Origin of the sequence: Clostridioides sp. ZZV14-6154, from assembly GCF_020657785.1 — a bacterium.
Taxonomy (GTDB): Bacteria; Bacillota; Clostridia; order Peptostreptococcales; family Peptostreptococcaceae; genus Clostridioides.
In genome coordinates this window covers 57,672-115,342 of record NZ_JAGWCY010000009.1, presented here as the reverse complement: position 1 = coordinate 115,342, position 57,671 = coordinate 57,672, and the positions used below count along the sequence as shown (strand labels likewise).

The following is a 57,671-nucleotide window of genomic DNA, read 5'->3' as shown; positions in this document are numbered from 1 at the left end:
GTTGTATTTTTAGATGTTCCTATTGAGTTTAGTGAAAAACTTATGGAGAATAGAAAAAACAAAATTACAGGAGAAAAAGAGAAAGATATTCATGAAAGTGATATAGAGTATTTAGAGAAATCTTATAATAATGCTCTATATATAGCTGATAAGTATGATTGGAAGAAAATAAATTGTGTTTCAGATAATAAATTAAGAAGTATTGAAAGTATACATAATGAAGTTTATGAAATAGTTCTTGATTCAATAAAATCTATGGAGAGATAAATATGTATTTTGAAAATATTATAGGACAAGATTTTGCAAAAAAGTATTTAATAAATTCTATAAATAAAAATAAACTTAATAATGCGTATATGTTTGAAGGAATAGATGGAATAGGAAAAAAGAAATTTGCTGATGAGCTATCAAAATTGTTACTTGACTATGTAAATCTAGAAAATAGTCCAGACTATGTACTTATAAATCCAGATGGAAATAGTATAAAAATAGCTCAAATTAGAAACTTACAATCAGATATAGTAGTACGACCTCATAAGGACTATAAAATATATATAATAAATAATGCTGAAAAGATGACTGTAGAAGCTCAAAATGCCCTTTTAAAGACATTAGAGGAGCCTCCAAGTTATGCTATAATAATTTTAGTCACAAATAATAAAGAATCACTATTAGAAACGATAAAATCTAGATGTGACATAATAAAGTTTTCGCCTATACCAATAGCAGATTTAAAAACCTATTTAATAAATAAAGGCATAGAAGAAGAAAGGGCTCAAATATTGGCTACTTTTTCAAGAGGGAGTATTGAAAATGCTTTAGATTTATCTCAGTCGGCTGAGTTTTCAGTAATGAGGGACGATATACAACAATATATCCAAATAATGCTAGATAAAAATATAGTAGAGATTCTAAATATACCAAATAACATGGAGAAATATAGAAATCAGATTATAAGTTTATTGGATATTATGATAAACTATTTTAGAGACATTATCTTATTAAAAGAGAATGTAAATAGAGATATGTTAATAAATATAGATAAACTAGTTTTTATCCAAAATATGAGTGGAAAAATTAGTTATTCTCAATTATCCAAAATTATTGATATAATAGAAGGTACAAAGACTAAAATTAAAAGTAATTGTAATTTCAATATAAGCATACAAGTTATGTCTTTAAATATATACGAGGTGATTAAATGATAAAAATAGTAGGAATTAGGTTTAAAAGTGCGGGGAAAATATATTATTTTGACCCTGTTGATTTTAATATAGAGCAAGATATGGATGTAGTTGTAGAAACTGCAAGAGGTTTAGAGTATGGTAAAGTAGTGGTTGGGCCAAAAGAAATGGACGAGAGCGAATTAGTTTCTCCTTTAAAGCCAATTATAAGAATAGCTACAGAAGAAGATAAGAAAATATATTTAGAAAATAAGGAAAAAGCAAAAGAGACTTTTGAATTATGCCAACAAAAGATAAAAGAACATGAGTTAACAATGTTTTTAATAGATTGCGAATATACATTTGATAGAAATAAATTGATTTTTTACTTTACAGCAGAAGGTAGAATAGATTTTAGAGAATTAGTAAAAGATTTAGCGGCTATATTTAAGACTAGAATAGAACTTAGACAAATCGGTGTTAGAGATGAGGCAAAGTCTATAGGAGGTCTAGGACCTTGTGGTAGAAAGCTTTGCTGTTCTTCTTGGTTAGGTGATTTTCAACCAGTTTCAATAAAAATGGCAAAAGACCAAAGCTTATCTTTAAATCCAACAAAGATATCTGGTATATGTGGAAGACTATTCTGTTGCTTAAAATATGAACATGATGTATATAGTGAAGCAATAGAAAAAATGCCTGTTGTAGGTGCATTAGTGCAATCAGATGATGGAAAAGGAAAAGTTGTAGAGGTGAATCCTCTGTTAGAACAAATCAAAGTGGAGTTCCAAGATAAAACAGTAAAAATATATACGAGAGAAGATATAAAAATACTTAAAGAGCCTAAAAAATGTGAGGGCTGTGGAGGTAAATGCAAGGGTAATGATGGATTAGATGAAGCTACACTAAAGGAGTTAAAGAAATTAGAAGATTAAATTTAAGGTAGGACTTCTCCTACCTTTTTTAAAGCAATTAATGCTTAGAGCTACTAATATTTGAGGAGAGTTATATATGGATATACAATTAAAAGATTCAGAGAGAATCGACGATTTACAATTAAAAGGTCTTAAAATTATACAAGATACTAATGGGTTTTGTTTTGGTATAGACGCTGTTTTATTAGCTAATTTTGCAAAAGTAAAAAAAGATGCTAAAGTTGTTGATTTAGGCACTGGTACAGGAATTATACCAGTTCTAATTGCAGGCAAAAGTGAAGCTAAAAAAATTATTGGTGTAGAAATACAAGATGATGTATATGAAATGGCAACTCGTTCTATAAAATTAAACAATTTGGAAGAAAGAGTTGAGATTATAAATGGAGATATAAAGTCAATAGACAAGGTTTTGGAAGTTAATGGCTATCATGTAGTTACATCAAATCCTCCATATATGCATATTGATGGTATAAAAAATCCAAATGATAAAAAAGCAATATCAAGACATGAAGTAAAGTGTAATCTAGAGGATGTAATAAAGACTGCATCCAGATTAGTTATGCCTAGAGGTAAATTTTTCATGATACATAGACCAACAAGATTGGTTGATATAATAACTTTAGGGAGAAAATACAGATTAGAACCAAAAGTTATTCAGTTTGTTCATCCAAGACCTAAAAAAGCGCCTAATTTAGTTTTGGTTCAATTTGTAAAAGATGGCAGACCAGAGCTTAAGATATTAGACCCACTATATGTCTATGGAGAAGATGGTAATTATACAGAAGAATTAAAATCAATATATAATAATGAAGATATAGGAGAGTTATAGATGAGTGGAAAATTGTACATATGTCCAACACCAATAGGAAATCTAGAGGATATAACGTATAGGACTTTAAGAATATTAAAAGAAGTAGATTTAATTGCAGCAGAAGATACAAGACACAGTATAAAGCTTTTAAATCATTTTGAAATCTCAAAACCTTTGACTAGTTATCATGAGCACAATAAAGATTCAAAAGGCGATTATTTAATCAATAAATTAATTGATGGAGAAAACATAGCTTTGATAAGTGATGCAGGTATGCCTGGTATATCTGACCCAGGAGAAGAAATAATAAGACAGGCTATACAAAATAATATAGGAATAGAAGTGTTACCAGGAGCAACAGCATTTGTAACAGCTTTGGTTGGTTCTGGTATGGATACACATAAATTTGTTTTTGAAGGTTTTTTGGATAGGGATAAAAAAGTTAGAAGAGAGCAACTAGAAGAAATAAAAGAGGAGAGCAGAACTATAATTTTTTATGAATCACCACATAGATTGAAGGATACACTAAAAGATATGCTTAAAGTTCTTGGAAATAGAAAAATTTCTGTAAATAGAGAGCTCACAAAAAAATATCAAGAGATAATAAGAGAAGATATAGAAACTGTCATAAAAATATTTGAGGAAAAGGAAGTAAGAGGAGAGTTTGTATTAATAGTAGAAGGTTTTTATGGTGAAAAATCAGAAAAAAGAGATTATGATGGTCTTACAGATAGAGAATATGTTTTAAAGTTAATTGAAAGTGGTATGAACAAAAAAGATGCAATAAAAATAGTTTGTAAAGATAGAAAATTAAAAAAGGATGTTGTTTATAAACAAGTTCTGGATTTATAAAACCTGAATCTGAGGTGATTTTATGGAAATAGGAAAAATTATAATAGAGAGTTTAAAAAGGAAAGATACACATAAAACGTTTATAGAGTTGGATAAAAAGAATGAACTAGAAAAAGTAATCCCTAAAGTAAAAGCAATGAAATCTGTAGGAGAATGTAAATATCATGTTGTTAACTGCTTTGAACATTCTATAAATGCATTAAAAGAATTAGAAGTAGTGCTAAATGACAAAGAATTTTTTCCAAATCATTTGAGAGAGCATGTGTCAAATTATTTGAATTTATATATTGAGGATGAAATAAATAAGTCACAAGCACTAAAGTTAGGAATATTTTTACATGATATAGGAAAGCCAGATAGTTTAACTTTAGATGAAACAGGTAGAGTTCATTTTACAAATCATGAAAAAATAGGTGCACAAATAGTAAATAATATGGGTACAAATTTAGAATTATCAACACAGACATATAAACTTATAAGTAAATATGTAAGATATCATATGATACTTTTATCTTTATATAAGAAAAATGATTTGAGTAAAAAAGAGTTAGCTAATGTATTTAATTTAGTAGACGAAGACACTATAGGTATAATATTACTTGGATATGCAGATATAGTATCTACTATAAAACTATTAGACAAGAACGAAGAAGTAGGAGTATTAAAGACCTATATGGAATATATTCTAACAAATTACTTATATAAGAGTAATTATACAAATGCATAAAGTTATTTAATATAATTTAAGGTTTAGACAGTTAATTTAAATTTAAAATATACAAACTTCAAAAACCTAAAAGAAGTTGTCTTTAATAAAAGACAACTTTTTTTACATCAAAACTTAAAATTTTATTAGAAATATCTAGTGGTGTATTAGCGAATAAGCCATTGATGTTCAATTTATCTTACAATATTGATTTTGCTTGTATCGGTGTTGATAATATAACAGAGGTCTTGGTAGAACCTATTTTCTTTATAGTATCAATCACGTTTTCTAATTCATACATATCTTTTACAATAACTTTTAAAAGTAAGCAATCATCACCTGTTATGTGGTGACATTCTACAATTCTAGGGTCATTTCCAGCAGACTCAATGAATTCTGTATATCCATTACTTGGAAGAGATATGTGAATAAACGCTTTTATAACTCTACCTAATGAATCTGGATTAACAATTGCTTTATATCCTTCTATAACACCAGATTCTTCTAATCTCTTGACTCTTTCTGAAACTGCAGGAGAAGTTAAACCAACTATTTTTCCTAAGTCCTTCATAGAAATTCTCCCATCATCCTGTAAAATTTCTATGATTCTGTAATCTGTAACATCCATAAATAAACAGTCCCCCTTAAATAAAAATAATTAATGCCTATAAAACTTTTTTAGAATCTATCATTTTTGTTTTTAAATACCAAAGATCTCTAGATAAATCAACCTTGTAAATGTGTGGATTCGAAAGTCTTTTGTATTGTTCCCAGATAGTACTTAATTCATATTGTACATGATTTCTTATTTCAAGAACAGCTTTTTTATTATATTTACATACACCTTTCATGTACAATGGCTTAAGAAGTTCTTTAACTTTGTAATTTGTAAAGACCTTTGTTTTCCAAGTATAAGTAGGATGGAAGATTTCTAAAGGTTTAGATTCATCTATAATTTCATCATGTAACATAATTAAATCTGCTTCTGCTTTATTGTCTTCGTTATATATTCTTATAACTTTCTTGTAACCAGGATTATTTATTTTTTCTGGATTCTCAGAAATTTTTATCTTAGGTTCAAGAGTACCTTCTTTACAAGATGCAGCTAATTTGTAAACGCCTCCAAGAGAAGGTGAATCGAAAGAAGTAATAAGCTTTGTACCTACTCCCCATGAATTTATAGTAGCTCCTTCTGCCTTAAGTGATGCTATAGTATATTCATCAAGGTCATTAGATGCAGTTATACTAATATCTGAAAAACCAGCACTATCTAGTTGTTTCTTTGCTTCTTTAGATAGATAAGCTAAGTCTCCAGAATCTAGTCTTATACCCATAGGTTTGTATCCTTTTTCAGAAATATTTTTGAAGACTTTTATTGCATTAGGTACACCACTATTTAATACATCATAAGTATCCACAAGTAGTAGGCATTTATCTGGATAAACATCAGCATATGCTTGGAATGCTTCAAGCTCAGTATCAAATTTTTGTACCCAACTATGAGCGTGAGTACCAATTATAGGAACATCAAACATCTTTCCAGCTAATACGTTTGCAGTTCCAGAACAGCCACCAATTACAGCAGCTCTAGCACCGTATATGCCCGCATCTGGACCTTGTGCACGACGTAATCCAAATTCAAGTACAGTGTCTCCTTGAGCTGCAAAGCAAACTCTAGATGCTTTCGTAGCAATAAGAGATTGAAAATTAACTATTGTCAACAATGCTGTTTCAATAAGTTGAGCTTGATACAGGGGTGCTTTAACAGTAATCAATGGCTCATTAGGAAACATTATAGTCCCTTCTTCAACAGCATAAATATCTCCTGTAAACTTAAACTCTTTCAAAAACTTTAAAAACTTATCAGAAAATAAATTTAAGCTTTTTAAGTACTCCAAATCTTCATCTGAAAAATGAAGGTTATCTATGTATTCAACAACCTGATCAATACCACAAACTATAGTATACCCTCCATCACAAGCGTTTTTTCTAAAAAACATATCGAATACAACAATGTCTTCGTGAATATTTTTTTCAAAATAGCCATTTAACATAGTAAGCTGATATAAATCAGTAAGAAGTGTTAGATTTCTCATTATTTCTCTCCTTAATTATTATTAAATATTAAAAATTATAAAAACTCCCACACTTATACTAAAACATAATATAGTACAACTTTCAAGTATAAAGTATTACCTAACTATCATAAAATTATTTAAAGAGGAGGTTGATTATAATAGGAAAAATATGGTTTTACATGGTATCAATAGGAATAATAGGAAGTTTGATTTCTAAAAATATGGGAGAATTAAATAAAGTTATATTGAGTGAAACATCAAAAGGTATAGAATTTGCAATAAGTCTAGCTGGCATTATGGCACTCTGGATGGGTATAATGAATATTGCAAAAGAGTCGGGCTTGATTGAAAAAATAGGTCAGAAATTAAATCCTATAATGAGAAGATTGTTTCCTTCTATTCCAAAAGGTCACAAAGCAATGTCTTATATAGTTATGAATATTGCCTTGAACATGTTGGGTGCTGGGAATGGTGCAACAGCATTTGGTTTAAAAGCAATGAGTGAGCTTCAGACCCTAAACAACAAAAAAGATACAGCTACTAATGATATGATTATGTTTATGGTAATAAACATATCATCTATACAGATAATTCCATTTACTATAATTAAATTAAGAATGGATATGGGAGCTCAAAACCCAAGTGAAATAATTTTTACAACTTTATTTGCAACCATAATATCTACAGCAATAGCAATAATAACATGTAAACTTTTTCAAAGAAGATATAGATAAAGGGGATGTAGATGTATGGAAGTATTTTCAAACTTACTTATACCAGTAATAATTTTGTACATAGTAGTTTATGGTAAATATAAAAAAATAGATGTATATGATAGTTTTGTAAAAGGAGCAATTGATGGTTTAAAGGCTGCATGGGATATTTTACCTTATATAATAGGTATATTTTTAGCAATAGGAATATTTAAAACTGGCAAAGGTCTTGATATGTTAGAATGGCTATTTACACCAATAGCAAATATGATGAGTATACCAAAAGAATTAATAGGTTTAATAAGTGTAAAACCTTTATCTGGAAGTGGTGCTTTGGGAATGTATAGCGAACTTGCAAATAGAGTTGGAATAGGCAGTTTAGTAGAAAAAATGGGAGCTACAATTGTAGGTTCTTCTGAGACTATTTTTTATACAATGGCAATCTATTATGGGAGTTTAAAGATAAAAAATACTAGACATACATTATCATGCGCTATGATTAGTCATGTTGCAGGAGTTATAGCAGCAGTTTTTATTTGCTATGTAATATTTGTATAATTTGTTGACAATGTGGGAAAAATTTTATAATATAGTGATTATATAGAAATAAATTGTAATATGAATTATAAGCTATGAAAAGAAGAGTAGATAAGGATTTTTTCTATCAGAGAGCTAGGTTAGGTGAAAGCTAGTGTAAAAAGATTTATTGAAGATGGTCTTGGAGCTTTTTATCTGAGCATATATGCTAGGGTAAAACGGTTGGGCACGTTATAGTCTGTTAAGATATCTATAAAGTTAATTTCTACATTTCATGTGAAACATAATCGTTATAGATGAATTAGGGTGGTACCGTGAATAATCTCGCCCCTATGATAAATCATAGGAGGCGATTTTTTATTATTTTAAATGAAATATTTATATGACTACGAACGATAAAAAATTAGGAGGTAAATAATATGAGCAAACCGAGTTTTTATGTAACAACACCAATATACTATCCAAGTGGAGGATTACACATAGGTCATACTTACTCAACAGTAGCTGCAGATACAATAGCTAGATTTAAACGTTTCTGTGGATATGATGTAAAGTTTTTGACAGGAACAGATGAACATGGTGAAAAGATACAAAAGAAAGCGATAGAACAAGGAATGTCAGAAATAGAATACCTTGACGGAATGATAAAAGATATAAAGGCATTATGGAATACTATGGATATATCTTATGACGATTTTATAAGAACAACAGAAAAAAGACATACAGATATAATACAAAAAATATTTACTAAATTATATGAACAAGGTGATATATACAAAGGGGAATATGAAGGTAGATACTGTACTCCTTGTGAGAGTTTTTGGACAGAATCACAGTTATTAGAAGGAAACAAATGTCCTGATTGTGGAAGAGAAACATACTTAGTAAAAGAAGAATCTTATTTCTTTAGACTATCTAAATATGAAGATAGATTAAAAGAGTTATTTAAAGACGATAGTTTCTGTTTCCCAGCTGCTAGAAAAAATGAAATGGTGGCAAATTTCTTAGATAAAGGGCTAGAAGATTTAAGTGTAACAAGAACAACTTTTGACTGGGGAATAAAAGTTCCTTTTGATGAAAAGCATGTAATTTATGTATGGGTGGATGCTCTATGTAACTATATAACAGCATTAGGATATATGACAGATAATGATGAAGAATTTAAAAAATATTGGCCTGCAAATGTTCAAATAGTAGGTAAAGAAATAGTGAGATTCCATACAATAATATGGCCAGCACTTTTAATGGCTTTAGGTTTAGAAGTTCCAAAACAAGTATTTGGTCATGGATGGATATTGTTTGCTGATGATAAAATGAGTAAATCAAAAGGTAATGTTGTTTATCCAGAGCCTATAATAGAAAGATATGGAATAGATACTCTTAAATACTTCTTATTAAGAGAGTTTGCATTTGGTCAAGATGGAAGTTATACTCATAGAAATTTTGTAACAAGAATAAATTATGACTTAGCAAATGATTTAGGAAACTTAGTAAGTAGAACTGTAGCAATGGTTGAAAAATACAACGGTGGTATAATACCAACAGTAAAAACTTCAACTGATTTTGATGCTGATTTAAAAGAGCAAGCTGTATCAACTAGAGAAAATTTTGAGGCTGAAATGGATAAAATGCAATTCCATGAAGCATTAGAGAGTGTATGGAAACTAGTTAGAAGAACTAATAAATATATAGATGAGACTATGCCTTGGGTTCTTGCTAAAGATGAAACTAAAAAAGATGAATTAGATACAGTTTTATATAATTTATGTGAATCTATAAGAATAATTGCAACACTAATAAATCCTATAATGAATGAAACTGCTAATAAAATATATGCACATATAGGAATAAAAGGTCAAGATGATATAACTACATGGGAAAGCACAAAGACATTTGGTCTTATTGGAGAAAATGTAAAAGTGTTTAAAGGTGAATCTTTATTCCCAAGATTAGATGTAGAAAAAGAAATAGAAGAATTAACTAAAATGTTTTCTGGGAAACCTCCAGTAGAAGAAAAAACTTTAGAGCATAAAGAAGAAATTACTATTGATGATTTGGATAAAATAGAGCTTAGAGTAGGAAAAATAATAAGCTGTGAAAAGCATCCAAAAGCAAATAAATTATTAGTATCACAAGTTAAAATTGGACCAGAAACAAGACAAATAGTATCTGGAATAGCTGAATACTATAAACCAGAAGATTTAGTTGGTAAAGAGGTTACAGTGGTATGTAACTTAAAACCAGTTAAGTTAAGAGGTGTAGAATCTCAAGGTATGATATTAGCAGCAGGAGATGATGGTGACCCTTATGTTCTACCATTTACACAAGGTGCTAAGGATGGATGCGAGGTTCGCTAATAGGCAATTAAATAGTAAGGAGATAAAAAATGTTATTTGACTCACATGCACATTTAAATGATGAAAGTTTTGATGAAGATAGAGATGAACTTATTAGTTCATTAAAAGAAAAAGGTGTAGAGTTGGTTGTAAATCCAGGAGCAGATATAGAAACGTCTATAACAGCAATTGAACTATCAAAAAAATATGACTTTATATATTCAGCAGTTGGAGTACATCCACATGATGTATCAAAACTAGATGATACAGCAATAGACACTCTAAGAAGACTTGCAACTGAAAATGAAAAGGTTGTGGCTATAGGAGAGATTGGGTTAGATTATTATTATGATTATTCTCCAAGAGAAGAGCAAAAAGAGTGGTTTAAGAAACAAATTGAGCTAGCTAATGAGTTAAAGCTTCCAATAATAATACATGATAGAGATGCACATGGGGATACTTTTGAGATAATAAAAAACACTAAGAGTCCTGAAATAGGTTGTGTGCTTCATTGTTATAGTGGTAATGTGGAATTAGCTAGAGAGTATGTTAAAATGGGATGTTATATATCAATTCCAGGAACAGTTACTTTTAAAAACAATAAAAAAACTAGAGAAGTTGTAAGAGAGATACCTCTAGAAAGACTGTTTATAGAAACGGATTCACCATATATGTCACCAGAACCACATAGAGGAAAGAGAAATAATCCTTCTCAAGTAGCTTTTGTTGCAGATAAGATATCTCAAGAAAAAGGAATATCTTATGAGGAAGTGTGTAAAGTTACTAAAGAGAATGCGAAGAAGTTTTTTAATATAAAATAGGTAAATTAAAAATAAAATTTACAATTATTACAATTATATAAAAATAATAGTTATAAATATAGAGAAAGTATACTATTCAATTTGAGTGGTATGCTTTTTTTATTTGTAATATTATAATTTTTTAGTAGTCTTACAATATATTTCTTAACATTGTTAAAAAAGAATTTACAAGATATTCATTAGAATTAACTCAAACGTAATATCTATTTAACTTAGATTGTATATTATATTCTTAGAAATAAGTAAATAGAGGAAAGATTAAGGAGGCAAAATCTTGCATACAGTTGATAGTACTAAGATATTGATAAATATGAACTATGAGAAATTGGAGCAAATATATTTAATGATAAAAAATACATCAAGCATTTCTATAATTAAAGGCCCTAGCTTAGCTACAGTGATGGTAAGAGCTAACGAAAGTGTAAAAAATACTACATTTAATTTAGGAGAAATATTAGTTACAGAGTGTAGTGTTAAGGTAGATGAAAGCTTAGGTTATGGTATAGTTGCAGAAAATAATGAAAAAAAAGCTATTTGTCTGGCAACTATAGATGCAGTTTTACATAGCAATAATAATAAATTTGATGAATTAAAGAATTACATAAATAAAAGTATCTATGAAGAAAGCTTAAGATATGAGCAAGAACTTATTAATGAATTTAGTTTAATTAATAAAACAAAAGTCCAATTCAATACTATGGATTAAGTAGGAGGAGAATCATGGTAAGTTACATGCAAGAAATATATAGAAAGTTGCTAGATAGTGCTTCATTTCCTGGGAAATTAAATAACATCAATAATATAACTATAGAAAATAATACAAAATTATCAAATGGAGCAATTGGTATAGCAATTACTTTATTAGACCAAGAAGTTACCTTCTATATAGAAAACTGTACTAAAGAAGATATAAAAAATATAAGAGCACTGACAATGTCAAGCCAAGTAAATTACAATAAATCAGACTACCTGTTTTTAGATATTAATTCAGAATTAGATATACTACAAATTAAAATAGGTTCTTTTGAATATCCTGATGAAAGTACAACTATAATACATCAAGTAAACGAACTATCAACAGATTATAAAGATAAATTCATAAGACTTTATTTAAGTGGTTCTGGTATAAAATCTAAAAAGAATTTATATATAGATGGAATTAAACAAGAATTCTTAGAAAAATTACTTATGATAAATAAAGACTATCCTACAGGGGCAGATTTGATTTTAATAGATACCAAAGGAGAAGTTGCATTTATACCAAGGTCATCAAAATTAAGTTGGGAGGTATTATAATAATGGCTTATGTGGCAGTTAAAGGTGGAGAAGAAGCTATATTACAGGCTAGAAATATACTTGAATTTTATAGAATAAAAGGAGAAAGCCTACCAATAGATGTAAAACAAATTAAAGAGCAAATGTCTTATGCTGTGGATAAAGTGATTTCTGAGGGAAGTCTATACAACAAGGAATTATCTGCATTAGCTATAAAACAGGCTCAAGGTGATATATTAGAAGCATCCTTCTATATAAGAGCATTAAGGTCAACAATGCCTAGAGTAACTTATTCAGAACCTATAAATACAGAACAAATGAGAATAGGTAGAAGAATCTCAGCTACATTTAAAGATATACCAGGAGGGCAGTATCTTGGAGCAACTAGAGATTATGAAAATAGAATACTAAATATAGAGTTGATTAAAGAAGATGAAGAAAAAAATAGAGATTTTAAAGCTAACTATATAAATGACTTAGAACGAGTGAATGAAATACCTAAATTCACAAAGGTATCTAATATATTTAGAAACGAGAATTTGTTGGAAGAGGATACTTATGAAGATAAATTAGAAGAAGAAGTAATAGATGATATTACAAGAAATAGTCTAAGATTTCCAGTTTCTAGGTCAGCAAAATTGCAGGCACTTACTAGAGGTGAAAGTGGAGCAGTATCAGGGTTTGCTTATTCTATTGTAAGAGGTTTTGGTGATGAGCATCCATATATAAGTGAGCTTAGAACAGGAGATGTATATATAAAAATAAAACATCCTATTTATGAAGATGAGCAAATAACAATAGGAGAAATGTTGGTTACTGAGTGTGAAATAGTATCAAAAGCATCACAAAATAAGTCTGAAAATTCTAAAAATAAATCGGGAGATATAAATAAAATGTCTTTAGGATATGGTCTTTGTATGGGAAATAATGAAAATAAGGCTATATCTATGGCTATACTAGATAAATCTTTGGAACCAAATAGTGAAAAATTAGCCCAAGATGAAGAATTTGTATTACTTCATATAGATGGTATAGATTCATTAGGGTTTATATCTCACTTTAAGCTTCCTCACTATGTAGATTTTAAAGCAGATGTAGAAAGAATAAAATAGGATATGGAGGGAAATTAAGTGATATATAACTATGGTTTTTTAGATGAAAATACAAAAAAAGAAATCCGAAGAAAAATACTAAAAGCAGTATCAATACCTGGTTATCAAGTACCTTTTGGTTCAAGAGAATTACCTATTGCCAAAGGATGGGGGACTGGAGGACTACAATTAACACTATCATTGCTTGGTGAAAGTGATGTAGTAAAAGTGATTGACCAGGGTAGTGACGATTCTACAAATGCTTGTAATATAAGAAATTTTATTTCAAGTGTAAGTAATGTAGAAACTACAAAAGATACATTAAAAGCTACATTGATTCAAACAAGACATAGAATACCAGAAGAAAAATTAAAGTCTAATCAAATAATGATATTCCAAGTGCCAATACCAGAGACACTTAGAATAGTAGAACCTAGTGAAGTAGAGACAAGGAGGATGCATTCAGAAGAAGATTATAGCAGGATGTGGGTATATCTGTATGAAGATATAGTTAAATTTGATGATATATCAATAGCAGCAGAGTATCCATGTAAAGTAAATGATAGATATTTAATGAATCCATCACCAATACCAAGATTTGATATAAAGAAATTAAATATGTCAGATAACTTATTTTTATTTGGTGCAGGTAGAGAAAAGAGAATATACGCCATACCTCCATACACAAAGGTAGAACCCTTAGAATTTGATGACTATAAATTTGAAGAGGAAAAATTTGAAGGAAAACATTGTAGTTTATGTAAAAGTTCAAACACATTTTTAGATGAAGTATATGACAGTGATACTAATGAAAAGTACTATAGTTGTTCTGATACAAGTTATTGTGAAAAAGTTAGGTTAAGAAATGATGGCGTAGATGTGGCAATTGGAGGTGCTTGGAATGAGTAGTGCAAAACTAGGAGAAGACAAAAAAATAGAAAATATAGATAAACGAGTATTAATAGGAAAACATATCAATCTTATTTATGGAGAGGGATGTGAAAAGTGTTTTGAGAGTACAGGATATGAAAGTAATAATATATGTAAATATTGTGGTTCTATAGTTGCATGTAATAATGTAAATCTTGAACTTTATGAAGGAGAAGTTCTTGGTATTGTTGGAGAATCTGGCTCAGGAAAAAGTACATTGTTAAAGATTTTGTTTTTTCAAGAAAATGCAAATAGTGGAGAAGTGTACATATCAAATTATAACGAGTTCGAAAATATATTAGAACTCTCAGACCAAAAAAAGAGGTACATAAAGAATCATTTTATGGGTATTGTATATCAAAATCCCCATCTTGGTTTAAATTTGAATTTTAGTAGTGGTGGAAATATAGCAGAGAAATTATTAATGGCAAATATATATAATGTTGAGAAAATAAGAGATAGAGCTAAAGAACTTCTAGTAAAGACTAATATACCTGTAGAGAGAATAGACCATAAACCAAAATATTTTAGTGGAGGAATGCAACAAAGAGTTCAGATAGCAAAAGCACTTTCTAATAATCCTCCAATACTTTTATTAGATGAAGTTACAACAGGACTGGATGTTTCTGTACAAGCTGAGGTATTAGATTTAATAAGGGAAATACAAAGAGAACTTAAAATTTCTATGATAGTAGTATCTCATGACTTTGATGTTATAAAAATGCTTGCTGATAGGACAATTGTGATGAAAAATGGAAGTGTAATTGAATCTGGTTTAACAGACCAGATAATGGAAGACCCACAGCATCCATATACTCAGCAACTTATAAATTCACTACTATAAATAATATTTGTAATAAGTAAAATGGGGGTTTTAAATAAAATGGAAGAAATTATACTTGAAGTAAATAATTTTAGCAAAGATTTTGAATTACATGCATTAAACAAAACTATAAAAGCGTGTAGTGAAATAAATTTTACAATTTCTAAAGGTGAATTTTTAGGAATAATAGGAAAATCTGGAGCGGGAAAGTCTACTATATTAAAAAGTATTTATAAAACCTATATCCCAGCGACTGGAGAAATAATATTCAACTCAGAAATATATGGAAAGATAGATTTATCTACAATTGGCGATAGAGAAATGATAAATCTTAGAAAAAAGGAAATAGGATATGTATCACAGTTTTTAAAAACACTTCCACGAATAACTGCTATTGAGCTAGTAGTACATTCTCTAATTGAGAGTGGATTTGAAAAAGATTGTGCATATGATATGGCGAAAGATATACTGACTCAGTTTGAAATAAAGGAAAACTTGTGGGATTCCTATCCGAATAATTTTTCTGGTGGAGAAAAGTTAAGGTTAAATCTAGCACAAGCTATGGTAAAAAAACCTAGACTTTTATTGCTTGATGAACCAACTGCATCACTTGATAATCAATCTAAAATATACGTAAAAGAAAAAATGTTGGAACTTAAAAATCAAGGAACTACAATGATAGGGATATTTCATGATATAGAATTTATGGAGACAGTTATAGATAAAACCTTTACTATGACAAAAGGCACTATAAGTGAAAGCGGGGTAGCTTAGATGGTAAAATTAATTCATAATGCAAATATTGTATTGGAAGATAAAATATTAGAAAATGGCCATTTAATTATAGAAGGAGATACAATAAAGAAAGTCTCAAATGATAAGATTGACTACTTACTAGATTTCAACGAGATAGATGAAATAATAGATGCAAAAAATTTATATGTTATACCTGGTATCATAGATATTCATAGTGATGCTATTGAAAAGGAAATAGAGCCAAGACCAAGTACATTATTACCATTTAATATGGCATTTTATGAGCTAGATAAAAAACTACCTGCAAATGGAATAACAACAGTTTATCATTCTATATCTCTAGGTGATGGAGTAGGAGTTAGAAGTATTGATAATTCTTTAAAAATGATTGAAAATATCGATTCGTACAAAAATATAAATAGTAAGAGTATAAATCATAAAGTTCATCTAAGGTATGAAGTGTTGTACCATGAAGGCTTAGATAAGGTATCAGAGTTATTAGACAAAGATAAAATAGACTATTTATCTATAATGGACCATTCTCCAGGACAAGGTCAATATACAAATCCGAAGTTCTATAGAGAATATGCTACTAAAGTATGGGGAGTAACAGAAAATTATGTAGATACATGGTTAGATGAATTAGTAGATTTACATGATAATTTAGATTGGAATAAAATAGCTAGTGTCATAGGAAGGGCAAAAACTAAAAATATAAATGTTGCATCACATGATGATGATACATTAGAAAAAATGGATTTTATAAAAAATATAGGAGTTAATGTATCTGAATTTCCTATAACTCTTGAAGTTGCAAAATATTCAAAGAAACTGGGTGTTTTAACTTGTCTAGGTGCCCCAAATATTGTAAGAGGGAAATCTCATAATAACAACTTAAAGGCAATGGATGCTATATTGGAAGATTGTTGTGATATTGTTTGTTCAGACTATCTTCCATCAGCAATGATAAAGTCCATGTGCATAGTTGCACAAGGAACTAACAGTCTAAATAAAGCAGTTAACCTATTTACTTCAAATCCAGCTAAAGCAGTTGGTATATATGATGAAAGAGGTAGCATAAAAGAAAATAAAAAAGCAGATTTAGTTTTATTGGATATTGATAGTGAGTATCCAAGAGTTGTAAATACTATTGTAAATGGAAAAACAGTTTATAAAAGGGAGGTATAAAGATTGTTAACAGATTTACATTGTCATACAAGCATATCAGATAACAACTTCACTACAGAAGAAATAATTAAGATAGCATTAGAAAAGAATATAAGTGTTTTAGCAATAACAAATCATGATACATTGTCTGGGCTAGATGAAGCTATCGTATTGGGAGAAAATTATGGAATAACTATAATACCAGGTATAGAAATATCAGCATACGATTATAAAAACAGAAAAAGAGTTCATATCTTGGGCTATAATATAGATTTAAATAGTCAAGAAATAAAAAATTTATGTAATCCAATGGTTTGCGATAGGCATAAAGCATCTGTTAAGATGGTAAATAAAATTATAGATTTAGGATATAAAATATCTCTAGAAGATGTAAAGAAATATTCATCAAAGACTGGAATATTTAAACAACATATAATGAAAGCACTTATAGATAAAGGGTACACAGATAAAATATATTCAAGTTTATATAAAGAGTTGTTTCATAGAGGAAATGGTAAGGTGTATGTATCTTTAAAATATGTAGATTATAAAGATGCAATAAGAGCTATAAAAAGCTCTGGTGGAATTTGTGTACTAGCTCATCCTGGCCAAATGGACAATTTTAATGCTATTGAAAATATGGTGAATGTTGGATTAGATGGGATAGAAGTGTATCATCCATCTCACAATAAAGATTTAGAAAAAGAGTCACTTTCTTATGCTAAGAAATATAACTTAGTTGTTACAGGAGGCTCAGATTATCATGGGCTTTACTCTCAGCATGAGTGTGACCTAGGAAGTAAAAGCTTAAATAGAGAAGATTTATTTAAGTTTAGGTTAGCCTTAGGAGGGGTTTTATAAATGTCTTTTTTACAAGTTAAAGATGTAAGTAAAAGTTATGGACAAGCTAAAGTGCTAAAAGATATATCTATTGATATTAAAAAAGGAGAGTTTATTTGTTTATTGGGACCAAGTGGTTGTGGGAAAAGTACATTGCTTAGAATAATTGCAGGTCTTGAAGACAAACATGATGGAAAAATAATAATGAATGATAAGGATATGACGAACTTACCACCTGAAAGTAGAAATTTTGGTATAGTTTTTCAGTCATATGCACTATTTCCAAACATGACTGTTTACAAAAACATAGCTTTTGGCTTAGAAAATAAAAATATAAATAAATCTAATATTGATAAGAAAATTAAAGAAGTTTTAGAAGTTGTCGAACTAAATGGATATGAGAAAAAGTATCCATCGCAATTATCAGGAGGACAGCAACAGAGAGTCGCGCTAGCTCGTGCAATTGCTTTAGAGCCAGATTTTTTACTTCTTGATGAACCATTATCTGCATTGGATGCAAAAGTAAGGTTGAAACTTAGGGAACAGATTAGAAGTTTACATAGAAAGCTTGGAATTACCACTATAATGGTAACTCATGACCAAGAAGAGGCACTTTGCCTAGCAGATAAAATGGTTGTTATGAATAGTGGAGAAATAATACAGGTTGGGACTCCAAAAGAAGTATATAAAAATCCAGAGACACCTTTTGTAGCTGACTTTATAGGAACAATAAACTTTATAGATGATGGTATTAATAAGATAGCTATCAGACCAGAAGATATAAAGGTAGAATTTAATAGAGATTCTAAAGACAATGACATTAAAGTTGGAGAGATTTTAGATATTGAATTTAGAGGATTTAACTATAGAATTACAGTTGAATATTGTTCTAAGAAAATAAAATTAGACATAGTTTCAAAAGTTGCAGAACAAATGAAACTGTGTATAGGGTCTAAAATAAATTTCAAAATTCCCAAAGAGGGAATTGTAGAATATAAATCAGAGGGATGTGCTTAAATAGCTAGGGGTGAATAAATGATAACAACAAAAAACAAAAGAAGGATAAGTGATAGCACAATACAAAAATGTTTTCTGATTTTTTCGCTAATTGTACTAATAGTATTTATTTTGTTTCCTTTAGTATCATTATTAAAAAATGCATTTTTAGATACAAGTGGAAACTTCATAGGTATTTCAAATTTTAGTAAATATGCTGAAAATCCAAGTCTTATAGCATCATTTAAAAATTCAATTTTTGTATCCACAGTTTCATCTTTAATGTCGCTGTGTTTAGCATTTATCTATTCATATGCAATAACGAGAACAAATATAAAATTTAAGAATTTTTTCAAAACTATGGGAATGTTTCCTCTTTTTGCACCAACTATGTTATATGGTATTTCACTTATATACCTTTTTGGAAATAAAGGAATATTTACAACAATGGGATTTGAGATACCGTTATATGGACCATTAGGAATAATTGTCTCTCAAATACTGTTTACATTCCCACAAGCTTTTTTAATACTATCTGTTGCGCTTTCTATGGCAGATTATAGACTTTATGAAGCAGCAGATAGCTTAGGGGCTAGTGATTTTAAAAAGTTTTTTAAAATTACAATTCCAGGCATAAAGTACTCACTAGTAAGTTCTTTCTTTGTATCCTTTATACTTGCATTTACAGACTTTGGAGCAGCAAAGGTAGTTGGAGGAAACTATAATGTATTAGCTACGGATATATATAAGCAAGTAGTAGGGCAGTTTAATATACCAATGGGGGCAACTGTTTCTATGGTAATGTTAATTCCTGTACTAATAGCTTTTACATTAGACAAGGTGGCAAGTAAAAAACAAGGAATGACTATAACAGCAAAATCTATGCCTTATAAAATTAAAGAAAATAAATTTAGAGATAGAGTATTTTTAATAGCGTGTAGTTTTATAACTTTACTAATCTTCATTTTGATATTCGTTTCAGTTATAGGTTCAGTTATAAAATTATGGCCATATAACCTAAGTTTTACGATGGAACATTATACATTTAAAGGTATTTTAGGAAGCGGATTAAAAACTTATTTAAGCAGTTTAAAAATATCAACACTAACAGCTATATTTGGAACTATATTTGTGTTTTTTAGTGCATACATGATAGAAAAAGTGGATAAATTTCCACGATTAAGACAAACAGCTTACTTCTTATCTATGATACCAATGGCATTACCAGGTATAGTACTAGGAATATCATATATAACTTTTTTTAACTCAGCAAGTAATCCACTAAATTTCCTATATGGTGGTACAGTCATACTTGTCATAGTAAACATAGTACATTTTTATTCTGTTTGTTTTATAACTTCAAACTCATCACTAAAAATGTTGGATAGAGAGTATGAATTAGTCGCAAAATCTATAAATATTCCATTTTATAAAGTGTTTTTTAACATCACAGTACCAATGTCTATAACATCAATACTTGAGATAGTGGTATATTATTTTGTAAATTCAATGGTTACTGTTTCAGCATTAATATTTTTGTATACCCCTCAGACTCAGACTGCATCAATTTCCATATTGAAGTTAGATGAGATAGGATATATAGGGCCATCAGCAGCTATGGCAGTATTAGTGCTTTTAACAAATATAATAGTAAGACTTTGCTATGAATTCGTAACAAAAAAATTAAAAAACAATACACAAAAATGGCAACAAAAAGATGTTGCATAGGGGAGGTAAAGATGAAATTTAAGAAGCTAGTTTCTTTAGGAGTATTATCAACACTTTTATTGAGTGTAATAACAGGATGTAGCACTGCCTCATCAGGTGGAGATTCAAAGTCTGATAGTAAAACAAAAGGAGAATTAACAGTTTATACAGCAATCGAAGAAGACAGTATAGACCCATATTTAGCTACATTTAAAGAAAAATATCCAGATATTAAATTAAATGTTGTTAGAGCATCGACAGGAGATATAACAGCGAGATTATTAGCAGAAAAAGATAATCCACAAGCAGATGTTGTATGGGGGATTGCTGCCACAAGTTTGTTAGTTGCAGATGACCAAGGAATGCTAGAACCATACGCTCCAGAAGGGTCTGATAAGATAGACACTGCATTTAAAGATGATAAAGAAGTGCCTTCATGGGTTGGTATAGATGCTTGGATGACAGGTATAACTGTAAATACTAAAGAATTAAAAGATAAAAATATACCAGTTCCTAGTTCTTATGAAGATTTGATAAAGCCAGAATATAAGGGGCTTATATCTATGCCAAATCCATCTTCTTCTGGAACAGGATATTTAACAGTGTCAGCGCTTATACAAATTATGGGAGAAGAAAAGGCATGGCAATATATGGATAAGTTACATGAAAATATTGGTGTATATACTCAATCTGGTTCAGCTCCAGCTACATCATCAGCTTCAGGAGAATACCCTATAGGGATATCTTTTGGATACAGAGGCATAAAATTAAAAGAAGAAGGTTATCCAGTAGAAGTAGTGTTTCCAAAAGAAGGTTCTGGATGGGATATAGAAGCAAATGCTCTTGTAAAAAAAGAGAATATAAAAGAAGCTTCTAAGGTATTTTTAGATTGGGCGATAAGTAAAGATGCAATGAATGAGTATTCTAAGAACTATGCAGTTACTACAGTTGATACAGGAAATCCAATTCCAGAAGGATTCCCTAAAAAGCCATTAGAGCAAATGATAGATAATGATTTAAAATCAGCAGCAAAAAATAGAGAAACTATATTAAATAAATGGATATCAAAATATGATGGAAAGACAGAAAAGGAAAGTTAAATTCATTAATAAAATCCAACAAAAGAGAACCTAGAATATAAATTTTATATCTAGGTTTTTTTAATATATATTTTATATTTGTCATGAGACCCACATATTTTTTCTATAAATCATTGATATTAAAAAAGAAAATTGTATGGATGATATAATATTAATATAGGTAATGCTACAAGGGACTTATTGTTGCTTATAAGTGATTCAATAGAATATAATAGTGAATATATTTATCTAGTAGAAATAAATTTTTTTTAAACTATAGATTTCTAAATAAAAATAAATAGGTTAGTGCCTTGATTAAATCAAATAAAAACCTTAAAATAAAGAGATGTAAACAAAAACTAAAAACAAATAAAAGGTGAATTTATATGATAAAAGAGATAATAGTAGTAGAGGGAAGAGACGATGTTACAGCAGTTAAGAGAGCGATAGATGCAGAACTTATAACCACAGGTGGATTTGGATTTCCAAAAGGAGTAATGGAGCGTATAAAATCAGCTAATGAAAGACGTGGAGTTATAATATTTACAGACCCAGATTTTGCAGGTGAAAAAATAAGAAAAAAAATAGCATCAGAAGTCCCAGGATGTAAACATGCGTTTTTACCAAGAGAAGAAGCTAAAAAGGATGGAGATATAGGAATAGAAAATGCTACTCCAAAAAGTATAATAGCAGCTTTAAATAAAGTTAGAACTGAAAGTACAGAAAAAAGAGATGAATTTAAACAAGTTGATTTGATTAGAAATGGTCTTATAGGAAATGAAGATGCATCATCTAGGAGAGATGCACTTGGTAAAATACTTGGAATTGGCTATGGAAATGCAAAGCAATTTTTAAATAGATTAAATAATTATGGTGTTGAAAGAGAAGAATTTGTAAGTGCATTAAAACAAATTTAAATGTAAGCATGTATGATATGAAAAAAATATAAAAAATAAATATAAAATTACAGAGTAATTTAAAATAAATTGTCTTTAATAACTATTTTGCTTTGAATACATGTAAATAAGTATAATTAATAGGATAAAATCTTAAAATAAGTTAAAAAGGAGTAAACGATGGATAGACTATCTTCACATAGCGCAACAAAAGAAGTAGTACAAAAACATAATTTTAAATTTTCAAAGTCTTTAGGTCAGAATTTTTTAATAGATAGTAATATAATAGATAAAATATTGGATGGAGCTAGAGTGGCAGACGGAGATAATATAATAGAAGTAGGACCTGGTATAGGTACACTAACTCGTGAAATGGGTAAGGTAGCAGAAAAAGTAGTAGCTATAGAAATTGATAAAAACTTAATTCCTATATTGAAAGATACCTTATCAGATTTAGAGAACATAGAAGTTATAAATCAAGACATATTAAAAGTAGATATACAAGAGCTAATAAAAGATAAATTAAATGGTGGACCAGTTAAGCTTGTAGCAAATCTTCCATATTATATAACTACACCAATAGTTATGAAGTTTTTAGAAGAGGATATACCTGTAACAGATATAGTGGTTATGGTTCAAAAAGAAGTTGCAGATAGAATGAATGCTGTTCCAAGTACGAAGGATTATGGAGCATTGTCTATAGCTGTTCAGTACTATTGTGAAACAGAAATTGTAGCAAAGGCTCCAAGACATATGTTTATACCACAGCCTAATGTAGATTCAACAGTTATAGGTTTACATGTTAGAGCTGAAAAGAAATATGATGTTCATAATGAAGAAATATTTTTCAAGACAATAAAAGCATCTTTTGGACAAAGAAGGAAGACTCTACTTAATTCATTGGGAGGCCTTGGTTTTCTTAATAAGGACGAAATAAGAGAAATATTAAAAGAAGCTAATATAGATGAAAAAAGACGCGGTGAAACTCTTAGTATAGAAGAGTTTGCAGTTCTTTCAAATATAGTAAATACAAAAGTATCTTCTAAATAGGAGGTACTTTTTTTTATTTTATTAACATATATTGTTTAGAGAAACTGTGTTAAGGGGGGATTGCAGTGGGTTCTAAAAGAAAGTTTAAAAGAGACTATATAATACTAGAAGCTAAAGACATAAACTTTAGATACAAAGAACGAGTACTGCCAAAAGCTTTTGCAAAAGTCGAAGTAAATGATGAAAAATCAATCATTGCATTATATGTAGAAAATCTAAAATATGTTAAAGATGGGTATAAAGCAGTAGCAATAAAAGGTGACCATGGATTAATAGACTTAGGAAATATAATTTTAAATGAACAAGGAAGAGGTGAATTTGTTTTAGATTTAGAGGATTATGATGAAGAGATAAAAGGAATTGCCTTATTGTATGAAAGAAATATTCCTTTAGTTGGCTTTAAGGGAAATAAGATTGAAAATTATGAGGACATATTATTCCAAGATGTAGAAGATGAAGAATTAGCTGAAAGTGAAGAAGAGTATTTAGAAGACGATATAGATGATGCAAGTGAAGAATATAGAGAAGATGATGATGACAATGAAGAAAATAGTGATAGTGACGAAGAATATATCATAGAAGAATATGATGAAGATGAAGATGAATATGACGATTATTGGGAAGATGATGAAAGTGAAGAGGTAGAATTAAAGGCAAGAGCAGATATAGAAGATTCTAGTGATGGTGAAATTGAAGAATTTAATAACTATAAAGAAATAGAAAATTATAACAAGGCTAAAGAAAATGAATGCTATGACGATATAGAAGATGATGAGGAATATGATGAGGATGAAGAAGACTTTGAAATAAGACATGAAGAAAAGATAGTTGCTTCTCCAAAAACTACTAAGTCAAAGAAAGCTCAAAAAGAACAAAATAATATTGAAAAAGTAAAAAGAGCTAATGGGATAAGTCAAGTAGATAGTGGAAATAAGCAAGCTGGAACATTACTTATGCCTAGACAAATAAAAAAAGGGCTAAAACTATTCAGAGAAGTTAAGCCTTTTGTAGCAGATTATATAGACAATACAAGATGGTGGAAAATAGAGGTAAATCCTACAACATTGTGTGGATATTCAATGCCTTATTTAGGATATTTAAATGTATTGAATTATACAATGTATAGTGATGCAGTTTTACATTCATATAAATATAGACATTACTTATTTGGAGTACAATATGATGAATATAATAAGAGAAAGCATTATATTTATGCTATTCCAGGGAATAGAAATGAACAACCAGATAATGGAAGCACAGGATTTTTAAAATATCAAGTTTGTGACCATAGAACCAATAGTTTAGGCTACTGGTTATGCTTTATAGATTCTAGACAGAGAAATATAGTTAGATAAAACAATAAGAATGAAAGAATTTAACTTTAACTTTCATTTTAGTAAAGAAAATTAATGAAAATGATATAAAAGTTTAAAAACTATTGATAATATTTAAATATTACACTACAATATATGTTGAAATACCTATTATATTATGGAGGAAGATTATGATAAACGAGCAAAGAATTTTAAATGAGTTCCTTGAATTAATACAGATAGACAGTTTATCTTTAAAAGAGGGGAATGTAGCTAAAGTATTAGTTGAAAAGTTAGAAGAAATAGGTTGTTCAGTTGTAGTAGATAATGCTGGTGAAAAAGCAAATGGAGAAACAGGCAATATAATAGCTACTTTAAAAGGAAATAAAGAAGGAAAGAAAATATTATTTAGTTCACATATGGATACAGTAACTCCAGGAATAGGGGTAAAACCTATAGTGGATGAAGTAAATGGAATAATAAAAAGTGATGGTACTACAATATTAGGCTCTGATGATAAAGCAGGTATAGCAGCTATATTAGAGGGATTAAGACAGGTAAAAGAAAACAATATAGAACATACTGATATTCAAGTTGTATTCTCTATATGTGAAGAATGTGGATTAGTTGGAGCTAAAAATTTAGACTATGCAAAAATAGATTCTAAATATGCCTTTGTATTAGATAGTGGTGGTTCTCCTGGAGAGATAATAGTAAAAGCTCCTGCACAAGATGTAATAAATGTTAAGATATTAGGAAAGACAGCTCATGCAGGTCTTGAGCCTGAAGCTGGTATAAGTGCTATAATGGTAGCTGCTAGAGCAATAGATAATATGAATTTACTTAGAATAGATGAAGAAACAACTGCTAACATAGGAATTATAAATGGTGGAACAGCTACAAATATAGTAACAGGAGAAGTTAACATAGTTGCAGAAGCTAGAAGCCTAAAAGAAGATAAATTAGATGTTCAAACTAAACATATGGTAGAAACTTTTGAAAAAGCCGCTAAGGATTTTGGAGCTAAAATTGAAATAGATGTAAATAGAGCATATACTCCAATAGATGTTAATGAAGATTCAGAAATAATACAACTTGCAAAAAAAGCATTTTCAAATTTAGGAATAGAAGGTCATACTGAATCTACAGGAGGAGGTAGCGATACTAATATATTAAGTAAAAATGGTATTGAAGCTATAACTCTAGGAATAGGTATGAAAAATGCTCATACATTAGATGAACATATAGCTATAAAGGATTTATATGATTCTGCCAAAATGGTAATAGAGATAATAAAAGAAGCATAAATTTAAATAATAGTGTATAATATATATATCGCCTAGCTCAAGCTAGGTGATTTTTCATTTTATAGAAGATTGATAATCTCTATTGAAAGTAAAAGATATACATTTGAATATAATAATAACTTTAATTTATGTTTAAATATATGTTTTTAATAATATTTAGATTTGGTTTATGAGGAGGAATAACAATGGAAACAAGGTACGAGGAAGCAAATAAAATAACAATACAATCAATAATTTGGAATATAGTCTTAACAATAATTAAGGTGATAGCTGGTATTATTGGTAATTCTAGTGCTATGATTGCAGATGGATTACATTCCGCTTCAGATATTATAAGTTCTGTAGGTGTGCTGATAGGTAATTATGTATCTTCTAGACCAGGAGATAAGGAACATAATTATGGTCACGAAAAGGCAGAGACATTGGTATCATTCGTATTATCAATATTACTTATATTTGTTTCTATCACAATAGGTATAGGGGCTATTAAATCCTTATTTAACTTAGATGCATTGAGTGTTCCATCAATACTTCCATTAATAGTGTCAGTCATTTCAATTTTGATAAAAGAGTATCAATATAGAATAACAATAAAAGTTGCTAAAAAGATAAATTCACCCGCTTTAAAAGCAGATGCTTGGCATCATAGGTCAGATGCTCTATCTTCAGTGGCTGCATTTATAGGTATAGGAGGTTCTATTTTAGGATTTAAACCATTAGACCCAATTGCATCAGTTGTAGTAGCAGTATTTGTAGCTAAGGTAGGAATTGATATACTTATAAGTTCTGTAAATGAATTGATGGATGTTTCAGTTGAAGAAGAAGAAAGACAAGAATTAAAGTTTATTGTAGCAGATACAGAGGGCGTTAAAAATCTAGGAGATATAAAGACTAGAAAACATGGAGCTATGGCATATGTGGACTTGACTATATGTGTTGATGAAAATCTAACAGTAAAACAGGGGCATGATATTGCTACTAAGTTGGAAAAACATATAATAAAACATATGGAATTTGTAAAAGGGATAACAGTTCATGTTGAACCATGTACTAATTGCCAAGGAAATAAGTGTATAAAATAATTATGGCTTAAAAAAAAGTGTAAAAAGTTATATAATTGTTTTATGACTATAAACTCTAGGGGTGGTTAAATGAGTAAGAAAAGAAAACTAAAGAAAAAAGCTGCAATATTAATAGGAGTAGTTGTTTTCTTTATAATATACTTTATATCTTTTAAAATAGGTCTAAACATGGAAAAGGATAAGAGTGAGGTTCCAAAGAAAGTAGAAACAGAGACAGAAGATAATAGGTCTTTAATGACTCAAATAAAAGAGAAGAAGAAAATTTATGTATCAGATAAAAATGTAGAAAACATAAAAATCGAAGAAGATATGTGGAACGAGATAAAGTTCTTTTTCTCAGAATTTAAGAAAGTGAGAAATACTACTTCTTATGAAGCAATTTATGAAGGGTATTCTGATGATGGAATTAAATTTTCTACAGACCTTAATTTTTTTAGAGTCTATACTGTAAATAAAGAGGAATATTATAAAGTTCCAATTGATTCCAAGAATTCTTTTAAGAAGCTTTTAGATGAGAGCATATATACTTCATTTGACCTTTTGAGTCACTATAAAGACTGGAAAGAGGTCACTATAACTTATGGAAAAGAAACTAAGAAGATTCATAAATGGAAGTTTGATGATTTAGCACATAAGATGATTTCAAAAAGAGTTGTAGGAAAGGTTCAGCCAGAAAAAAGTAAGGAAAGAAGTGATTATAATTTCAGTATAAATATAAAAGGTGAAAATTTTGCGGTGAAAGTGGATACAATGGGCAAGGATTATGTAAAAGTTACTTCTAAGAAAACTGTCTCTTACTACGAGGTTCATACAAGTTTATTTGATTATCTTAAAAATGAAATATTTGAGATTGGAAAGAAATAAAATATTAAGAAGGCTATCAAGTGATTATATCATTTGATAGCCTAAATTAATTTTTATATGTTATTTTTAGTTACATACTATTTTTCAACTAGTAAGTCTGCAACCTTATATATTGGACCAGCACCAGCAGTTATTACTAAATCATTATCATTAACATTTTCACGTAAATATTTTACTATATCTTCAAATTCTTTTATGTAGATAGCATCTACATTGTTTTGATATAATTTTTCAACTAAGTCTTTAGAGTGTATATCTCCTGGGTCATCTTCTCTTGCAGCATATATATCTGTTATTATAACTTTATCAGCTGCATAGAAAGCTTCTGAAAATTCACCTAAAAGAGATTTTGTTCTAGTGTAAGTATGCGGTTGGAAGATGCACCATAAAGTTGATTTTTTTAACTTTTTAGCAGCAGCTAAAGTAGCCTTTAGCTCAGTTGGATGATGTGCATAATCATCTATTACTAAGGCATTTTTGTAATATCCCTTAGATTCAAATCTTCTTCCTACGCCTTTATATATTTTTATATTTTTTCTTATAGTCTCTAAATCAATACCAGAAACAAGAGCTGCCATTATAGCAGAAGAAGCATTGTATATGTTATGAAGGCCATATACAGAAAGTTCAAATTCTCCTAAATCTTTTCCTTGGTACTCTATTTTAAATATTCCGTGACCACCATTGTCAAAATGTATATCTTTTATAACAGCATCATTGTCAGAATCTCTACCATATTTTATAATAGTAGCTTTAACATCGTACAATATGTCATCAACATTTTCATCATCACCATTTATTATGAAATATCCATCTGGAGGTAAAAGTTTACCAAATTTGTTAAACGAAGCTTTGATTTCATCTATACCAGAGAAATAATCAAGATGGTCTTCCTCAACATTTAAAACTATAGATATCTTAGGATTAAAATTAAGGAAACTATCTACATATTCACATGCTTCAGTTATAAAGTGGTTAGAATTACCTATCTTAACATTACCGCCTATCATACTTAAGTTACCACCAACCAATATAGTAGGGTCTAAGTCTGCATATTCAAAAATTGTAGACAGCATAGATGTTGTAGAAGTTTTTCCATGTGTCCCAGAAACTGCTATAGAGTTTTTATACTCCCTCATAATCTGACCTAAAAAAGTAGCTCTGTTCATTATTAATTTATTTTTTTCTCGAGCAGCTATAAGTTCTTCATTGTCTGGGTGAACTGCTGCAGTATAAACAACCATATTTACATCATCTGATATATTTTCTTTTTTTTGACCGATATAGATAGTTGCCCCTTGATCCCTAAGTTTGTCTAATAGGTATGATTCGTTTGAATCCGAACCTGAAACCTGATAACCCTTATTGATACATATTTCGGCTAATGCACTCATGCTGATACCGCCAATTCCTATAAAGTGTATATTCATAATAAAACCACCTTTCTTTTTAATTAAGTCCTACAATATGAACTATTTTTGTGGTATAATAATATAATGTTCAATATTTTATAATTAATATGCATATAATATTATATGTATTTTATTTTTGAATATAATAAAACATAAGTAATATTATACCACAATACGAATTGTTATGCATTAGTTAGTTTAACGTTATATAAAGGTACTGGCAGGAGGAAATAGTAATGAAATTTAAAAGAACAGAGAGAATTGGGGCAATAGTTAAAATACTATCTGATAACCCAAATAAAATATATACATTAAGTTATTTTACAAATCAATTTAATGCAGCAAAATCAACAATAAGTGAAGATTTATTAGTTGTAAAAAATGTATTTGAAAAACTACACTTAGGTAAAGTTATAACTATCTCAGGAGCAGCAGGAGGAGTAAAATATATACCTAAAACTTCTATAGCAGAAAATGCAGAGTTTTTAATGGAATTGTGCGAGAAAATATGTGACACATCTAGAATACTATCTGGCGGTTTTTTATACTTAATTGATTTAATTTATGACCCTACAATAGCTGCTAAGATAGGAAAAATATTTGCTTCAAACATTGAATATGTAGACGCAGATTATGTTGTAACAATGGAAACAAAAGGTATACCTATGGCACTTATGACTGCAAAGGCTATGAATTTACCTCTAGTTATAATAAGAAAAGATATAAAAGTATCAGAAGGTCCTACCCTTAGTATGACATATGTAAGTGGAAATAATTCGAAGGTTGAGAGTATGAGTTTACCAAGAAAGGCTCTTAAACCAGATAGTAAAGTTATAATTATAGATGATTTCATGAGGGGTGGAGGTACTATAAAAGGAATGGTAGACCTTATGAATGAATTTGGAGCAGAGGTTATAGGTACTGGAGTATTCATATCTACAACAAATCCTTCAGAAAAAATGGTAAAAGATTATATATCACTAATTCAGTTAGATGTTACTGGAGATAAAATAGTAGTTGAACCAAACTTAAAAACTTTTAAATATGAATATAGAAATGAAGACTTAGATGGGGAAAATGATTCAGAATTTGAATTTGAGATAGATGAAGATTAATAAAAAAATATTTAGAAAAATATGTAAAAATAAAAAGAGGATATCCCTAGTTGTCCATAGAATTACTTAAAAAACAGTTTATATTAATTTATTCCAACAATAATAATTTTAATATAAATTAATTTCTGTCAAAATCAAAGGGGGATATATTGGTATGAAGATAACTGACGTAAGAGTAAGAAAATTAACAGAAGAAGGTAAAATGAAATGTATAGTGTCAATAACTTTTGATAATTTGTTTGTAGTACATGATATAAAAGTTATAGAAGGCCACAATGGGTTATTTATAGCAATGCCTAGCAGAAAAGTAGGCGAAGGAAATTTCAGAGACATAGCTCATCCAATAAATGCAGAAATGAGACAAGTTTTAGAAGATGCAGTTTTACAAGCGTATCATGAAGCATTAGTTCAATGGGAAGTAGCTGCTGAATAACAATAAATATAAAAATGGAGAGAGCCCGAACATTTAGGCTCTTTTTAAATGTAGAATTTGCATTAAAATATGTACTTTTTAGTAAAAAAGTGCTATATTATTAGTGATAATGTATATGTTGTATACAAATTGTTAAATAAATGTATTATAATGTATATTGATTGAGATAATAATACGAATAAAATTAAATTAGATTGAATGGAGTGTATCAATGAACTTTAAAGCTATAATCCTTGCCGCTGGCAAAGGAACAAGAATGAAGTCTAAATACCCAAAAGTTATACATAAAGTATGCGGAAAAGAAATGGTCAACCATATTATAGATGTTTCAAAAAAATCAGGCGTAAAGGATACTGTTGTAATTTTGGGGCATGAAGCGGATGTAGTAAAAGAAAAACTTGCAGAAGAAACTATGATAGCTATGCAAACAGAACAGCTTGGAACAGGACATGCTGTAAAAATGGCTAAAGAATATATAAATGATGAAGATGTAATAGTTGTACTTTGTGGAGACACTCCACTTATAAAGGAAGAAACATTAAAGAAATTATTTGATTTCCATATAGAAAATAAATATCATGCCACAGTTCTTACAACAAAAGTTGGAAATCCAACAGGTTATGGTAGAATAATAAGAGATAAGAAGGGGGACCTTCTTAAAATAGTGGAGCAAAAAGATGCAAATTCAGAAGAAAAAATGATAAGTGAAATAAATTCTGGGATATACTGTTTTAATGGAAAGAGTCTTAGAGAAGCATTAGATTTGTTAAATAATAACAATGCACAAGGTGAATATTATTTAACTGATACTGCTAAAATAATGAGAGACAAAGGCTTAAAAGTTGGTGCATTTGCAGGTTCAACTATTGAAGAACTTATGGGTGTTAACTCAAGAGTGGAATTATCAAAGGCAGAAGAAATTATGAGAAAAAGAATAAATGAATCTCATATGGTAAATGGAGTGACTATAATAGACACTAACTCTACCTATATAGAATCTGATGTTGAGATAGGTAATGATACTATAATATATCCAGGTGTTATGTTACAAGGTAAAACAAAGATAGGTTCAGATTGTATAATTGGAATGAACTCATCTATAACAAACTCAGAAATAGGAACTGGAACAGAAATAAAAAATTCAACTATACTTGATAGTAAAGTTGGAGATAATACTACTGTTGGACCATATGCATATCTAAGACCAAAAACTAACTTAGGAAACAATGTAAAAATAGGTGATTTTGTAGAGGTAAAAAATGCTGTTATAGAAGATGGTTCAAAAGCATCTCATCTTTCTTATATAGGAGATGCACATGTTGGTAAAAATGTAAATATTGGATGTGGAGTAGTATTTGTAAACTATGATGGTAAAAATAAATTTAAGTCAATAGTAAAAGACGATGCGTTTATAGGTTCAAATTCTAATTTAGTTGCACCAGTAGTTGTAGAGGAAAAAGGATATATAGCTACAGGTTCAACAATAACACATGATGTCCCAGATGGAGCTTTAGCAATAGCAAGACAAAGACAAGTTGTTAAAGAAGGATGGGTAGAAAAGAAGAATCAAAAAGATAACCAAAGTAAATAGTTATTTAGTTTATTATTTTGGCTAATAAAATTAGCTCGAAATTATTATAAATTATATTCATTAGGATTTTAAAATTTTCAGGAGGGTTACATAAATGAATACTAGCGGAAGCGAGATTAAAATTATTGCAGGTAATTCATCGAAAGAGTTAGCACAAAAAATAGCTGACTATATAGGTGTATCAGTGCTAGACTGTGAAGTAGGTACGTTTAGTGATGGTGAAATATGTGTAAACATGAATGAGACAGTAAGAGGTTGTGATGTGTTTGTAGTACAATCTACTAATAGTCCAGTAAATGATAACTTAATGGAGTTATTAATCTTAATTGATGCATTAAAGAGAGCATCAGCAGGAAGAATAACAGCAGTTATTCCTTACTATGGATATGCAAGACAAGACAGAAAGGCTAAGGCAAGAGATCCAATCACTGCTAAATTAGTTGCAAACTTAATAACTGCTGCTGGAGCAGATAGAGTATTAACAATGGATTTACATGCTGCTCAAATACAAGGATACTTTGATATACCATTAGACCACTTACTAGGTGGAACAATATTAGCAAATTACTTCAATGAAAAGAAAATAGAAGATTTAGTAGTAGTATCTCCAGACTTAGGAAGTGTTACTAGATCAAGAAAATTTGCTAATACTTTAAATGGAGAAGTTCCAATAGCTATAATAGATAAGAGAAGACCAAAAGCTAATGTATGTGAAGTTATGAACTTAATAGGTGATGTTAAAGGTAAAAATGTTATACTATTAGATGACATGATAGATACAGCAGGAACAATAGTTAATGCTGCAAATGCACTTAAAGAGTTTGGGGCAAAAGATGTTTATGCTTGTTGTACTCATGGTGTATTATCAGGACCAGCTATTGAAAGAATTTCTAATTCAGAAATAAGTGAGTTAATAGTTCTTGATACTATACAACTTCCTAAAGAAAAAAGAATAGATAAGATAAAAATAAAAACAGTAGCTCCTTTATTTGGAGATGCTATAAGAATGATATTCTCTAATGAATCAGTAAGTAAATTATTTTAATTAATTAGATTTATAAGAGTTGCTTAAAAAAGATATAAGTTTTTTAAGCAACTCTTTTTTGATATCTAATTTATGTATTATTATAATTTATTGGATCTGTATGTGTGTATGTAAAAGTAAATGTTTCTTGTAAAACATGTAGATAAGTAATTAAAAACTAAATTTAATAAAAAATACAAAATTATGAATTTTATGAATATAAAAAATATTTAGAAAAAGTATTGAAAAAAATTGAATTATGTAGTATTATGTAAATATAAATTAAAGAAAGAGGTGTTTCCAATGGGAAGGAATGAAGATGAACCCCTAATAATTAAGTGATTTAGTCACAATCTAAAGTAAATATAAAAATCTATTGAAAGTTTATTTATAAGAATTGAAAATAGTATCTATTCTATATCTTTAGTGTTTGTGATAGGGTTCTGGATTATATAAAGTTACTGTAAAGAAAGTAATTTTGCACAATAAGCATACCTGTAAATGAAGAGTTTCATTTATATAGTGATTGTGACTGAATCATAACTGCAAGAATATAGAATGTTTATATATAGATGTTTTTAATAAAATACTATATTGTAATAGCTTTTAGCTTTCAAATAAATATTAGCAAAGGATGGAAATGACAATGATAAAACTAAATGATAATTTATAAATATCTCCTTACGATATATGATAATTGTAGGGAGATGTTTCTTTTTTTGTATAGTATAGTTACTTTAAGAAATTATGTTTGAACATGTGAAAATTTGGTATATATAAATAATATAAACTGTATTGCTAAAATGTGGTAACTATTATATAATATAAGTGGATATGTATCTCTATTATTAGTTATATATCATTCTAAATTTAATAAAATAGAAACGTTGACGTATGTTCTGTAATGTGGGCACCTTGGAACATATTGAGTTAGTGGTGCAACCGGCTATGAAATTGTATTTATGATACTTTTATTTTCATAGCTTTTTTTGTTCAAAAAAATGGTTATATGCTAGAAATAAATCTGGTTAGTACGTGTAAATAATTTTACTTAGATTTTTAACCAGATATATTATAAGTAAGTATTAATTTAAAAATTGAGGGGGAATAAAAATGAAGTTAAGAAAGAATAAAAGAGGTTTCACTTTAGTGGAATTATTGGTAGTAATTGCAATTATAGGAATATTAGCAGTGGTAGCAGTTCCAGCTTTATTTAGTAATATAAACAAGGCTAAGGTAGCAAGTGTTGAGTCTGATTATAGTTCAGTTAAGAGTGCAGCATTATCTTATTATTCAGATACTAATAAGATACCAGTTACAACAGGAGATAAAACTGGTTTAACTAGCTTAAACGATTATATGGAATCTCTTCCTGATAAAGCAGATATAGGTGGAAAATATGAATTGATTAAAGTTGGTAATAAATTAGTATTACAGATAGGTAAAGATGGTGATGGAGTTACATTAACAGAAGCACAATCAGCAAAATTATTGAGTGATATAGGCGAAAAGAAAATATATACAGGTGTTTCAACTGATAATCTTGGAAGTCCATTAACAAGTGCTACAAAAGTAAATAATGAAGCTCTATATATAGTTCTTATAGATAATACTGTGATGGATTCAAAAAAATAATTAAGTATACATTTTTATAAAAAATATTATAGATTCAATAAAAAGTATCATAAAAAGGCAGGAAGAAAATCTTCCTGTCTTTTTATACTATTTTATTTAATACCCAATCATAAATGGTGGTATAATTAAAATAGTAAAGGAGTGAAATCTGTGGCTAAAAAAGTTAGAATAGGAGACAAACTGGTTGAAAAAGGATACATAACAGAAGACCAGCTTAAATGGGCATTATCAGAGCAAAAAAATAGTGGAAAAAGACTAGGAGAATTTCTAGTACAAGAAGGACTTATAGATAGTAACTTATTAATAAGTGTATTAAAAGAACTTTTAGATATAGAAAGTGTATTTTTAGAAGGAACAGAAATAGATACATTAGCTACAAAGATGGTTCCAGAAAATATATGCAAAAGATATACTGTATTTCCATTCAAAATCGATGGAAATAAAATATGTTTAGCCATGTCAGACCCACAAGATAGAGAAGCAGTTCAAGATGTAAGACGTATGTCAGGTAAAGATGTCGAAATATTTATATCAAGTGCAGAAGATATAAACAAAGCAATAGGTCATGCCTATGCACATTCAGAAATAAATAAAGCAATGACTGAATACAACAAAAACAAGACTGGTGGAATTAGAGAAACAGTAATCCTTGAAGAGGATGTAAATGCTGCTCCAATAGTAAGGCTAGTAAATAATATACTAGAAAATGCTGTTAGGATGGAAGCAAGTGATATACATATAGAACAAAGTGAAAATTACATGCGTGTTAGATTTAGGATAGATGGAATGTTAAGAGAATATATGAGGATGAACTCTGCGCCATACAAGGCAGTAATAAGTCGTATAAAAATAATGTCAGATATAAATATATCTGAAAAGAGGATTCCACAAGATGGTAGAATATATTTAAAAGTAGATAATAAACCGATAGATTTTAGGGTTTCTACAATGCCAACCAATAGGGATGAAAAGATAGCCATGAGGGTACTTGATAAGAGTAATTTTATGGTAAGTAAAGAAGTACTAGGAATAGATGAACATGGCTCTAAGATATATGACGAGTTAATAAATACCCCTTATGGGCTTATATTAGTTGTTGGACCTACTGGAAGTGGAAAAACTACTACATTATATTCAATGCTAAATCAATTGAATACAGAAAATAGAAATTTATTGACAATAGAAGACCCTATAGAGTATGAATTACCTGGTGTAAATCAATCTCAAATAAATGAAAAGGCAGGACTTACTTTTGCTAGTGGGCTTAGAGCTTTTATGCGTCAAGACCCAGATATAATAATGGTTGGAGAGATAAGAGATACAGAAACTGCCGAAATAGCAATTAGAGCCTCTCTTACAGGACATTTAGTTTTAAGCACATTACATGCAAATACAGCAGTTGGAGCAATTTCACGTCTTTTGGATATGGATGTGGAAAGTTTTTTGATAACTTCATCTCTTTTAGGGGTAATATCTCAAAGACTGACACGAAAAATATGTGAGCATTGTAGAGTTTCATATGAGGCAGATACTGGAGAAAAAAAGGCTCTTGGTATTGATATAAACGAATCAGTAACTATCTATAAAGGGCAGGGCTGTGAAAGATGTAATAATACTGGATATAAGGGACGTCTAGGTATATTTGAAATGCTTGAAATTACACCAGAAATAAAAGAGCTAATAGATTCCTCTGCAAATCAAAGAGAAATTTTAAAGTTAGCTAAAAAACAAGGTATGGTTAGTCTAAAAGAGGATATAGTTAAAAAGGTTTTAGGTGGAAAGACAACAGTAGAAGAAATGATTAGAATAATTTTGATGACTGATTAAAGGATGATATTATGAAAAGTTTTAAGTATACAATAATAAAAGAGGATGGGAAAAAGCAAACTGATGTGATTGAAGCTAATGATTTTAATGAAGCTAAAAGTCTTCTTAGAAAAAGAAATCTTAGAGTTCTTGAAATCAAAGAAAGTAAAAGTAAAAATATAAATATATCTTCTAGAAAGAGAAGAAAAGACTTAGGGGCTGACCAGATAAGCCACTTTTGCAGACAGTTTGCTATTATAGTGTCTTCTGGTATAAATAGTATTTCTGGATTAGAAACATTAGCAGGAAGGTCAACTAATGTTACATTAAGAGAAGAAATAAATCGTATAGTAGCAGAGATAAAAGTAGGTTCTACTATTGCTGATTCAATGCTTGCACCAAAGTCGAAGTTTCCAAAGTTACTTGGTGCCATGGTAGCTACAGGTGAAGCTACAGGTAAACTAGATGAAGTATTAAAAAGTATGGCTTCATTTTATTCCAGTGAGCATAGAGTTAAGCAAAAACTTAGAAATGCGGCTACATATCCATTAATAGTTTTGATTTCTTCATTTATAATGATTTTTATATTTACAGCATTTATGGTACCTAAGATGATTAATTCAATTACAACAGTAGGTGCTACTCTTCCACTTATAACAAGGATTGTTATGGGATTTGGTACGTTTATGAAGACATTTTGGCCAATAGTACTTTTAGCTATTATATTGTCTATTTACCAATTTAAGAAGTATCTAAAAACACCAGTTGGTAGAGCTCAAAAGGATAGAGTTATAAATAAAATTCCTGTTTTGGGAAAAGGGATAAACTGCATGGTGGCTACACGATTTTCAAGAGCATTGTATCTATTTGTATCAACAGGATATCCATTAGTACAAGGGCTTGATTATATCATAGATAGTGTAAATAATACTATGGCAGAAAAGATTTTAACATCAGCAAAAGATGGAATAACAAGAGGTGAAGGTCTAGCAGAAAACTTACAAAGATATACGTATTTTGATTCAGTTTTAGTGCAGATGATAGCAATAGGGGAGCAGACAGGGGAATTAGAGAACATAAGTAGACAGATGGCTGAATTCTATGAATATGAATCCGAAATTTATCTAAATAGAATGGCATCAATGATAGAACCTGTTTTAATAATAGCAGTTGGTATTATAGTTGCGGTACTGGTTGTATCAATATTCATGCCAATGCTTAGTATATATGATGCTATGTAGGAGGGAAAACAACAAATGAATAAGGTTTATGTATCATATTATGGTGATTCTATATCCATAGTTGAAGGCAGATACAAACATGATAAAGATACGTTTTATATAAAAAACTTTAATGTATTTTCAATAGAGGATATTGCTCAAGATTTTTCTAAAGAAAAGTATGCTCTATTGAGATATGCATTAGAAAATGTAAAGTTAAAATCAAAACACATAGTGTTTTGTTTGAATACGAGAGATGTAATTCTAAAACCTCAAAAGTTGCCTAAGATGGATAAAAAAGATTTAGATGGATTTATGAAGTTAGAAATGGATGAAATGATGGCTTTAGAATCGGATGAGTATGTATTTTCATATGAAGTATCTAGTGAGATATCTGATAGGTCAGAAGGTGAAGAGGCTAGTTTAAATCTGATTATTGGAGCTATAAAAAAAGAAGAAATAAATGCAATTGTAGATATAATACATGAATTTGATTTGGTATTGGATAGAATAGATACATTATCAACTGCCTATTTAAGAATTCTCAAGAACTTAGATTACAATGATATAATGGTGACAAATATAAGCGATAATAGCACAATTATAAACATATATAAAAAAGATACTTTATTCATTAGTGATAATATACCGATAAGAATAACTGCTAAAGATATGGAAATACAATTATTAAATGTGGTCGAAGAGTCAAAAGGACTTATGAATTACTATTCGTCAAGAAACTTTGGTAAGGTAACAGATACTATATTGATATTGGGGAAAAGGTACTCTAATAAATTAATTTATGAGGCTTTTAGTTCTGCATTTTCAAACTATGTTTCTCAAGGTCTTACAGAGATAATGGATATAGCTGATATGGTATCTGGTGATATAGATGAAGATGATATAAATTCAATTGTAGAACTTTTAGGTTGTATGATAGAGCCTAAAGGAAAAAAAGATTTTGAAAATATAAATTTTCTACCAATGGATATACTCAGAAAACAAATGAAAGCTAAACAAATAAAAAGTGTAATGAAGATAGCACCCGTATTTATTTTAGTGGTTTCTATTCCATATTTATGTTTAATTTTTTCAAACAGTTTAGCTAATAAAGAACTTGAAAATGTAAATGATGAAATAAGGAATATTGAATCTGCTTACTATCAAATTGGAAATATAGAAAAAATGATACAAAGTAAAACAGAAGAAATAAAGGTATATGATATGTTAATTGGGAAAAAGGTTAAATGGGAAAATCTATTGGATGATATAGATAAAAATACTCCAAGTAGGGTTGAACTGACAAGCTTATCAACAACATATCAAGGAGTAGGAACAACTAATAAAACTGAAAGCTCAGACAACAGTAAAACTAATACAAATAAATCAAATAATGATGAAGCTAAAACAAGTACAAATACAAAAAGTAATAATAATGAAAGTAAAAATAGTAATGACTTAAATGAAGATAAAACTGTAAATGTGGCAGAGGCGTTAAATGGTAATGAGGAGTCTGATAGTAATACAGAAGCAGATGATAAGACTCCATTATATGATAAGATACCAAATGTTTTGAATATAGAGGGAAATGCTAAGGATTCTTCTTATGTAGGGCAATTTTTATATAAATTAAAGGGATTGTATTATTTTGAGGATGTTAAACTGCATAGTATAAAAAGCAATGGAGAGGATTCTAACTATACATTTAATATGACATTATACCTGGAAGAAGGTGTATTAACTAATGAATAAGGACATATTTAAAAAAGATATAAAAGATATATTTAAAATGGAAGTTAGTCTAAAGGGAATTCTTATAAAAGTTGTAATTTTACTTGCTATTTTATCCTATGGATATTTTGGACTTTATCCACAATATGAGAAATATGTTTCTACAAAAAATTCTGTAAAACAAGCTACACAAAAATTAAATACATATAAAGAGAAAACAGCTCTTATGCCAAAATATGAAAAACAACTTAAAAATATTGAGAATGAATTAAATGAAAAAAGTAAAAATCTATTATATGATATGCAAGATGGTCTGTTTCTAATTGGTTTAGACAAGAAAATGAAAACATATAATATTGACTTAACTAGCTATGATGTTGGAAACATTAGAGAATATGAACATTTTTGTGGAATATCAACAACAATAAGTGTTAGAGGGGACTATAGAAATGTTAAAAAATTGATGGCTTATTTAGAAGAACAAAAAAATGTTACTCAGATATTAGACTATACTATGACTTCATATATAGAACCAGAAAAAGAAGAGCAAGAGACAACAAGTAATAAAGATCTAATAAAAAATGTGAACATAAATAAAGATACAAAAATATATTGGGTAGAAGGCGAAGATAAATGGCATTTATATAATGACTGTCCATTGATAAAAGAGGGAGAAATTCTTAAGAATGACAAACTTTTAGATAGGTCAACAAGTTATCTATGTAATACATGTGTACTTAGAGCTGCAACAGAAAAAGAAACAAAAAAAGAAGTAGCGACTCCAGAAGCAGAAGGTGTAGTAGAGGCTACGTTTAAATTTATAATGTATACGAAAGAAAATACTACAATGGTACTTGATACAGATAATCCATCTTCATGGAGACCAGGAAAATATAATCCATTTAAATCTAGTGCAAAATAAAACCAAAGAGGTTTTAAAGATAGGTGATGAACTTGTACAAAAACAATGAAAAAGGTCTTACTTTATTAGAAATAATAGTGGCTGTATTTATATTGACTATAGTTTTAAGCATTTCTTATAAAGTATTTAATGGTATAACATCAGCAGTAAAAAAACAACAAATCATTACAGATGCTCAGGTAAATATTAATTTAATTAATAAATATTTAAATAGAGACTTAGAAAACTGTAAGGATGTAATAAAGAACAGTTCAGGTAGTGGCTATGAATATAATATAGAAACTCCAGAGAATATAGTGAAGTATGAAGTATCTATAGAGACCAAAAACAATACAGGAGTATACTCTGTAACAAGAATTCAAGAAAATACTACTAATACTGAAGATGGGCTTAGAGAAGCAATAATCTCTAAGCAACCATTAGTTCAAAACAATAAAGAAATGAAGGAAACACCATTTAAAATAGAAAAACAAGCTGATAAATCTATTTATACGGTAAGTGTATATTATAATGAATCAGCTCAAGAAGGCCAGAAAAGCAGTAACTTAAATAATAAGACTTATACATTTGATGTTATGTCAAGAATTGGGTAAATGGGAATTTATTTAAAAAATAAGTAGGTTGATAAAATATGGATAAAAAGAGTAATGAAAAAGGATTTTCTTTAATTGAAGTATTAGTAGCTATGGCAATTATGGGAATTATATTATTTGCATTTTTTAATATTATCAATACTAATGAAAAGGCCAACACTAAAAATGAAGCAGATATAAGTTCCTTAAATTATGTTCAAAGTGAAATAGAGAATTTAAGAGAGAAAATAAAAAGTGGAACATTTGATTTTGACAGTCTAGATAAGCGAGAAGATGGAACGGTGGAATATGAAAAATTAATAGATAAATCAAATAAAGTTGTATATGATAAAGTACTTAAGAAGGATGATGTGAGCTTGTATGATACTCCATATAAAGAGATTACAACAATAGAAGATAAAGATGGCAATATAATTGACAAGGAAAGTATTACAAACAAAGTAAAGGTTATTGTAGAGGATAAAAGTGGTCAAATATACAAAATAACTGCAACAGGGAAAAGCATGAATGACTATTCAAGTAAAAAAGAAGTTAAAATTGTAACTGAAATATTTAAAGATAAATAATTTTACTTGGGGGTGAGATTTTGAGGAAGTGGAATAAGATAAAAAACGAAAGAGGAGCGGCGTTAGTTTTAGTTTTGGTTGTAGTAGCATTGCTTTCTATTGTTGGGGTGACATTTTCAAATCAAATAGCTAATAGAATAAAGTCTACAAAGACTACTAATGAGGTGATACAGGCCAAGTATTTAGCAGAGACCTGTGTGGAAAATAGTGTTGATAAAGCATATGAAAAATTGTATGATGAGCTTGAAAAAATAGACAATGAGTTTAAAAAAGATAACAATAAGGAAAATAAGGTAACTTCAAGAACAGTAGCAAATGAGGATAAAGAGGAAAATCTTGAAGAAATACAACTTAATTATATGAATAATATAAAATATTATCTAGCTACAGCTTGTAAAGAGTTAGAGAAAGCAAGAGATGAACTAATAGAAGTAGAAAAATTAGGTATTATGCAAGATGGTGATGCGAATATGGTTTACTCTTCTATTGATTCAAATAAAAAATTTATATTAGCGTTGGGTGAGAAATACAATACTGGTGATATTTCTAATATAACACGACAAAAATTAGAATCAGATATTGATAATATGGTTAATTATGAATCAAAGCTTTTAGGAAATGATATGATGTTTAAATTCTTTTTAGAAGATGGTAATGTTGAAAAAGATGAACATATTGATAATGCGTTTATACACACATATAAAGCTTTGGATAAAATTTCTTTAGCTATACAAAATATGAATGAATATAGGCATACGATATTTCATCGTAATTCGTCAAAAGTAGAAGTTTTAGATGAAATTCCAAATCAAACACAATATTTAGAATTGATACAAAGGGATTTGATTGATAGAAATTGGAGTAAATGTTGGGATGAATTGAATAAATATATAGAAGAAATTCCAAATAGAAGCAAAGAATTAAATGATTTGAGAACTAAATTATTTGATAATGTACAAAAGTTTGAAGTTCTAAGTTTAAATATATCTAAAGGAGAAAAAAATACATCAGAAAATTATGTACAATACAAGAATCTATTATATGAAATTATAGAGCAGTTTAATAAAATCAAAATTGAAATGTACAGAGAGCTACCTTCAAATTTTGATGCATTTGGATTAAGTGAAACTTTGAAACAACTTCAAAGAGAAACACTGACAGAGATAAAATGTAGAATAAAAGAACTAAAACCTCAAGAGGTGGCTAAAACAGAAGATATATCTTTAAAAATACCTTTTTATAAAGCTGAATATGATGCGACAAAAGAAGATTGGTTAAATCTAATTGAGAATGGATATAGCACAGAGATGAAATTTACAGTTACTGGAGATAAAAATGGAATAACTGAGATAGAACCAGAGAAAATCGAAAAAATTATTCCTGGATTAGGTGAGGAAGTAAATTCAAATTCAAAATATAAAGTTCAGGCAACTGTAAACTTTAAAATCAAGAAAAATGAGTCAGATAACGATAATATAAAAGATATAATTTCAATTAGTCATGACATAAGTTCATATAAAAAAATAAACTAGATACAAATAAAAGATAATTTAGTGTAAATTAAGTAATAAAATAACCTTATGTATTTATTACTAAAAAAGTAAGTAAACTAATAGAAGATATGGAGAATAAATATTATGTATATTTATGATTTATTAGAACAAGGTATAAGATTGAACGCATCAGATATACACATAACAGTTGGTACAAATCCTGTAGCTAGAGTCAAAGGAGGATTTGTAAAGCTAAGTGAACAAATCTTGACACCAGAGATAACAATGCAAATGGCCAAAGACATAGCTGGGGAATCTATGTTTAAAGTAATAGAAGAACATGGAGAAGCTGACTTTTCAGCTTCTCTAAAAACTGGAGAAAGATTTAGGGTAAATTCCTATAGACAAAAAGGAAATTATGCAATAGCAATAAGAACTATAACAGCAGAAATACCAACTTTTGAGAAACTAGGACTTCCAGAAAACATAAAATCCTTTACTGAAAGACATAAAGGATTAGTTTTAGTTACAGGGCCTACAGGAAGTGGTAAAAGTACAACACTTGCAAGTATGATAAATATAATAAATGAAACACAACAAAAACATATAATTACACTAGAAGACCCAATAGAGTATGTCCATCACCATAAACAAAGTTTAGTAAACCAAAGAGAAGTAGGAACTGATACAGAAAGTTTTCACTCAGCTCTTAGAGCTATTTTACGTCAAGACCCAGATGTAATTCTAATAGGGGAAATGAGAGACCCGGAGACTGTGTCAATAGCATTAACAGCCGCAGAAACAGGACATCTAGTATTTTCAACACTACATACAGTTGGTGCTGCTAAGACAATAGACAGAATAGTGGACATGTTCCAGCCAGCTCAACAACAACAAATAAAAACTCAATTGTCTACAGTTTGTGAAGGAGTAGTATCACAACAATTACTTCCTACATCAGATGGGAAAGGTAGGATAGCTGCAATTGAATTGATGTTTGCAACACCAGCAATAAAAAACCTAATAAGAGAAGGAAAAACATATCAAATTCCAAATATGATACAAACTGGAGTTAAAGCAGGTATGAAAACTATGGATCAAGATTTGATGGAACTTTATAAAAATGGAAAGATTACAAAAGATATGGCACTTAGTAGATGTACCGACCAAGAATTTATGACTAGAATGATAGGTGGCGTAAATTATAATGGAAATTATAGTCGTTAATTTATATGTATTTGTAATTGGTATAGTATTTGGAAGTTTTTTTAATGTTTGTATTTTTAGGATTCCAGAATGTATATCTATCTCTAGCCCCCCATCTCATTGTATGAGTTGCAATACTAGACTAAAACCTATGGACTTAATACCAGTTTTTAGCTATTTAATGAGTGGTAGAAAATGTAGGTATTGTGGTGAGAAAATTTCTAGCAGATATGCTATAGTAGAGTTAATTACAGGAATTTTATTTTTAACAGTGTTTATGGTTTATGGAATATCTATATCGACTATTTATTATTTGGTTCTTGTATCTTTATTAATTGTAATAACATTTATAGATATTGACCACTTTATAATACCAGATAGGATACTAGTTTTTGGAGCTATATTTGCTATAATTTTTAATCTCCTACTAAAAGAAGTTTCAATTAAAGATTCTATTATAGGTGCTTTTGTATGTGGAGGAAGTGTTTGGCTTATAGTAGCTCTAATTGAATTTATAATAAAAAAAGAATGCATGGGTGGAGGAGATATTAAACTATTCGCAATGTTAGGATTATATATGGGCACTAAAAATGGTCTTTTAACAGCTTTAGTGAGTGTTTATGTAGGAGCAGTATATGGAGTTTGTGTGATAGTTTTCAGTAAGATAAAGGGAAAGAAATACAACTCTGTTATACCTTATGGGCCATTTATATCAATTGGAGCATTGATAACAATTTTATTTGGAAGACAATTACTTGAATTTTACTTTTCTATACTTATGTAGATGATAGTTAAATTTAATGTAATTTTAATTTTTATAAAAGTGAATTAAAGTAATCAATAAGGACAATATTATTATTAACCCTACTACAGAGTACTGTAGACTATGGAGTATATAATAATAATTTCCTTATTTTTTGCATATTTGATAAATAAATCCTTATATATTTTTTGTGATGGAGTAAAGAAAAATTCGTATAATATGCTTTTTATTTACATAATAACTGTAGTTTTATCTGTATTAATATATCTAAAATTTGGGATTAGTGCAGAATGTGTACAATATATAGTATTAATTCCATTTTTAATAATTATATCTATTATAGACTACTACACAATATATGTATATGATATAACAATAGTTAGTGGTATAATAGTTCAAGGTGTAATTTTTTTAATCTTTTGCAATATAGTGCAAATTGACTATATAAGTCATATATTTGGACTGGCAATAGGTTTTATTATACCTTATATTATTGCTAAATTTACAAAAGGATTAGGCTATGGAGATGTAGGTCTCTATAGCTTATGTTGCTTTGCATTGGGAAATAATTATGGATTTTATGTGATAGTTTTATCATTTATTTTAGCATTTTTATTTTTTGTTATTTTATATGGAATTAAAATTTTTAAAAATATAAATATCAAAAAACAAATTCCTTTTACACCATTTATTTCTCTAGCGACAATTATAATAATATTTACAGAGTATAATATATTTGATTTTTATTATAGTTTGTTATATAAATTTCTATAACAGGAGGTAAAAAATGTACGTAGTAGTAGGGTTAGGAAATCCAGGAAAAAAATACGAAAAGACTAGACATAACGTTGGATTTGATGTCATAGATATTCTTGCAAAAGAATACAACATTAGTGTTACTAAAATAAAACACAAAGCTTTAATTGGCGAAGGCAGAGTAGGTACTGAAAAAGTATTACTAGTAAAACCACAAACTTATATGAATTTAAGTGGAGAAACATTAATAGATATATATAAATATTATAAGGTAGATTTAAATAATATAGTAGTAGTGTATGATGATATAGATTTAGATGTTGGAAAGATACGTATAAGAAAAAAAGGAAGTGGTGGTACTCATAATGGAATGAAATCTATAACGAAGTGTTTAGGTTCAAATGATTTCCCAAGAGTAAGAGTAGGTGTATCTAAGCCAGAAGTTGGCCAAGACTTAGCAGATTTTGTACTTTCTAGATTTAGAAAAGAAGAATCTGATAATATAAATGAAGCACTAGAAAAAGCGGCGTGTGCTGTTGACTCAATAATAAGAGAAAATATAGACATGTCTATGAACAAATACAATGGATAGTGAGAGGGAGATTTAAATGAATGATGTTTTTTTATATCCTTTGCAGAACTCAAAAGAGTATAAAGATATAATAAACTGCATAAAAAATACAAAAGGCTCATTATTGGTTAATGGACTTTTACCAGTACAAAAACCTCATATATCATATTCTATGTTTAATGATTTGTCACGACAAATGATTTTTATCACAAGTAGTGATTTAGAAGCAAAAAAAGTATATGAAGATTTAAATTTTTATGTTGGGGATAAAGTCGAATATTTAGGATTTCAAGATATTTACTTTTATCATTTAGATGCAAAGGACAGAAACGAAGAAGCAAAAAAATTAAAGGTATTGTTAAAACTAGCAAAGAAAGAAAAAATAATTTTAGTAACTTCTATTGAAGCAGTTTTAAGAAAATATATACCAAAACAAGTTTTACTTGATAGTGTATCTCATTACAAAGTGGGGGATAGTTTAGATTTAGAAAAATTAACTGAGAAGTTAGTTTCCTTAGGATATGAAAGAGTTTCAAAAATAGAGGGGTTTGGTCAATTTAGTATAAGAGGTGGAATTATTGACGTATTCTCACTTGAGTATACAAATCCGATTCGTATGGAATTATTTGATGATGAGATAGATTCCATACGAACTTTTGACGTATTTTCTCAAAAATCAATTGATAAGTTACAACAGTTCTCTATAACTCCTTCAAGAGAATTTATTTATCCAGAAAAAACTACAGATGCATTAGTTAGGTTAAAAAAAGAAACAACTAAAAATACTGATGAAGGAACCTTTCAAAATATAGAATATATATCAAGTAAGACTTATTTTGAAGGTGTAGAAAACTATATAGATTATATCTATCCAGAAGAAAACAAAAGTATATTTACTTATCTAGCAGATGATGCAATAGTATTTATCAATGATATAACAAGACTTAAGGAAAGATGTGAAAATTACTTAAATGAGTTTAGAGAAAATTACAAACTAAACCTTGAAAGAGGTTTGGCTGTTAAAAATCAAGGAAAACTATTATACCATTATACAGATTTGGAGTACCTAGTAAAAGACAAGTCTGTAGTCTTAAATTCACTATTACCAAAGTCTATAAATAACTTTTCTGTAAAATCCATAATAAATTTTGAAAGTAGAGAAGTACCTACATTTAATGGAAAAGTAGACTTACTTGTAGAAGAATTAAATCGGCTGAAATACAATGGTTATAAAATAATTTTGGCTACAAATACATTGGAAAGAGCAAATAAATTAGGAAAAGATTTATTGGATAAAGGCTTAGAAACGACTGTTTCTAAAGATAGAGATATTGAAATTAAATCTTCTCAAATTGTAATTGTACCTGCACATATAAATAGTGGTTTTCAGTATAAATCTATAAAATTTGTTGTTATAACAGATAATGAAATGATAGGTGTTTATAAAAGAGCCTCTAAGACTAGTAATAAAAAAGCAAAAAAAGGAAAGAAGATAGAGTCATTTTTAGATTTAAGCGTTGGAGATTATGTAGTACATGAAAATAGTGGTGTAGGTAGATACACAGGAATTGAACAGATTACAGTTAATGCAATCAAAAAAGATTACATGAAAATAGTTTACCAAGGTGGAGATAATTTATATGTACCAATAGACCAGATGGATAAAGTACAAAAATATATTGGTGCAGAGGTAGAAAAAGTTAAGTTAAATAAGCTTGGAACCAATGAGTGGACAAAGGCAAAGGCAAAAGTCAAAAAAGAAATTGAAGATATGACAAAAGACTTAATTGAACTCTATGCAAAACGTGAAAAGATACAAGGGTATAAGTTTTCAAAAGATACACCATGGCAGGCAGAGTTTGAATCCTTGTTTCCATATCAAGAAACAGAAGACCAATTAAAAGCAATAGAGGAAACTAAAAAGGATATGGAATCAAGTAAAGTAATGGATAGACTTGTCTGTGGAGATGTTGGCTATGGAAAAACAGAAGTAGCAATTAGAAGTATTTTTAAGGCATGTATGGACCAAAAACAGGTTGCAGTATTAGTTCCAACAACAATACTGGCTCAACAGCATTACAATACATTTAAAGAAAGGTTTGAAAATTATCCTTTGAGAGTGGAAGTTTTAAGTAGATTCAAGACTCCAAAACAACAAAAGCAGATTATTGAAGATGCTAAAAAAGGGTTAGTAGATATTCTAATTGGTACTCATAGAATAATATCTAAAGATATAAATTTACCAAACTTGGGTCTTGTAGTTATTGATGAGGAGCAAAGATTTGGTGTAAAACACAAAGAAGCTTTAAAGAAAATTAAATCTACAGTAGATGTGCTTACACTTTCAGCAACTCCTATACCAAGAACTCTACATATGTCTTTAAGTGGGATAAGAGATATGAGTGTTATAGAAGAACCCCCACAAGAAAGACATCCTGTAATAACATATGTTACTGAGAGTAAGGAAAGCGTAATTCAAGATGAAATAGAAAGAGAATTAAGTAGAGGTGGACAGGTATTCTTTGTATACAATCGAGTTGAGCATATTGAAGAAATGGCAAGTATGATTCAAAAGCTTGTCCCAGATGCTAGAGTAGCTGTTGCACATGGAAGAATGACTTCTAAGTCACTAGAAAATATAATCTTAGGATTTTTAAATAAAGACTATGATGTGCTAGTGTGTACTACAATAATAGAAACAGGTATGGATATATCCAATGCAAACACCATGATTATATACGATGCAGATAAAATGGGATTAGCTCAGTTATATCAGTTAAGAGGTAGAGTTGGAAGAAGTTCCAGACAAGGATATGCCTATCTCATGTATGAAAAAGATAAAACTTTAAGTGAAATAGCAGAAAAAAGATTAAAGGCTATTAGGGAATTTACAGAATTTGGCTCAGGTTTTAAAATAGCGATGAGAGACCTTGAAATCAGAGGGGCTGGAAATATTTTAGGTTCTCAACAACATGGTCATATGGCAGTTATAGGTTATGATTTATATGTCAAAATGCTTAATGATGCAATTAAAAAGGTTAAAGGTGAGCCTATTGTTGAAGAAATTGATGTTGAAATAGATTTAAGTGTAAATGCATATATTCCAGACAATTATATTAAGGATGAATTGATTAAGATTGAAATGTATAAGAAAATTGCTTCTATTGAAAATAGGGAAGATATGTTGGATATACAAGAAGAACTTGAAGATAGATTCTCTGATATACCTAAACCAGTACAAACACTACTTACAATAGCTTATATAAAATCGTTGTGTAAGATATTAAAAATAGAAAAAATTAGACAAGTAAAAGATGAAATATTATTAGTTCCAATAACAAAGTATAGAACTAAACAAAAAATAGGTTATAATATAGTTACAGAATTAGAAGAACTGTTAGAAAAAATGTGCAAGGTCAAATAACTTGTAAATTTAAGAAGGGATGTTTTAAATTTGAAAAAAGTAATAACGTTAGTAATAGCTATGATAGTTGTAGTATCAATAACAGCTTGTAGCGCAAGCACAGATGGAACTGTAGCAACAGTAAATGGTACAAAAATATCATCAGATGAATTTAAAAAAACTATAGCTCTTTACAAAGATTCTATGGAACAAACTTATGGAAAAGACATCTGGGACAAAGAAGTTGAAAAAGGAGTAAAGTATAAGGACAAGTTTAAAGACTTAATTCTTGAACAACTTATAACTACAGAAGTTATATATTCACAAGCTAAAAAAGATAACTTACTTCCTAAAAAAGAAGATGTTGAAAAAAGTTTTAAAGATTTAAAAGATGCTATGAGTAAAGATGAAAATTATAAAAAACAACTTGAAAAATTAGGTATAGATGATACATTTTTAAAAGACCAACAAGAAAAAGATTTAGCTATGCAAAACTATCAAGCTAATTTTACTAAAGAAACTAAAATATCAGATGAAGAAATGAAAAAATACTATGATGCACATAAAGATGAATTCAAAAAAGATGAGGTAGAAGCTTCTCATATTTTATTAAAAACAGTAGATGACAACAATAAACCACTTTCAGAAGAGAAAAAGGCAGAAGCTAAGAAAAAAGCTGAAGAAGCCCTTAAAGAAGTTAAATCAGGTGAAGATTTTGCAAAGGTTGCAAAGAAATATTCACAAGATGCTTCAGCAAGTGATGGTGGTAAATTAGGATTCTTCTCAAGAGGTCAAATGGTCGCTGAATTTGAAGAAGCAGCATTTTCTATGAAAAAAGGTGAAATATCTAACTTAGTTGAAACTCAATATGGATACCATATAATCAAAGTAACAGACAAAGTAAATGAACAAACCCCATTTGAAGATTCTAAAGAAACTATAAAAGATCAATTATTAAAAAACAAATATCAAGAGAAAATAGAAAAATTAACTAAAGAAGCTAAAGTAGAAAAAGATGAAAAAGTAATAAATACAATCACAATCTAAAAACTAAAAAAATAGTAATATGCTTAAAAAAGCTATATCTGGAGAAGATATAGCTTTTTTTGTATATTTTTCTTAACAATGGTAAAAATAAACTTAAAGTAATTTATGGAGGGATTAAAAAATATGAAAGCAACAGGTATAGTTAGAAGAATAGATGATCTTGGAAGGGTAGTTATCCCAAAGGAGATAAGAAAGACATTAAGAATTAGAGAAGGAGATCCTTTAGAGATATTCACAGCAAAAGATGGAGAAGTCATACTTAAAAAATACTCTCCAATAGGAGAATTAAATGAATTCTCCCAAGAATATGCTGAAACATTAGCAGAAGTATTAGGATATGGTGTATTAATAACCGATTTAGATTCTATAATAGCTGTATCTAAACTTCCTAAAAAAGATTATAAAGAAAAAAGTATAAGTGATGAGTTAGAAGCAATAATAAGTGAAAGAACAGTAAAATACTCAAAAGATAAAAATATTTTACCTTTATTTAAAGAAGACCAAAAGGAATATATTAGTCAAGTTATTATGCCTATAATTAGTGCATCTGGTGACTGTATAGGTTCGATTGTAGTTGTTTCAAAAGATAAAGATACAATTGCAGAAAGTGAAGAAAAATCTTTAAAAATAGCTGCTAACTTTTTAGGAAAACAAGTTCAATAATTTTATCATAAAGACCTTTTACGTGAAGGTCTTTTGAAGTTTTTGTTTAAAATATTGAATATAGCATTAAAAATATGGTATATTAAAGTTTGTTATATAAACAGTATGGAGGTTATGTTATGAACAATAACAAAAACAAAGACTCCTTTTTAAAAGGAGCCCTTATACTTGGGCTAGCAGGTGTAATCGTAAAAATAATGGGTGGATTTTTTAGAATTCCCCTTGGGAACATGATTGGTTCAGAAGGAATGGGATACTATCAGGCTGCTTATCCTGTGTACACTCTATTTTTAACATTAGCTACTGCTGGATTCCCAACAGCTGTGGCAAAATTGGTTTCGGAAAAAGTTGCTATTGGAAATTATAAAGGTGCAAATAAGATATTTAAAGTATCGCATACAGTTTTATTTATAACTGGTATAATATCATTTTGTATATTGTTTTTTGGGGCCGACTACATAGTAACAAACATAATGAAAAATCCTGGTGCATTGTACTCTATGAAAGCTATTGCTCCAGCTTTATTATTTGTTCCAGCGATGTCAGCATATAGAGGATATTTTCAAGGTAGACAAGACATGACTAAGATTGCTGTGTCTCAAGTTGCAGAGCAATTTTTTAGAGTTGTATTAGGTCTTACTTTGGCCTACCTACTTATGAAAAGTTTTGGGCAAACTTTAGGAGCAGCAGGTGCTATATCAGGAGCTACAATAGGTTCAGTAGCATCTATGGTTTATCTGATGTTTGCTTATATGTTAGGAAGAAGAGAACGTAGAGCTGAGATAGATGCGAGTCAAAGGTTCAAGGATGAACAAGTTTCTTATATCTTTAAAAAGCTTTTAACAGTTGCTATTCCGATAACAATAGGTGCATCAGTAATGCCACTTGTAAATATGATAGATAATGTTATTGTAATAAGAAGACTTATGGAAGCAGGCTTTACATATAAAGTAGCAAATTCAATGTTTGGTCAATTGACAGGTATGGCAATGGCAACAATAAATTTACCAGCCGTTATAACAACTGCAATGAGTATGAGCTTAGTTCCAGCTATTTCTAAAGCATATGCATTAGGTAATAAATCAAAGGCTAGAAAAGATACTAAAAATGCTGTTAAGGTGACTTTGCTTATAGTATTACCTTGTGCGTTTGGTATGGCATCATTAGCGATACCAATAATGGGTCTTTTATTTCCACATGAGCCATCATCTGTAGGAACTATCTTGTTTACTCTTACTCCATGTGTACTGTTCCTAGGATTAATACAAACATTAACAGGTATAATTCAAGGAATGGGAAAACCAATAGTTCCCGTAATTGCTCTATGTGTGGGTATGTTATGTAAGATTGTTATAAGTTACACATTGACAGGTATACCAGATATCAATGTATTAGGTTCAGCTTTTGGAACAGTTACAGCATACTTTGTGGCAGCTATGATTAACTTATTATATGTTAAAAAATATATGAATGTAAAATTTCCTAAGAAGGAATTTATAATAAAACCATTTATAACAGTTATGACAATGTTTATAATGGTTAAGTTGAGTTATGGTGCTTTAGTTGGATTATTGGGCAATAGTCTGTCTACAATAATCGCAATAGGTGTTGGTGGGATTGTATATGTAGTAGTTATTCTTGGAATAGGCGGAATTAAAAAAGAAGAGATATTAACTATGCCAAAAGGTGATAAATTATATAAATTGTTAAAAAAAGTTAAACTTATAAGATAATATAGGAATATATATGCAAATAAAGGAAATACTATACAAATAGTAAAGCTCCTTATTTGTATAATAATACAAAAATAAAGTGAAATTTGCTAATGGGAGTGATGTTATGGGTAAGATAAGTATTGTAGGGCTTGGACCAGGAGACTATTCTCTTATAAGCCAAGGTGTACTGGAATCTTTAAAAAATAGCCCTAGAGTCTTTTTTAGAACAGAGAAACATCCAATAATTGATAAACTTAAAGAAACTATACAATACACTTCTTTAGATTACTTTTATGAAAATGAGGAAAACTTTGAGAGTGTTTACTTAAAAATATCTGAATTTATTATAGAAGAATCTACAAAAGGTGATTTAGTATATGCGGTTCCTGGTCATCCAAGGGTCGCAGAAAAGACTGTAAGTATAATAGAGAGACTTGCCGATGAAAAGCACATAAAAGTGGAGATAGTACCTTCTATGAGCTTTGTAGACGCTATGTTTAACTATTTAGCTATAGACCCATCTGATGGATTTAAATTGATAGATGCTTTTGAGATAGAAAACTCATACATAGATTTAGATACAAGTATGATAATAACTCAAGTGTATGATAAATTTATAGCATCAAATGTAAAGTTAAAACTTATGGAATATTATGACTATAATCAAGAAATATGTATAGTAAATGGAGCAGGTGTCAAAGATTTAGAAAGTAAAAAGTTTATAAAATTATGTGAATTAGACAGAAATGAAAACTTTTTTGACTATTTAACTAGCTTATATATACCCAAAAGTTCTAAAAAGATGTATAATACAGTACATGACTTAGAAATAATAGTTAATACATTAAGAAGTCCATCTGGATGTGAATGGGATAAAAAACAAACACATCAATCATTAAAAAATTCTGTTATAGAGGAAGCATATGAACTTTGTAATGCAATTGATAATAATGATATAGATGAAATGGTAGAAGAATTAGGAGATGTTCTTTTACAAGTTATATTCCATTGTCAGATAGGTAATGAGGAAGGCTACTTTGATTTAAAAGAAGTGGTAAATGGTATATGCAAAAAATTAATTCATAGACATCCTCATATATTTAATGGTGTAAAACTAGATATGTCTAAGTTTGAAAAAACTTGGGAAGAGTTAAAGCAAGAAGAAAAAGGCGAAAGCACTGTAACAGATGGCCTTAGAAGAATACCAAAACATTTACCAGCTCTTATGAAGGCTAGTAAAGTTCAACATAAAGCAGCTCTTGTTGGCTTTGATTGGGACAATGTAGAAGATGTATTTAAAAAAATTGAAGAAGAATATCAGGAATTACTTGACGAACACAGGGTCGGGAATATAAAATACATAAAGGAAGAACTAGGCGATTTATTATTTTCGATAGTAAATCTAGCTAGATTTTTAGACATAGACTCAGGAGAAGCCTTGAACTGTACTACAGATAAATTCATAAATAGATTTGAGTTTGTAGAAAAAAGTGCAATGAATTTAAATAGAAAATTAGAAGACATGACACTTGAAGAGATGGATGAATTTTGGAATCAGGCTAAAAAACAATAAAATTGTGGAAGGAAATTTGTCAAAAATCTAGAACTTTTATCAGAAAGATAGGAGTCTATATTATAAACATTTTTAGGAGGTAAATATCGTGAATAAAGCTGAATTAGTATCAAAGATGGCAGAAAAAAGTGGATTAACAAAGAAGGAAGCAGAGGCTGCGTTAAACGCATTTATGAGTTCTGTTCAAGATGCACTAGTAAATAATGAAAAAGTTCAATTAGTTGGATTTGGAACATTTGAGACAAGAGAAAGAGCTGCTAGACAAGGAAGAAATCCAAGAGATCCAGAGCAAATTATAGATATACCAGCTTCTAAAGCACCAGTTTTCAAAGCTGGAAAAGGATTAAAGGATACAATAAATGGATAATTAGAAATCTTGTGAAAAAGTGTGGATAAATTTACCACACTTTTTCTATAGAGCTAAGGAAGGTGATAATTATGAGATTAGATAAGTTTTTAAAAGTATCTAGGATTATAAAGAGAAGAACTGTTGCTAAAGATGCATGTGATAAAGGAATTGTCACTATAAATGGAAAAGTCGCTAAATCTTCTTCAGAAGTGAATATTGGAGATACACTAGAAATACAATTTGGAGAGAAGAAGATGAAGTTTAAGATAAATGAAGTAAGAGAGCATGTATTAAAAAATGATGCAAAAGAAATGTACGAAATTTTAGAATAAAATTAATAGTCCTCTAGTATATTAATAGTAGTATTAGTGAAATATTTACTGGGGGGATATTATGGAACAGAACATAACTTTGAAAGATAGATCAAAGCTGGTTATTTCAGGAGTCGAGCACATATATTCTTTTAATGATAAAAGAGTAGAGCTTAAAACTTCTGTAGGCGAGATGGTAATTGAAGGCGAAAACCTAGATATGAGCAAGCTAAGTATAGACGAAAATATAATTAGCATAGATGGAACTATAAATTCTATGGTATATGCAAAGCCTAAAAAGCCACAAGAAAGTTTTTTGAAAAAGGTATTTAGATAGATGATACCTTTTACTCAAGATGTAAGTATTTTCTACGCTACTATTTATGGTGGAATACTCATAGGAGTGTTGTTTGATTTTTATAGAGGCCTGAGAGGGAGTTTTAAATTCATCAATTATTTTGCAATAATTTTTGATGTATTGTTTTGGTTTCTGGCAACCATTATAATATTTATAACAATAAACCTTACAGAGTTTTTTAATTTAAGATATTACCATTTTGTGGCTTTGTTTATTGGTTTTATTTTATACTATAACACCATAAGTAAAATTGTTTTATCAATTATCAATAAAATAATTCGTTTTGTGAGGAATTCTTTTAAAAAAGTTACACACTACATAGTCAGTTTTTTAAACAATTTGTATTACGTTATAATCTATTCACTACACCTACTATTTGATATTATATTTTATATACCAAACATATTTATGGCAACAAAAAAAAGTATAAAGAGAAAATCAAATAAAAAATCAAAAAACAAGAAAAAATCAAAATCTAAGAAAAAAACTAAAACTAAAAAAAGGGTGTAGGAAAAATGAACTTAAGAAAAAAATTTTCAGGACAAATTATTGTTATCAGTTTATTTTTAGGAATATCAATTTTTAGTATAATGACAGGATTTGTATTTGAGTACGAAAAAGCTAAAGAATATAAAACAGAAATAGCAAGTCTAAATAAACAATTAAAAAAGACTGAAATACAAATAAACAGCTTAAAGAAAGATGAAAAATCATATGAAGGAGACTTAGAAGAAATAGCTAGAAAAAGATTAAACATGGTAAAGCCTAATGAAACCGTTTATGTAGATATAAATCGTTGATTAAAACTGGCTAATAAGTCTACAAGAATATTGATTTTAAAATTTAAGATTAAATAAAAAAGTCATTCAGTTTAAGGATGACTTTTTATTTTGATTAAGGAGGAATTTTATAATGAAAATAGGAGCTATTGATATTGGGACGAACTCAATGAGATTGTTGATAGTAGATTATGTGGATGGAAAGCTTATAAATAGAAAAAAATTTGTTAATACAACTAGAATTGGGCAAGGCGTAGATAGCAAAGGATATATAAAGGAAGATGCGATTCAAAGAAATATAAAAGCATTAAAAGAATTCTCTGACAAGTGTAATGATGAAAAATGTGAAAATATTTATTGTATGGGGACATCTGCCCTTAGAGATAGTAAAAATGGAGATTACTTTGTTAAACTAGCAAAAGAAGAAGCTGGTATAGATGTTGATATAGTTACGGGTATAGAAGAATCAAATTTGGGCTTTAAAGGTGTTTTAGAAGGTATACAAGAGGAT

At 29.1% G+C, this 57,671-nt stretch carries 57 protein-coding genes, 1 riboswitch and 1 other annotated feature (2 of these 59 cut by a window edge); of the genes, 54 read left to right on the top strand and 3 right to left on the bottom strand.

Going from position 1 to position 57,671, the window contains the following annotated elements; translation table 11 throughout:
- The 6 genes from KGF45_RS15900 to KGF45_RS15875 all read left to right on the top strand — a co-directional run.
- On the top strand, positions 1-267 hold the 3' end of the coding sequence (locus KGF45_RS15900; RefSeq protein WP_227829140.1) for a dTMP kinase. 423 nt of this gene lie to the left of the window's left edge; only the last 267 of its 690 coding nucleotides appear in the window; the start codon falls outside the window, past its left edge; its stop codon occupies positions 265-267.
- 2 nt (positions 268-269) lie between these two features.
- Positions 270-1,205, top strand: a complete 936-nt coding sequence (locus KGF45_RS15895; RefSeq protein WP_227436388.1) for an ATP-binding protein — start codon at positions 270-272, stop codon at positions 1,203-1,205.
- Positions 1,202-2,095 carry a stage 0 sporulation family protein gene (locus KGF45_RS15890; protein WP_227436386.1) on the top strand — a complete coding sequence of 298 codons (894 nt, stop codon included), beginning with the start codon at positions 1,202-1,204 and terminating at the stop codon, positions 2,093-2,095. Before KGF45_RS15895 ends, KGF45_RS15890 begins: the two co-directional genes overlap by 4 nt.
- A 76-nt stretch (positions 2,096-2,171) precedes the next feature.
- Positions 2,172-2,924: a tRNA1(Val) (adenine(37)-N6)-methyltransferase gene (locus KGF45_RS15885; RefSeq protein WP_227829139.1), complete on the top strand. Its 753-nt coding sequence runs from the start codon at positions 2,172-2,174 to the stop codon at positions 2,922-2,924.
- Positions 2,925-3,758, top strand: coding sequence for a 16S rRNA (cytidine(1402)-2'-O)-methyltransferase (rsmI, locus tag KGF45_RS15880; protein WP_227829138.1), 834 nt, complete (start codon positions 2,925-2,927; stop codon positions 3,756-3,758).
- Positions 3,759-3,780: 22 nt separating this feature from the next.
- Positions 3,781-4,485: an HDIG domain-containing metalloprotein gene (locus tag KGF45_RS15875; RefSeq protein ID WP_227838991.1), complete on the top strand. Its 705-nt coding sequence runs from the start codon at positions 3,781-3,783 to the stop codon at positions 4,483-4,485.
- 178 nt (positions 4,486-4,663) lie between these two features.
- On the opposite strand, the gene KGF45_RS15870 is transcribed toward KGF45_RS15875, so the two are convergent.
- Entirely contained in the window at positions 4,664-5,092 is a 429-nt protein-coding gene (locus KGF45_RS15870) for an Lrp/AsnC family transcriptional regulator (RefSeq protein ID WP_227829136.1), read from the bottom strand.
- A gap of 37 nt (positions 5,093-5,129) precedes the next feature.
- A complete protein-coding gene (locus tag KGF45_RS15865; RefSeq protein ID WP_227829135.1) occupies positions 5,130-6,560 on the bottom strand; it encodes a nicotinate phosphoribosyltransferase in 1,431 nt (476 codons plus the stop codon).
- A 131-nt stretch (positions 6,561-6,691) separates the two neighbouring features.
- Between KGF45_RS15865 and KGF45_RS15860 the strand changes: the two genes are divergently transcribed.
- The 21 genes from KGF45_RS15860 (at position 6,692) to KGF45_RS15760 (ending at position 28,125) form a co-directional block, all read left to right on the top strand.
- The gene (locus KGF45_RS15860) at positions 6,692-7,276 is read left to right on the top strand and encodes a nucleoside recognition domain-containing protein (RefSeq protein ID WP_227829134.1); all 585 of its coding nucleotides are present in this window, start codon (positions 6,692-6,694) and stop codon (positions 7,274-7,276) included.
- A 15-nt stretch (positions 7,277-7,291) separates the two neighbouring features.
- The gene (locus KGF45_RS15855; RefSeq protein WP_227829133.1) at positions 7,292-7,813 is read left to right on the top strand and encodes a nucleoside recognition domain-containing protein; all 522 of its coding nucleotides are present in this window, start codon (positions 7,292-7,294) and stop codon (positions 7,811-7,813) included.
- A 65-nt stretch (positions 7,814-7,878) separates the two neighbouring features.
- Positions 7,879-8,127 (top strand) — a binding site (T-box leader).
- Positions 8,128-8,211: 84 nt separating this feature from the next.
- The gene (gene metG / locus KGF45_RS15850; protein ID WP_227829132.1) at positions 8,212-10,149 is read left to right on the top strand and encodes a methionine--tRNA ligase; all 1,938 of its coding nucleotides are present in this window, start codon (positions 8,212-8,214) and stop codon (positions 10,147-10,149) included.
- A 29-nt stretch (positions 10,150-10,178) separates the two neighbouring features.
- Positions 10,179-10,949 carry a TatD family hydrolase gene (locus tag KGF45_RS15845; RefSeq protein WP_227829131.1) on the top strand — a complete coding sequence of 257 codons (771 nt, stop codon included), beginning with the start codon at positions 10,179-10,181 and terminating at the stop codon, positions 10,947-10,949.
- 274 nt (positions 10,950-11,223) lie between these two features.
- Positions 11,224-11,655, top strand: coding sequence for a phosphonate C-P lyase system protein PhnG (phnG, locus tag KGF45_RS15840; protein ID WP_227829130.1), 432 nt, complete (start codon positions 11,224-11,226; stop codon positions 11,653-11,655).
- A gap of 14 nt (positions 11,656-11,669) precedes the next feature.
- On the top strand, positions 11,670-12,245 hold the full coding sequence (gene phnH / locus KGF45_RS15835) for a phosphonate C-P lyase system protein PhnH (RefSeq protein WP_227842878.1): 576 nt from the start codon (positions 11,670-11,672) through the stop codon (positions 12,243-12,245).
- A gap of 2 nt (positions 12,246-12,247) precedes the next feature.
- Positions 12,248-13,336 carry a carbon-phosphorus lyase complex subunit PhnI gene (locus tag KGF45_RS15830; RefSeq protein WP_227842877.1) on the top strand — a complete coding sequence of 363 codons (1,089 nt, stop codon included), beginning with the start codon at positions 12,248-12,250 and terminating at the stop codon, positions 13,334-13,336.
- Positions 13,337-13,354: 18 nt separating this feature from the next.
- Positions 13,355-14,224, top strand: a complete 870-nt coding sequence (locus KGF45_RS15825) for an alpha-D-ribose 1-methylphosphonate 5-phosphate C-P-lyase PhnJ (protein ID WP_227829127.1) — start codon at positions 13,355-13,357, stop codon at positions 14,222-14,224.
- Complete coding sequence (locus tag KGF45_RS15820) at positions 14,217-15,089, top strand: ATP-binding cassette domain-containing protein (RefSeq protein ID WP_227829126.1); 873 nt, start codon at positions 14,217-14,219, stop codon at positions 15,087-15,089. Before KGF45_RS15825 ends, KGF45_RS15820 begins: the two co-directional genes overlap by 8 nt.
- 39 nt (positions 15,090-15,128) lie before the next feature.
- A complete protein-coding gene (locus KGF45_RS15815) occupies positions 15,129-15,842 on the top strand; it encodes a phosphonate C-P lyase system protein PhnL (RefSeq protein WP_227829125.1) in 714 nt (237 codons plus the stop codon).
- Positions 15,843-17,012 carry an alpha-D-ribose 1-methylphosphonate 5-triphosphate diphosphatase gene (locus KGF45_RS15810; RefSeq protein WP_227829124.1) on the top strand — a complete coding sequence of 390 codons (1,170 nt, stop codon included), beginning with the start codon at positions 15,843-15,845 and terminating at the stop codon, positions 17,010-17,012.
- A gap of 3 nt (positions 17,013-17,015) precedes the next feature.
- Positions 17,016-17,852 (top strand): PHP domain-containing protein, encoded by an 837-nt coding sequence (locus KGF45_RS15805; RefSeq protein WP_227829123.1) that lies wholly within the window; start codon positions 17,016-17,018, stop codon positions 17,850-17,852.
- The gene (locus tag KGF45_RS15800; protein ID WP_227829122.1) at positions 17,853-18,848 is read left to right on the top strand and encodes an ATP-binding cassette domain-containing protein; all 996 of its coding nucleotides are present in this window, start codon (positions 17,853-17,855) and stop codon (positions 18,846-18,848) included. It abuts the gene before it with no gap.
- Between the two features lie 18 nt (positions 18,849-18,866).
- Positions 18,867-20,555 carry a putative 2-aminoethylphosphonate ABC transporter permease subunit gene (locus KGF45_RS15795; protein ID WP_227829121.1) on the top strand — a complete coding sequence of 563 codons (1,689 nt, stop codon included), beginning with the start codon at positions 18,867-18,869 and terminating at the stop codon, positions 20,553-20,555.
- A gap of 11 nt (positions 20,556-20,566) precedes the next feature.
- On the top strand, positions 20,567-21,634 hold the full coding sequence (locus KGF45_RS15790; protein WP_227829120.1) for a putative 2-aminoethylphosphonate ABC transporter substrate-binding protein: 1,068 nt from the start codon (positions 20,567-20,569) through the stop codon (positions 21,632-21,634).
- A 365-nt stretch (positions 21,635-21,999) separates the two neighbouring features.
- Positions 22,000-22,530 carry a ribonuclease M5 gene (gene rnmV, locus KGF45_RS15785; RefSeq protein ID WP_227829119.1) on the top strand — a complete coding sequence of 177 codons (531 nt, stop codon included), beginning with the start codon at positions 22,000-22,002 and terminating at the stop codon, positions 22,528-22,530.
- 159 nt (positions 22,531-22,689) lie between these two features.
- Positions 22,690-23,559: a 16S rRNA (adenine(1518)-N(6)/adenine(1519)-N(6))-dimethyltransferase RsmA gene (gene rsmA, locus KGF45_RS15780; RefSeq protein WP_227829118.1), complete on the top strand. Its 870-nt coding sequence runs from the start codon at positions 22,690-22,692 to the stop codon at positions 23,557-23,559.
- A gap of 65 nt (positions 23,560-23,624) precedes the next feature.
- A complete protein-coding gene (locus tag KGF45_RS15775; RefSeq protein WP_227829117.1) occupies positions 23,625-24,914 on the top strand; it encodes a hypothetical protein in 1,290 nt (429 codons plus the stop codon).
- Positions 24,915-25,063: 149 nt separating this feature from the next.
- Positions 25,064-26,179, top strand: coding sequence for a M20/M25/M40 family metallo-hydrolase (locus KGF45_RS15770; protein WP_227436340.1), 1,116 nt, complete (start codon positions 25,064-25,066; stop codon positions 26,177-26,179).
- Positions 26,180-26,364: 185 nt separating this feature from the next.
- A complete protein-coding gene (locus KGF45_RS15765) occupies positions 26,365-27,261 on the top strand; it encodes a cation diffusion facilitator family transporter (RefSeq protein WP_227829116.1) in 897 nt (298 codons plus the stop codon).
- A gap of 69 nt (positions 27,262-27,330) precedes the next feature.
- Entirely contained in the window at positions 27,331-28,125 is a 795-nt protein-coding gene (locus KGF45_RS15760; protein WP_227829115.1) for a hypothetical protein, read from the top strand.
- 77 nt (positions 28,126-28,202) lie between these two features.
- Here KGF45_RS15760 and murC read toward each other — a convergent pair whose 3' ends face one another.
- Entirely contained in the window at positions 28,203-29,555 is a 1,353-nt protein-coding gene (murC, locus tag KGF45_RS15755) for a UDP-N-acetylmuramate--L-alanine ligase (RefSeq protein WP_227829114.1), read from the bottom strand.
- 218 nt (positions 29,556-29,773) lie between these two features.
- On the opposite strand from murC, the gene purR reads away from it, so the two are divergent.
- From purR to KGF45_RS15620, 27 genes are all read left to right on the top strand, one after another.
- Positions 29,774-30,652: a pur operon repressor gene (gene purR, locus KGF45_RS15750; RefSeq protein WP_227829113.1), complete on the top strand. Its 879-nt coding sequence runs from the start codon at positions 29,774-29,776 to the stop codon at positions 30,650-30,652.
- A 154-nt stretch (positions 30,653-30,806) separates the two neighbouring features.
- The gene (gene spoVG, locus KGF45_RS15745; RefSeq protein WP_003421453.1) at positions 30,807-31,085 is read left to right on the top strand and encodes a septation regulator SpoVG; all 279 of its coding nucleotides are present in this window, start codon (positions 30,807-30,809) and stop codon (positions 31,083-31,085) included.
- Between the two features lie 211 nt (positions 31,086-31,296).
- Positions 31,297-32,676: a bifunctional UDP-N-acetylglucosamine diphosphorylase/glucosamine-1-phosphate N-acetyltransferase GlmU gene (gene glmU, locus KGF45_RS15740; RefSeq protein WP_227829112.1), complete on the top strand. Its 1,380-nt coding sequence runs from the start codon at positions 31,297-31,299 to the stop codon at positions 32,674-32,676.
- A 94-nt stretch (positions 32,677-32,770) separates the two neighbouring features.
- Positions 32,771-33,721, top strand: coding sequence for a ribose-phosphate diphosphokinase (locus KGF45_RS15735; protein WP_227829111.1), 951 nt, complete (start codon positions 32,771-32,773; stop codon positions 33,719-33,721).
- A gap of 850 nt (positions 33,722-34,571) precedes the next feature.
- Positions 34,572-34,657: riboswitch (cyclic di-GMP riboswitch) on the top strand.
- A 156-nt stretch (positions 34,658-34,813) separates the two neighbouring features.
- Positions 34,814-35,335, top strand: coding sequence for a prepilin-type N-terminal cleavage/methylation domain-containing protein (locus KGF45_RS15730; RefSeq protein ID WP_227842876.1), 522 nt, complete (start codon positions 34,814-34,816; stop codon positions 35,333-35,335).
- Between the two features lie 150 nt (positions 35,336-35,485).
- On the top strand, positions 35,486-37,162 hold the full coding sequence (locus KGF45_RS15725) for a GspE/PulE family protein (RefSeq protein WP_227842875.1): 1,677 nt from the start codon (positions 35,486-35,488) through the stop codon (positions 37,160-37,162).
- Positions 37,163-37,173: 11 nt separating this feature from the next.
- Entirely contained in the window at positions 37,174-38,382 is a 1,209-nt protein-coding gene (locus KGF45_RS15720) for a type II secretion system F family protein (protein WP_227829108.1), read from the top strand.
- Between the two features lie 15 nt (positions 38,383-38,397).
- On the top strand, positions 38,398-40,113 hold the full coding sequence (locus tag KGF45_RS15715; protein WP_227842874.1) for a PilN domain-containing protein: 1,716 nt from the start codon (positions 38,398-38,400) through the stop codon (positions 40,111-40,113).
- Positions 40,106-41,014 carry a type 4a pilus biogenesis protein PilO gene (gene pilO, locus KGF45_RS15710; RefSeq protein WP_227829106.1) on the top strand — a complete coding sequence of 303 codons (909 nt, stop codon included), beginning with the start codon at positions 40,106-40,108 and terminating at the stop codon, positions 41,012-41,014. Before KGF45_RS15715 ends, pilO begins: the two co-directional genes overlap by 8 nt.
- A gap of 26 nt (positions 41,015-41,040) precedes the next feature.
- Entirely contained in the window at positions 41,041-41,607 is a 567-nt protein-coding gene (locus tag KGF45_RS15705; RefSeq protein WP_227829105.1) for a prepilin-type N-terminal cleavage/methylation domain-containing protein, read from the top strand.
- Between the two features lie 38 nt (positions 41,608-41,645).
- Positions 41,646-42,173, top strand: a complete 528-nt coding sequence (locus KGF45_RS15700) for a prepilin-type N-terminal cleavage/methylation domain-containing protein (protein WP_227842873.1) — start codon at positions 41,646-41,648, stop codon at positions 42,171-42,173.
- Between the two features lie 20 nt (positions 42,174-42,193).
- Entirely contained in the window at positions 42,194-43,705 is a 1,512-nt protein-coding gene (locus tag KGF45_RS15695) for a hypothetical protein (RefSeq protein ID WP_227829103.1), read from the top strand.
- Between the two features lie 105 nt (positions 43,706-43,810).
- Positions 43,811-44,893 carry a type IV pilus twitching motility protein PilT gene (locus tag KGF45_RS15690; RefSeq protein WP_227829102.1) on the top strand — a complete coding sequence of 361 codons (1,083 nt, stop codon included), beginning with the start codon at positions 43,811-43,813 and terminating at the stop codon, positions 44,891-44,893.
- Positions 44,874-45,656, top strand: coding sequence for a prepilin peptidase (locus KGF45_RS15685; RefSeq protein ID WP_227829101.1), 783 nt, complete (start codon positions 44,874-44,876; stop codon positions 45,654-45,656). The genes KGF45_RS15690 and KGF45_RS15685 overlap by 20 nt, the downstream gene beginning before the upstream one ends.
- Positions 45,657-45,854: 198 nt before the next feature.
- A complete protein-coding gene (locus tag KGF45_RS15680) occupies positions 45,855-46,409 on the top strand; it encodes a prepilin peptidase (protein WP_227842872.1) in 555 nt (184 codons plus the stop codon).
- Positions 46,410-46,422: 13 nt separating this feature from the next.
- A complete protein-coding gene (gene pth / locus KGF45_RS15675; protein ID WP_227436306.1) occupies positions 46,423-46,983 on the top strand; it encodes an aminoacyl-tRNA hydrolase in 561 nt (186 codons plus the stop codon).
- 16 nt (positions 46,984-46,999) lie between these two features.
- Positions 47,000-50,386: a transcription-repair coupling factor gene (gene mfd / locus KGF45_RS15670; RefSeq protein WP_227829099.1), complete on the top strand. Its 3,387-nt coding sequence runs from the start codon at positions 47,000-47,002 to the stop codon at positions 50,384-50,386.
- A gap of 30 nt (positions 50,387-50,416) precedes the next feature.
- Positions 50,417-51,412 (top strand): peptidylprolyl isomerase, encoded by a 996-nt coding sequence (locus KGF45_RS15665; protein WP_227829098.1) that lies wholly within the window; start codon positions 50,417-50,419, stop codon positions 51,410-51,412.
- Positions 51,413-51,535: 123 nt separating this feature from the next.
- Positions 51,536-52,075, top strand: a complete 540-nt coding sequence (locus KGF45_RS15660; protein ID WP_227436300.1) for a stage V sporulation T C-terminal domain-containing protein — start codon at positions 51,536-51,538, stop codon at positions 52,073-52,075.
- A gap of 119 nt (positions 52,076-52,194) precedes the next feature.
- Entirely contained in the window at positions 52,195-53,808 is a 1,614-nt protein-coding gene (locus KGF45_RS15655; RefSeq protein WP_227829097.1) for a polysaccharide biosynthesis protein, read from the top strand.
- 106 nt (positions 53,809-53,914) lie between these two features.
- On the top strand, positions 53,915-55,363 hold the full coding sequence (mazG, locus tag KGF45_RS15650; RefSeq protein ID WP_227829096.1) for a nucleoside triphosphate pyrophosphohydrolase: 1,449 nt from the start codon (positions 53,915-53,917) through the stop codon (positions 55,361-55,363).
- Positions 55,364-55,451: 88 nt separating this feature from the next.
- On the top strand, positions 55,452-55,730 hold the full coding sequence (locus tag KGF45_RS15645) for an HU family DNA-binding protein (RefSeq protein WP_227436295.1): 279 nt from the start codon (positions 55,452-55,454) through the stop codon (positions 55,728-55,730).
- A gap of 71 nt (positions 55,731-55,801) precedes the next feature.
- A complete protein-coding gene (locus KGF45_RS15640; protein WP_227436285.1) occupies positions 55,802-56,044 on the top strand; it encodes an RNA-binding S4 domain-containing protein in 243 nt (80 codons plus the stop codon).
- Positions 56,045-56,105: 61 nt separating this feature from the next.
- Positions 56,106-56,360: a YabP/YqfC family sporulation protein gene (locus KGF45_RS15635; protein ID WP_003421411.1), complete on the top strand. Its 255-nt coding sequence runs from the start codon at positions 56,106-56,108 to the stop codon at positions 56,358-56,360.
- Positions 56,361-56,891, top strand: a complete 531-nt coding sequence (gene yabQ, locus KGF45_RS15630; RefSeq protein WP_227829095.1) for a spore cortex biosynthesis protein YabQ — start codon at positions 56,361-56,363, stop codon at positions 56,889-56,891.
- 5 nt (positions 56,892-56,896) lie between these two features.
- The gene (locus KGF45_RS15625; protein ID WP_227436281.1) at positions 56,897-57,181 is read left to right on the top strand and encodes an FtsB family cell division protein; all 285 of its coding nucleotides are present in this window, start codon (positions 56,897-56,899) and stop codon (positions 57,179-57,181) included.
- Positions 57,182-57,293: 112 nt separating this feature from the next.
- Positions 57,294-57,671, top strand: partial view of a Ppx/GppA phosphatase family protein gene (locus KGF45_RS15620; protein WP_227829094.1) — the start only. 543 nt of this gene lie beyond the right edge of the window; only the first 378 of its 921 coding nucleotides appear in the window; its start codon is at positions 57,294-57,296; the stop codon falls past the right edge of the window.

Bases quoted from the DNA above. Each gene is read 5' to 3' on its own strand.
- KGF45_RS15895 (WP_227436388.1), top strand. From the start codon at position 270: ATGTATTTTGAAAATATTATAGGACAAGATTTTGCAAAAAAGTATTTA.
- KGF45_RS15890 (WP_227436386.1), top strand. From the start codon at position 1,202: ATGATAAAAATAGTAGGAATTAGGTTTAAAAGTGCGGGGAAAATATAT.
- KGF45_RS15885 (WP_227829139.1), top strand. From the start codon at position 2,172: ATGGATATACAATTAAAAGATTCAGAGAGAATCGACGATTTACAATTA.
- rsmI (WP_227829138.1), top strand. From the start codon at position 2,925: ATGAGTGGAAAATTGTACATATGTCCAACACCAATAGGAAATCTAGAG.
- KGF45_RS15875 (WP_227838991.1), top strand. From the start codon at position 3,781: ATGGAAATAGGAAAAATTATAATAGAGAGTTTAAAAAGGAAAGATACA.
- KGF45_RS15870 (WP_227829136.1), bottom strand. From the start codon at position 5,092: ATGGATGTTACAGATTACAGAATCATAGAAATTTTACAGGATGATGGG.
- KGF45_RS15865 (WP_227829135.1), bottom strand. From the start codon at position 6,560: ATGAGAAATCTAACACTTCTTACTGATTTATATCAGCTTACTATGTTA.
- KGF45_RS15855 (WP_227829133.1), top strand. From the start codon at position 7,292: ATGGAAGTATTTTCAAACTTACTTATACCAGTAATAATTTTGTACATA.
- metG (WP_227829132.1), top strand. From the start codon at position 8,212: ATGAGCAAACCGAGTTTTTATGTAACAACACCAATATACTATCCAAGT.
- KGF45_RS15845 (WP_227829131.1), top strand. From the start codon at position 10,179: ATGTTATTTGACTCACATGCACATTTAAATGATGAAAGTTTTGATGAA.
- phnH (WP_227842878.1), top strand. From the start codon at position 11,670: ATGGTAAGTTACATGCAAGAAATATATAGAAAGTTGCTAGATAGTGCT.
- KGF45_RS15830 (WP_227842877.1), top strand. From the start codon at position 12,248: ATGGCTTATGTGGCAGTTAAAGGTGGAGAAGAAGCTATATTACAGGCT.
- KGF45_RS15820 (WP_227829126.1), top strand. From the start codon at position 14,217: ATGAGTAGTGCAAAACTAGGAGAAGACAAAAAAATAGAAAATATAGAT.
- KGF45_RS15815 (WP_227829125.1), top strand. From the start codon at position 15,129: ATGGAAGAAATTATACTTGAAGTAAATAATTTTAGCAAAGATTTTGAA.
- KGF45_RS15810 (WP_227829124.1), top strand. From the start codon at position 15,843: ATGGTAAAATTAATTCATAATGCAAATATTGTATTGGAAGATAAAATA.
- KGF45_RS15800 (WP_227829122.1), top strand. From the start codon at position 17,853: ATGTCTTTTTTACAAGTTAAAGATGTAAGTAAAAGTTATGGACAAGCT.
- KGF45_RS15795 (WP_227829121.1), top strand. From the start codon at position 18,867: ATGATAACAACAAAAAACAAAAGAAGGATAAGTGATAGCACAATACAA.
- KGF45_RS15790 (WP_227829120.1), top strand. From the start codon at position 20,567: ATGAAATTTAAGAAGCTAGTTTCTTTAGGAGTATTATCAACACTTTTA.
- rnmV (WP_227829119.1), top strand. From the start codon at position 22,000: ATGATAAAAGAGATAATAGTAGTAGAGGGAAGAGACGATGTTACAGCA.
- rsmA (WP_227829118.1), top strand. From the start codon at position 22,690: ATGGATAGACTATCTTCACATAGCGCAACAAAAGAAGTAGTACAAAAA.
- KGF45_RS15770 (WP_227436340.1), top strand. From the start codon at position 25,064: ATGATAAACGAGCAAAGAATTTTAAATGAGTTCCTTGAATTAATACAG.
- KGF45_RS15765 (WP_227829116.1), top strand. From the start codon at position 26,365: ATGGAAACAAGGTACGAGGAAGCAAATAAAATAACAATACAATCAATA.
- KGF45_RS15760 (WP_227829115.1), top strand. From the start codon at position 27,331: ATGAGTAAGAAAAGAAAACTAAAGAAAAAAGCTGCAATATTAATAGGA.
- murC (WP_227829114.1), bottom strand. From the start codon at position 29,555: ATGAATATACACTTTATAGGAATTGGCGGTATCAGCATGAGTGCATTA.
- purR (WP_227829113.1), top strand. From the start codon at position 29,774: ATGAAATTTAAAAGAACAGAGAGAATTGGGGCAATAGTTAAAATACTA.
- spoVG (WP_003421453.1), top strand. From the start codon at position 30,807: ATGAAGATAACTGACGTAAGAGTAAGAAAATTAACAGAAGAAGGTAAA.
- glmU (WP_227829112.1), top strand. From the start codon at position 31,297: ATGAACTTTAAAGCTATAATCCTTGCCGCTGGCAAAGGAACAAGAATG.
- KGF45_RS15735 (WP_227829111.1), top strand. From the start codon at position 32,771: ATGAATACTAGCGGAAGCGAGATTAAAATTATTGCAGGTAATTCATCG.
- KGF45_RS15730 (WP_227842876.1), top strand. From the start codon at position 34,814: ATGAAGTTAAGAAAGAATAAAAGAGGTTTCACTTTAGTGGAATTATTG.
- KGF45_RS15720 (WP_227829108.1), top strand. From the start codon at position 37,174: ATGAAAAGTTTTAAGTATACAATAATAAAAGAGGATGGGAAAAAGCAA.
- KGF45_RS15715 (WP_227842874.1), top strand. From the start codon at position 38,398: ATGAATAAGGTTTATGTATCATATTATGGTGATTCTATATCCATAGTT.
- pilO (WP_227829106.1), top strand. From the start codon at position 40,106: ATGAATAAGGACATATTTAAAAAAGATATAAAAGATATATTTAAAATG.
- KGF45_RS15705 (WP_227829105.1), top strand. From the start codon at position 41,041: ATGAACTTGTACAAAAACAATGAAAAAGGTCTTACTTTATTAGAAATA.
- KGF45_RS15700 (WP_227842873.1), top strand. From the start codon at position 41,646: ATGGATAAAAAGAGTAATGAAAAAGGATTTTCTTTAATTGAAGTATTA.
- KGF45_RS15690 (WP_227829102.1), top strand. From the start codon at position 43,811: ATGTATATTTATGATTTATTAGAACAAGGTATAAGATTGAACGCATCA.
- KGF45_RS15685 (WP_227829101.1), top strand. From the start codon at position 44,874: ATGGAAATTATAGTCGTTAATTTATATGTATTTGTAATTGGTATAGTA.
- KGF45_RS15680 (WP_227842872.1), top strand. From the start codon at position 45,855: ATGCTTTTTATTTACATAATAACTGTAGTTTTATCTGTATTAATATAT.
- pth (WP_227436306.1), top strand. From the start codon at position 46,423: ATGTACGTAGTAGTAGGGTTAGGAAATCCAGGAAAAAAATACGAAAAG.
- mfd (WP_227829099.1), top strand. From the start codon at position 47,000: ATGAATGATGTTTTTTTATATCCTTTGCAGAACTCAAAAGAGTATAAA.
- KGF45_RS15660 (WP_227436300.1), top strand. From the start codon at position 51,536: ATGAAAGCAACAGGTATAGTTAGAAGAATAGATGATCTTGGAAGGGTA.
- KGF45_RS15655 (WP_227829097.1), top strand. From the start codon at position 52,195: ATGAACAATAACAAAAACAAAGACTCCTTTTTAAAAGGAGCCCTTATA.
- mazG (WP_227829096.1), top strand. From the start codon at position 53,915: ATGGGTAAGATAAGTATTGTAGGGCTTGGACCAGGAGACTATTCTCTT.
- KGF45_RS15640 (WP_227436285.1), top strand. From the start codon at position 55,802: ATGAGATTAGATAAGTTTTTAAAAGTATCTAGGATTATAAAGAGAAGA.
- KGF45_RS15635 (WP_003421411.1), top strand. From the start codon at position 56,106: ATGGAACAGAACATAACTTTGAAAGATAGATCAAAGCTGGTTATTTCA.
- yabQ (WP_227829095.1), top strand. From the start codon at position 56,361: ATGATACCTTTTACTCAAGATGTAAGTATTTTCTACGCTACTATTTAT.
- KGF45_RS15625 (WP_227436281.1), top strand. From the start codon at position 56,897: ATGAACTTAAGAAAAAAATTTTCAGGACAAATTATTGTTATCAGTTTA.